Below are 57671 nucleotides of genomic sequence, written 5' to 3' on the forward strand. Positions count from 1 at the left end.
CTACAACCGTGAGCGCCGCGAGGGCGGTTTCGATCGTGGTAACGACCGTCGCGAGGGCGGGTTCAACCGTGGTGGTGATCGTCGCGAGGGCGGCTTCAACCGCGGTGGTGATCGTCGTGAAGTCGGGTCCGATCGTGGTGATCGTCGTGAAGGCGGGTTCAACCGGGACCGTCGTGAAGGCGGTTTCGATCGTGGTGAGCGCCGCGAGGGTGGATTCAACCGTGATCGCGGTGACCGTCGCGAGGGTGGCTACAGCCAGGACCGTCGTGAAGGCGGGTCCGATCGTGGTGATCGTCGTGAAGGCGGATACAACCGGGGCGGCGAGAATCGTGGTGGCGGACGGGGATTCGACCGGGACCGTGGTGAGCGTGCGGAGCGGAAGGGCTTCGCGCGCAGCGGGTCTGGGGACGAGCGCCGGGAGAACGCCGTCGCGGACAAGGATTTCGACCGGGCCGGGGAGGGCGCGCGCGAGAAGTCGTTCGATCGTGGCGAGCGTCGCCGGGGTGGCGAGGGCGCGCGGGTCGGCGCCGGCCGGCCGGGGGAGCGGCGTTCGGGTCGTCCCGAGGAGCCGAACCTGCCGGACGACGTGCAGGCCTCCGATCTCGAGCCGGCGGTACGCCGCGATCTGCTGAGCCTGGACAAGGGCAATGCCGAGTCGGTGGCGCGGCACCTGGTGATGGTGGCGCAGCTGCTGGACGAGGATCCGGAGCTGGCGCTGGAGCACGCGCGCGCTGCCCGGCAGCGGGCCGGCCGTATCGCCGTGGTGCGCGAGACCGCCGGTGTCGCGGCCTATCACGCGGGTGAGTGGGCCGAGGCGCTGTCGGAGCTGCGGACCGCGCGTCGCATGTCCGGTGGTTCGGGTCTGCTGGCCGTGATGGCCGACTGTGAGCGGGGTCTGGGTCGTCCCGAGCGTGCCATCGAGCTGGGCCGCAGCGATGAGGCCCGGGCCCTGCAGGGCGACGAGGCCACCGAGCTGCGCATTGTGGTCGCGGGCGCCCGCATGGACCTGGGTCAGTTCGACCAGGCCGTGGTGACCCTGCAGACCGCTGAGCTGGATCCGTCGCGGACCGGTTCCGCGGCCGCCCGCCTGTTCTACGCGTACGCCGAGGCCCTGCTGGCCGCCGGTCGCGACGAGGAAGCGCTCACCTGGTTCATGAACGCCGCCTCCGCGGATCTTGACGGCGAGACCGACGCCGAGGAGCGCGCCGCCGAACTCTCCGGCGACGGTGACGGCGGCGCCGACTGGACCGCGGCGTTCGATGACGACGAGGATGAGGACGAAGCGGATTCCCCTGCGGCGGAGGATGATTCCGTCGACGAGGACACCGCCGGCGAGTCCGGGAAGGCCGCGGACGACACCGGCGAGCCCGCGGACGGTTCCGGCAAGTCCGCGGACGCCTCCGAGAACTGAGGACTGGCAAGTGATTCCGACCGTGCGGCCGCGCAACAGCGCAGCCGCACGGTCTTCTTGTTTCTGGGCAGAGTGATGAGAGGGACGGCGTAATGCGACTGCGGGACCGGTTCGAGGCATTGCTGTTGGATCTGGACGGAACGCTGTTCCGCGGCCACGAGCCGATTCCGGGTGCCTCGGAAGCACTTTCGGCGGGTGATTCCGAACAGCGCCTGATGTATGTCACCAATAATGCGAGCCGCTCGGCCGACGCGGTGGCACTGCATCTGCGGGATCTGGGTTTCGATGCCCACGAGGACGCGGTGGTGACGAGCGCGCAGGCGGCCGCCCGGCTGCTGGCTCAGCGGATCGCGCCCGGTTCCACGGTGCTGGTGGTCGGCACCGATGACCTGATCGCCGAGGTGGAGAATGTCGGCCTGCAGGCGATCCGTCGATTCGACGGCATCACGCCGAGCGCCGTGGTGCAGGGCCATTCGATGCAGACGGGATGGCCGGATCTGGCCGAGGCCGCCTACGCGCTGCGCGCAGGCGCGCTCTGGGTGGCCGCCAACACCGACGCGACCCTCCCCACCGAACGCGGCCTCGCCCCGGGCAACGGCTCCATGGTCGCGGCGCTGCGCCACGTGACCGGGTTGGCGCCGATCGTGGCGGGCAAGCCTTTCGCGCCCCTGATGGAGGACGCGCTCGAGCGCGCGAAAACCCGTGACGCCCTGGTGGTCGGCGACCGTCTCGACACGGATATCGACGGCGCGGCCGCCACCGGCCTGGAGTCGCTGATGGTCCTCACCGGCGTGAGCACCCTCGAGGACCTCCGCACCCAGCCGGCCGACCGCATGCCCACCTATATCGCTGAATCACTCGAAGCCCTGAATCACCCCGCCGCCGACCTCGATCCGGTCGTGCCGGGCAGCGGCGATATCGCGAAGGCGATCGCGGCCCGCCTGGACGCCGCTCCGGGCCGCGCGATCCGGGTCGGCTCGACGCCCGGCGTGTAGTCGGGGAATCGTCGGCGGCTCGGGTCGGCTACCCGCAAGGCGTTTTCGGGGCTGTGCCGTGCAATCTGGTGCGGTGGTCGGCTCGACGTCCGGCGTGTAGTCGGGGAATCGCTGGCGGTGCGGCGCGGGTCGGCTACTCGCAAGGCGTTTTCGGGGCTGTGCCGTGCAATCGGTGCGGTGAGGGGAGAGAGCTCGCGATGCGGCGGCCCGGCCGGTCGGTGCGGGGATCGGGAGGGCGGGGGTACGTGTGTTCGAATACGAGTTCGGGTAGCGTTGTCGCCACGATGACTACGCCCACGCCTCGCCCGCAGTTTCCGGCACCAGGAGCCCATGCTGGAACGCCAGGAGCCCATGCCGGGATGCCGGGCCCCCGTCCCGGGGCGCCGCTGCCCGGGCAGCATCTGCCGGCCGCGAACCAGGAGTTCGCCGACCCGGAACGGGTCGAGGCCGAGGTGGCCGCGCTGCTGCACGAATTGTCGGCGGGCGCACCGAATCCGGGCTTTCCAGGTGCCCCGAGCATGAACTCGGAGGGCACCGATATCGTGCGGCGGGCCAAGATTCTGGAGCAGGCGCACGACGTGCTGGTGCAGGCCCTGGCCACGGTGGACAAGATCTGAGGTGGCCAGACGCGCGCGAGTGGACGCGGAACTGGTTCGCCGCGGATTGGCGCGGTCGCGGGAACACGCGGTCGAGCTGATCAATGCGGGCCGCGTCCTGATCAATGGATCGGTCGCCACCAAGGCGGCGACCGGAGTCGAGGCGGGTACCCCGCTGCTGGTGCGGGAGGAACCCGACGAGGTGCAGTGGGCCTCGCGCGGGGCGCACAAACTGCTGGGCGCCCTGGAGGCGTTCGCCCCGGAGGGCGTATCGGTCGAGGGCAAACGCTGCCTCGACGCGGGCGCGTCGACGGGCGGGTTCACCGATGTGCTGCTGTCGCGGGGCGCCAAGGAGGTCGTGGCCGCCGATGTCGGGTACGGCCAGCTGATCTGGCGCCTGCAGAACGATGACCGCGTCCGCGTGCACGACCGCACCAATGTGCGGCAGCTGACGCCCGAACTCATCGGCGGCACCGTCGAATTGGTGGTCGCCGACCTGTCGTTCATCTCCCTCGGTCTGGTGCTGCCCGCGCTGGCGGCCTGTTGCGCGCCGGGCGCGGATCTGCTGCCCATGGTGAAACCGCAGTTCGAGGTGGGTAAGGACCGGGTGGGATCCGGTGGCGTGGTGCGGGATCCGGCATTGCGCGCCGAGGCGGTGCGCGAAGTCGCCGCGGCGGCAGCGAGACTCGGGTTGCGCACGCGCGGCGTGACGGCCAGTCCGCTGCCCGGTCCGTCCGGGAACGTCGAGTATTTCCTCTGGTTGCGCAAGGAGCCCGGCGCGTCGGAGCGTCCGGTGACCGAACCGGGTGGGCCCGGCGACGGCGCGGACGTCGGTGGGGGCGCATACGATGCAGACGAGGCGGCGCGTGTGGCGGCGCTGATCGAGCGTGCGGTGCAGGAGGGTCCACAGTGAACGCGGCTAGCCCCGCCAGAGAGGTTCTGCTGGTCGCGCACCCGGGACGGCCGGAGATCACCGATACCGCGCACCGGGTCGCGAAGATCCTGTGCGGGGCCGGTATCGGGCTGCGGGTGCTCGAGGACGAGGCCTACAGCACCCGGTTCGACAATCAGAGCGATATCGACAGCTACCCGGCTCGGGTCATGGAGCACAATCCCGACGCGGCGGTCGGCACCGAGATGGTGCTGGCCCTCGGCGGCGACGGGACTTTCCTGCGCGCGGCCGAACTGGCCCGCAGTGCGTCGGTGCCGGTGCTCGGAATCAACCTGGGGCGCATCGGTTTTCTCACCGAGGCCGAGGCCGAGAACCTGGACGAGGCGCTGTCGCAGGTAGTGCGGCGCGACTACACCGTCGAGGAGCGGATGACCATCGATGTCACCGTGCGCGTCGACGATGTGGTGGTGGAGCGCGGCTGGGCGCTGAACGAGGCGAGCATCGAGAACGCGGCGCGCATGGGCGTGCTGGAGGTGGTGCTCGAGGTGGACGGCCGGCCCGTCTCGGCCTTCGGCTGCGACGGTGTGCTGATCGCCACGCCGACCGGGTCCACCGCCTACGCCTTCTCGGCGGGCGGGCCCGTGGTGTGGCCGGAACTCGAAGCGCTGCTGGTGATTCCGTCCAATGCCCACGCCCTGTTCGCGCGACCCCTGGTGACCAGCCCGAATTCGCTGATCGCCGTGGAAACCGTTGCGACGGGCCACGACGCGATCGTCTTCCTCGACGGCCGACGCACCCTCGCACTGCCGCGGGGCGGCCGGGTCGAGGCGGTCCGCGGGACCGAACCGGTGCGGTGGGTTCGGCTCGACTCCGCGCCGTTCGCCGATCGGATGGTGCGCAAATTCCAATTGCCCGTGACAGGCTGGCGTGGCCGACGGCGAACGGAGAGCACGAGTGCTGACAGAGATCAGGATTGACGGGCTGGGCGTAATTTCCACCGCCACCGCACAATTCCACGAGGGTTTGACCGTTCTGACCGGTGAGACCGGTGCGGGCAAGACCATGGTGGTGACGAGCCTGCATTTGCTGAGCGGCGCTCGCGCCGATGCCGGCCGGGTGCGCCTGGGGGCGTCGCGGGCCGTGGTCGAGGGTCGTTTCACCGTGGACGAGGTGCACGACGGCGCGCTCGGCGAGGTGGAGGAGGTGCTGGAATCGACCGGCGCCGAACGCGATGACGACGGCAGCATCATCGCCGTCCGCACCGTTGGATCCGACGGCCGCTCCCGCGCCCACCTGGGTGGCCGCAGCGTACCGGCCGCGGTGCTCGCGGACTTCACCACTCCGCTGCTGACGGTGCACGGGCAGAACGATCAGCTGCGGCTGCAGCGGCCGGATCAGCAGCTGCACGCGTTGGACCAGTTCGCCTCCGAGGCGGTGGCCCCGCTGCTGGCCAAGTATCAGAAGGCGCGAAAGGCCTGGCTGGACAAGCGCAATCAGCTGCTCGAGCGGACCGCGCGCAGCCGGGAACTGGCCCTGGAAGCCGATCATCTGACGCAGTCGCTGGCCGAGATCGACGCCGTCGCACCGGAACCCGGTGAGGACGATCATCTGGTGGCCGAGGTGCGCCGGTTGTCGGATCTGGATTCGCTGCGCGAGGCGGCGTCCACCGCGCACGACGCGCTGGCCGGTCCGGCCGATTCGCCGGGGGAGGACGCGGGCGCCCTGGATCTGCTGGGTACCGCGCGCGCCCGCATCGAGGCCTCCGACGATCCGATCCTGACCGCGCTGGCTCCCCGTCTGGGCGAGGCGATTTCGGTGGTGGTGGATCTGACCACCGAGCTCAGCTCCTACCTGTCGGACCTGCCCTCGGATCCGGGCGCGCTGGAGTCCATGCTGACCCGCCAGGCCGAGCTGAAGACGCTGACCCGCAAGTACGCCCCCGATATCGACGGGGTCATCAAGTGGGCCGAGGAGGCGCGCACCCGCCTGGAATCGCTGGACGTGTCGGAGGAGGCGCTCGCGTCGCTGGCCGCCGATGTCGAGACCGCGGCCGAGAAGGTGCGGGAGACGGCCAAGAAGCTGACCGCGGCCCGCAGCAAGGCCGCTGGGAAGCTCGCCTCCGCGGTGAGCACGGAACTGGGCGGTCTGGCCATGGGCCGGGCGCGGCTCGAGGTCGGCGTCGGTCCCGTCCTTGCGGGCGTACAGGATTCGGCCCCGCTGGTCATCGACGGCAAGGAACTGCACGCCGGCTCGACCGGTGTGGACGAGGTGGAATTCCGCCTGGCCGCCCACTCGGGCGCGCACCCGCTGCCGCTGAGCAAGAGCGCCTCCGGCGGTGAGCTCTCCCGCATCATGCTCGCCCTGGAAGTGGTTCTCGCCAGCTCCGAGCATGGCACCACCATGGTCTTCGACGAGGTCGACGCCGGTGTCGGCGGCCGCGCCGCCGTTGAAATCGGGCGCCGCCTGGCCCGGCTGGCCCGTACCCACCAGGTCATTGTCGTCACCCATCTCCCGCAGGTAGCCGCCTTCGCCGACACCCACCTGGTGGTCGACAAGCTCGATGACGGCAAGGCCGTCAAATCCGGCGTGAAGGCCCTCACCCAGGATGAGCGCGTCGTGGAGCTGGCTCGCATGCTGGCGGGCATGGGCGACACCGAAACCGGCCGCGCCCACGCCTGGGAGCTGCTCACCACGGCCCACGCCGAGAAGGTCGGCGCTGCCGCGTCCGGCGAGTAACTCATACGAACAGCAAACCGGCCGGGCCCGTGAGGGGTCCGGCCGGTGCTGTCCGTGCCGCCGCGCCGGCTCCGAAGGCGCGGTGGCCGAGTACTACTCGTTTACTTCAGAGCCTTGCGCACGCCGCCGATGAGGGCGTTGGTGAGAGCGCGGAGGCCGGGCTCGAGGATCTTCGCGGGAACGGGGAGGCTGGGCTCGGATTCCATCGTGTAGACGACCCGGGTTCCGCCCGGCGCGTCGGAGAAGCTGATGGTGCCGACGTGCCGCTTGACCGGCGCGCCCGCGATGACGCGGTAGACCATGCGCTCGTTGGGGACGAGCTCGGTGGTCTCCTCGGTCGGGCCGATGCCGGCCACGCCCAGGTGGTACTGCGCGCCGACGCCGGACGGGCTCCCGATGCCCGGCTTCTTCAGCGAAATCTGAATGGGCAGAAAGGCATTGAGGCTGTCGCGCTCGGTGAAGAGCTTGTAGACGACCTCACGCGGGGCGGGGAGAACGGTATCAACGGTGGTGCTGGCCATGTCCGGAGCATAGCCTTACCGGTCGGTAAGATGGAAGGTGCGATCGAAGCCGCACCTACAGCGCCCGTACGTGATCGTGACCACGGATTTTCGTGCAGATTGAGGCAACTCGCCCGGTATGACCGAAATTGTTTCGGTACCAAACTGATAGCGCAGATGCATGGCCGACAACGGCTCTCGGTCGTCCGCTGAAATGGCGGGTATGGGGTGCAGATCGTTTGCTGACCGGCGCGCCTCCACTGAAGGTTGAGACTTCAGGGTCATCATCGATTGTTATGAAGATGCTGGCCCTGCTGTCGCGTAATGCCGAAACGCTTCCGGGTCTGACCGGAATGGCCCGGGTGGACCGCAATACCAGACGTTTGCTCCAGCGCGTGGGTCCCGGCGACGTGGTGGTGCTCGACGAGATGGACCTGGATCGGCTCACCGCCGACCGGCTCGTCGAAGCCCAGGTGGCGGTGGTGGTGAACGCCTCGCCCTCCATCTCCGGGCGATATCCGAATCTGGGTCCGGAAGTGCTGGTGGCCAATGGCATCCAGCTGCTGGACGCGGTCAGCTCCGACGTCTTCAAGAAGATCAAGGACGGCAGCCGGGTCCGCGTCGAGGGCGGGGTCGTCTACGCCGACAAGCTGGCGAAGAAGGAACCCGAGGCGCTGGTCGAGGGCATCGAGCTCACCGAGGCCGCCATCGCCGAGCGCATGATCGAGGCGCGCAACGGGCTGGCCGACCATCTGGAAGCCTTCTCCGGCAACACCATCGAGTTCATCCGCACCGAATCCTCCTTGCTCATAGACGGAATCGGCGTGCCGGATGTCGAAGTCGAGATGAAGAAGCGGCATGTCGTGGTGGTGGCCGACGGTCCCGAGCACATCGAGGACCTCAAGCGCATCAAGCCGTTCATCAAGGAGTACGCGCCGATCCTGATCGGCGTCGGCCGGGGCGCGGACACCCTGACCAGGCACGGCTACCGGCCCGACCTCATCGTCGGCGACCCGGAGGAGATCACCGCCAACACGCTGAAATCGGGTGCGGAGGTGATCCTGCCCGCCGATACCGACGGCCACGCCAAGGGTTTGGACCGCATCCAGGATCTGGGCATCGGCGCGACCACCTTCCCGTCCTCGGGCGCGCCCTCGGATCTGGCGTTGCTGCTGGCGGATCACCACGGCGCGTCGCTGATCGTGACGGTCGGCGCGGCGGTCTCGCTGGACGACTTCTTCGACCGCGGCCGGCGTGACTCGAATCCGGCGACGTTCCTGACTCGCCTCAAGATGGGCACCAAGCTCATGGACGCCAAAGCCGTTGCCTCGCTGTACCGTCAGCGGGGTTCGGGCTGGGCGGTCGCGCTGGTGGTGCTCGCCGCGCTGGTGGCCCTGGTGGTCGCGCTGCTGGCCACCCACATGGGCGGTGAGGCGCTGACCTGGACCGCCGATACCTGGCATCGCGGATCGCACTGGGTACAGGGCCTATTGGATCGGCACAGGTAGGAGTCCGATGATTTCGTTTCGCCACCACGCGATTTCGATCGCCGCGGTATTCCTGGCCCTGGCGGTCGGCGTGGTGCTGGGCACCCGCACGCAAGGCAACGGGTTGTTTCCCGGCACGGGCGACCGGCAGCAGATCGACGATCTGCGTGCCGAGAACGGGCATCTGAACGAACAGGTGAAGGCCGCCGACGCCTTCCTTTCCGGTGCGGCCGGCAAGCTGCTGTCGGGCGCGCTGGCAAACCGGTCGGTCCTGGTCTTCACCACTCCCGACGCCGACAGCGGCGACGCCGACGCGGTCACGGCGGCGCTGACCACCGCGGGCGCCGCCGTCACCGGCCGAATCGGCCTGACCGGCGCGTTCACCGACTCCTCCGAGGGCGACCGACTGCGCACCGCACTGCTGAACGTGGTCCCCGCCGGCGCGCAGCTCGTGGTCGACGCCGTCGATCAGGGCAGCCTCGCCGGCGATCTGCTCGGCCAGGTGCTGCTCGACGATCCGGTGAACGGACAGTCGCGCGGCACGCCGCAGGAACGCGGCCTGGCCCTCGAGACCCTGCGCGGCGGCGGCTTCCTCAACTTCGCCGACGTCCAGCCCGCCCAGCTGGCCGTGGTGGTCACCGGCGACGGCGCCCGGGCCGACGAGAACAATCGCGGCACCATCATCGCCCGGTTCGCCGGGGGACTGCGGTCCCACAGCGCCGGTGTGGTGCTGGCGGGTCGCTACGGGGCCGCCGAGGGGCCCGGTGCGATCGCAGTGGCGCGCTCCGAGGGCGGGCTGTCCACCGTCACGACCGTCGACAATGCCGACCGTGAGATCGGGCGGATCACCACCGTGCTCGGGCTCACCGAGCAGCTGAACGGCGGTACCGGTCGTTACGGCACGGGCGCGAAGGCGACCTCGCTCACAGTCGCGGCCATGCCGCACTGAGGAGAACCATGATCGCGCCGGAGAAAGCCCCCGGCCACACCGATGCCGACACGGGAAAAGTTGCCCCCGACACGCGGAATCGAGCCAATACCGGGCAACCGGCATGCGTGGCATGTGATCGGCCCGGCGGATCCGTGTTACCGTGAAGACCCGTGGGTAATTCACGGATTCCGGCGCGCGCGGCCACGAAACACATCTTCGTCAGCGGCGGTGTCGCCTCTTCACTCGGTAAGGGTCTGACCGCCTCCAGCCTCGGTCAGCTGCTTACGTCGCGCGGTCTGCGCGTCACGATGCAGAAGCTGGATCCGTACCTGAACGTTGATCCCGGCACCATGAACCCCTTCCAGCACGGTGAGGTGTTCGTGACCGAGGACGGCGCGGAGACGGACCTCGATGTCGGTCACTACGAGCGTTTCCTGGATCGCGATCTGTCCGGCGACGCCAATGTCACCACCGGCCAGGTGTACTCGAAGGTGATCGCCAAGGAGCGCCGAGGCGAGTACCTCGGTGACACCGTGCAGGTGATCCCGCACATCACCGACGAGATCAAGAGCCGCATCCTCGCGATGACGGGACCGGACCTGCACGGGCAGGCGCCGGATGTGGTGATCACCGAAATCGGTGGCACGGTGGGCGATATCGAGTCGCAGCCGTTCCTCGAGGCGGCGCGGCAGATCCGCCATGAGGTGGGTCGCGAGAACTGCTTCTTCCTGCACGTCACGCTGGTGCCCTACCTGGGTCCTTCGGGCGAGCTGAAGACCAAGCCGACCCAGCACTCGGTGGCGGCGCTGCGCAATATCGGTATCCAGCCCGATGCGCTGATCCTGCGCTGCGACCGCGATGTGCCGCAGCCGCTGAAGAACAAGATCGCGCTCATGTGCGACGTGGATGTGGACGCCTGCATCTCGACGCCGGACGCGCCGTCGATCTACGACATTCCGAAGGTGCTGCACCGGGAAGGCTTGGACGCCTATGTCGTTCGCAAGCTCGGGCTGCCCTTCCGCGATGTGGACTGGACGGTCTGGGGCGACCTGCTGGACCGCGTGCACAACCCACGCGAAGAAGTCACCATCGCGCTGGTCGGCAAGTACGTGGACCTGCCCGACGCCTACCTGTCGGTCACCGAGGCGCTGCGCGCGGGCGGTTTCGCCTCGCGGGCCAAGGTGAACATCCGCTGGGTGCAGTCCGACGAGTGCGAGACCGAGGCGGGTGCGCGCTCGCACCTGGCCGACGTGGACGCCATCCTCATCCCGGGTGGCTTCGGCATTCGCGGCATCGAGGGCAAGGTGGGCGCCATCCGCTTCGCGCGCGAGCACAAGGTTCCACTGCTGGGTCTGTGTCTGGGTCTGCAGTGCGTGGTCATCGAGGCGGCGCGCTCGGTGGGGCTGAAGGACGCCAACTCGGCGGAGTTCGAGCCCGACACCAAGTACCCGGTCATCTCGACCATGGCCGACCAGGAGCAGATCGTGGCCGGCGAGGCCGACCTCGGCGGCACCATGCGCCTGGGCGCGTACCCCGCTGTGCTGCAGCAGGATTCGCTGGTCGCGCAGGCGTACGGCGAGACCGAGGTCTCCGAGCGGCACCGCCACCGGTACGAGGTCAACAACACCTACCGCGACAAGATCGCCAAGAGCGGCCTGAAGTTCAGCGGCACCTCCCCGAACGGCCACCTGGTCGAGTTCGTGGAGTACCCGAAGGACAAGCACCCGTTCCTGGTCGCCACCCAGGCGCACCCGGAACTCAAGTCCCGCCCGACCCGGCCGCACCCGCTGTTCGCGGCGCTCATCTCGGCGGCGCTGGAATACAAGGCCGCCGAACGGCTTCCGGTGGAGATCCCGAGCGAGGTTCCCGCCGCGGAGGCCGAGAAGGTCTCCAAGTAGTTCCCGCCCGACGCGGATTCCGCGGCCCGCCCGAGCATTCGACGAGTGCTCGGGCGGTGTCGTATCCGGTGTTCGCGTGTCGTACGCCACGACGACGGGCCCGCTCCGTCCCGGCCCGCAAGGCATTCACGCTACGGTTCTCGAATGACCTCCTCGGAACCGGTCCCCGGCACACATGATTTCGATGTCCTGTCCAGTCGCACCGTGTACTCGGGTGCGATCCTGGCGCTGCGGTTGGACCAGGTGGTCATGCCCGGCGGCAAGGTCGCCGAGCGGGAGGTGATCGAGCACCACGCGGCGGTCGCGGTGGCGGCGCTGGACGAGAACGACAATCTGGTGCTGATCAACCAGTACCGGCATCCGATCGGGCGGCGGCTGCTGGAACTGCCGGCCGGACTGCTGGACGAGGTGGGGGAGGATCCGCTCGAGGCGGCGCAGCGGGAGCTGGCCGAGGAGACCGGGCTGGCCGCGCGGGAGTGGTCGGTGCTGGTCGATGTGGCGCTCTCGCCCGGGTTCACCGATGAGGCGCTGCGGGTGTACCTGGCGACCGGGCTCTACGAAATCGACCGCCCGGACCCGGAACACGAGGAGGCTGACCTCGAGGTGCTGCGAATGCCGTTGGCGGAGGCCGCGCAGGCCGCGCTGGCGGGCGAGATCACCAATGCCACAGCGGTGGCCGGGGTGACGGCGTTGATGACGGCCCGTTCCAGCGGCGCTCGGTTGCGGCCCGCAGACGCGCCCTGGCCGGGGATGCCGACCGCCTTCCTGGACCGCAAGGCGCGGGAGGCGTAGATCCCGATCCCGCGGTAGATCCCGATTGGGAAACTTGTTCTGTTCGCCGGGGTTCGGGTCGGAGAGTTCGTCGGTGGCTGCTGCAATGATGTGACCCGTGCTGAAGCGCCAGATCGACGCGTACCTCGACCATTTGGCGGTCGAGCGCGGCGCCGCGCGCAATACGCTCAGCGCGTATCGGCGGGATCTGGGCCGGTACCAGTACTTTCTGTCCGGGCGCGGGGTGGAAACGCTTGCCCGCGTGGCTGAATCGGACATTTCGGAATACATGGTGTCGCTGCGGGCCGGTGACTCCGAGCATCCCGCCCTGGCGGCCTCGTCGGCCTCGCGGGCGCTGGTCGCGGTCCGCGGGCTGCACCGGTTCGCGACGGCCGAGGGGATCACCGACGCTGATGTCGCGCATCCGGTGAAACCGCCGACCCCCGCCCGGCGGCTGCCGAAAGCCCTCCCATACGACCAGGTTTCCCGTCTGCTCGACGCCGCCGGTGGCGACCTTGCCGACGGCCCGCGCGGCCTGCGGGACCGGGCGCTGCTGGAGTTGCTGTACTCCACCGGCGCTCGCATCTCGGAGATGGTCGGCCTCGACGTGGACGATATCGACATCGCCGACCGCGCGGTGATCCTGCGTGGCAAGGGCGGCAAGCAACGCATGGTCCCCATCGGCCGCCCCGCCCTGGCCGCCCTCGACAACTACCTGGTCCGCGGCCGCCCCGCCCTCTCGACCCGAGGCAAGGGCAACGCCGCCCTCTTCCTCAACCACCGCGGCGGCCGCCTCTCCCGCCAATCCGCCTGGCAGGTGCTGCAATCCGCCGCCGACCGCGCCGGCATCGCCGCCCAGGTCTCGCCCCACACCCTGCGGCATTCGTTCGCCACCCACCTCCTCGACGGCGGCGCCGATGTCCGCGTCGTCCAGGAACTACTCGGCCACGCCTCGGTGACCACCACCCAGATCTACACCCTGGTCACCGTCGGCACCCTCCACGAGGTCTGGGCTACCGCGCACCCCCGAGCCCGCTGACCGCAGGTCCTCAGAGATGCAGCAGGGTGCGGATGATCCGGCGGACCCGGGTGGGGTCGAGTTCCGCGCCCCGCGAGGTGAAGAACAGGTGGTGGATAGAGCCGACGAGGGTGAAAGCGAGGGTGTGGGTGTCCTGACCGGCCGGTAGGCGGCCGGCGGTTTGCTCGGCGGACAGATAGTCGGCGAAGAACCGCTCGCTGGTGTTGAGGGCCGAATCGGCGGCGATCGCGGTGCCGATGCGGGTGGCCAGCGCGGGCCGGGCGGAGATCAGGGCGGCGGTCGGGAGGGCGCCGGAGTCGAAGAGGGTGACGGCGGCTTCGGTGAGATTGTCGAGGATGTCGCCCTGCCCGGCGCGGGCCGGCAGGCCGGAGAGCTCGTCGACGGCGCGTTGCAGGCGGTCGGCGGCGTAGTCGGTGAGGAAGCCTTCGAGTCCGTCGAAGTGGTTGTGCAGGATGCCTTTCGCGCACCCGGCCTCATCGGTGATGGCCCGGCTGGTCAGGCCCGCGGCGCCGTCGCGCGCCAGGATCCGGTCCGCGGCGGCGAACAGCTCGGCGCGCAGATCGGGCCGTGGAACGCCACGCATGCTTCGCTCTTCCCCTTCCGGCGTCGTGATCGACGGATTCGCCGACCGCCCTGGACATCCGGTCAAGTCTATTGGCCCGCGCCCGGGCACGAGTCTCGAGGCTCGCACCCGACGGAAATCTCCGAGCTCGCACATCGGCGGGAGCCGTGGCTGCACGCTCTGCAGCGCGGGTCTTGCCTACTATGGGCGATCGCCCATAGTATGTGGGCAAATGCCCATAGTGGCTCTTGCCTGTTGAGAGAGACGCGAATCATGAACTCCACGAGGAATCTTCACGCCACGTCCCCCTCCCGCCGCCGCGGCATCTCGGCCGTCGGCGGGCTGGGCGCCGTGCTCATCGCCCTGCATCTGGGGATCGCCGCGTTCGGCGCCGCCGCGTTGTGGGACTGGCTCGGCGGCCTGCTCGCCGGACTGTTCCTGGTTGCCTTCGCCGCCGTGCATGTCCTCGGCGGTGCCCGGTTCGGCCACAACCTGGTGGGCCGAGCCGTCTCGATACTGGCGCGGTCCGGCGTCCGCCTCGGACCGGTCGCCCTGCTGACCGTGGCCGGCAGGCGATCCGGCCTCCCCAGAACCAACCCCGTGGACGTCTTCGGCGGGGGCGACCACCGCTGGATCATCGCCACCCACTCCAGCAACGCCCAATGGGCCCGCAACCTCCGCGCCGCAGGCCGCGCCACCCTCACCGCCGGCCCCACTCGCACCAACTACACCGCCGTCGAACTCCCCACCGACCAAGCCACCCAAATCCTGAAAGACGTTGTCGCCCCTCGACTCTCGCGCCCCGTCGGCGGCCTTGTCCTACGCCGCACCCTCGGCCTGCCGACCCGGCCGACACCAGCAGACCTCGCCCGCACCGCCGCCGCCCATCCCGTCTTCGAACTGACCCCACTGCCCTAGCGCAGATCCGGTCTCGAAACGCCGGCCGCCGCAGTCGTTCCCGACCGGTCGTCGAGCAGACCCGCCCGGGCCGGGGTCATGCTGATCAGACCCACGCAGGTGTAGTTATTCCTGTACTGCTCCGCGTGGCAGACCAAAGGAACGCCGGAAAGGAATGGAGGGTTCCCGATGAGCGGGTACTCGCGGTGGCGGGACATCCGCGAAGAGTTCGTCGAACGAGCGGGCGGTGAAGAGGCTGTTGCGGCGGGGAAAGAGGAGCTGCTCGCAGAGATCCGGCGTTCACGAGGCATGACGCAGCAGCAGCTTGCTGAGCGGATGGGCGTGACAAAAGGGCGCATCACCCAGATCGAGCAAGGGAGCATCGCCGGCTGTGAACTCCTGGTGCGCTACGCTGCAGCCCTCGGTGGGCGCTTGCATCAGTCGATCCACTTCGATGACGGCGAGATCTCCGCGATCGCGTGAGGACGAGAACGCCCGGGGGACGGTCTGATCCGTCACCCGGGCGTTGGGTTTCCTGCTGCGCGTGGGTCTTACTTCTTGCGTTCGCGCTTTTCGCGGACTCGGACGTTCACGCGGACGGGGGAGCCGTCGAAGTTGAACTCTTCGCGGAGCTTGCGTTCGATGAACCGGCGATAGCCGGCCTCGAGGAAGCCCGTGGTGAAGAGGACGAACGTCGGGGGGCGGGTGGAGGCCTGGGTGGCGAACAGGACTCGGGGGAGGCGGCCGCCTCGCATCGGCGGCGGGGTCGCCGCGATGACTTCCTTGAGCCAGTTGTTCAGGCGGCCGGTGGAAATGCGCTTGTCCCAGGAGTCCAGGGCGGTTTCCATTGCCGGGACGAGCTTTTGGACGGCGCGGCCGGTGTGGGCGGAGATATTGACGCGCTGGGCCCAGCGGACCTGGACCATTTCGCGGTCGATCTCGCGTTCCAGCATTTCCCGGCGGTCCTCGTCGACCAGATCCCACTTGTTGTAGGCGATGACGAGGGCGCGGCCGGTCTCGGCCACCATGGAGATGACGCGCAGGTCCTGCTCGGTGATCGGCTCGGAGGCGTCGATGAGCATGACCGCCACCTCGGCGGCCTCGATGGCCCCCTTGGTGCGCAGCGAGGCGTAGAACTCGTGGCCGGAGGCATTGCTCACCTTGCGGCGCAGGCCCGCGGTGTCCACGAATCGCCACAGCTTGCCGCCCAGTTCGACCAGCGAGTCGACCGGGTCGACGGTGGTGCCCGCGACATTGTGGACCACCGAGCGTTCTTCGCCCGCCAGCCGGTTGATCAGCGACGACTTGCCGACGTTCGGCTTGCCGACCAGCGCCACGCGGCGCGGGCCGCCGGTGAGACCCGTTCCCTCACGCGGAGTTTCGGGCATCACCTCCAGAATGAGGTCCAGCAGGTCACCGGTGCCGCGGCCGTGTGTGGCCGAGACCAGCTGCGGCTCACCGAGACCCATCGACCACAGCTCGGCCGCGTCGGCCTCCAGCTTCTGGTTGTCGACCTTGTTGGCGACCAGGATGACCGGGGTCTTGCTGCGGCGCAGCGTCTTCGCCACCGCCTCGTCGGCGGAGGTCGCGCCCGTGGTGACATCCACCACGACCACGATCGCGTCGGCCGTCCTCATGGCGACCTCGGCCTGCCGGGCCACCGACTGCTGCAGGCCCTTGGCGTCGGGCTCCCAGCCGCCGGTGTCCTGCACCATGAATCGGCGTCCGGCCCAGGTGGCCTCGTAGGAGATACGGTCCCGGGTCACGCCCGGAATGTCCTCCACCACGGCCTCGCGGCGACCGAGAATACGGTTCACCAGGGTCGATTTGCCGACGTTCGGGCGGCCGACGATGGCCACCGTCGGCAGCGGGATGTGTTCGGCGTCCTGCTCGCCCTCGAATTCGGCGATGTCCCAGTCGGTTTCGTCCGACCAGATGCCATCACCGGCGAAGGTGTCCTGGGTCACTGCGAGCCTCCAGCCGAAATCCGTTCGGCCACCACGCGATACAGCTCGTCGATGACCTCGTCCTTGTTCAGATCGCTGGTGTCGACCAGCACGGCGTCCTCGGCGGGACGCAGCGGCGAGACCTTGCGGGTCGAATCGAGGGTGTCGCGGCGCTGCACATCGGCCAGCACGGCCTCGAAATCGTCTCCGCGGCCCTCCGCGATGTTCTGGGCATTGCGACGGAAGGCCCGCGCCTCTGCCGAGGCGGTCAGGTAGATCTTCACGTCGGCCTGGGGCAGCACGGTGGTGCCGATATCGCGGCCCTCGACCACGATTCGACCCGCCGCCGCGGTGAGGTCCCGCTGCAGCGCGACCAGCTGGTCACGCACCTCGGGCACCGCGGACACCGCCGACACGGCCTTGGTCACCGCATTGCCGCGGATCTCGCTCGACACGTCCTCACCGTCGAGCAGGATGACCTCCCGGCTCGGATCGGTGCCGATGGTCAGCGGCAGCTCCTTGACCGCCACCGCGATGGCGGAGGCGTCGTCCAGGTCCACGCCACCGCGCAGCACGCGCAGCGTCGCGACCCGGTACATGGCGCCGGTGTCGAGGTAGCTGGCCTCGAGCCGGGTCGCCAGCTGGCGCGACACGCTCGACTTGCCGGTGCCCGACGGGCCGTCCATGGCGACGACCAGTCGCGCCGACCCGGTCAGCGCGCCGGTCGCGTCGATCAGACTTCCCACACCGTTCACAACGACACCGCCTCGTAGAGCTTCCCGATTTCGTCCCGGCCCAGCACGCGCAGCGTGCCCGGCCGCTGATCGCCCAGTGCGACCGGTCCAATGTGGGTGCGCACCAGCGCGGTCACCGGGTGGCCGACCTCGGCCAGCAGGCGGCGCACGATGTGCTTGCGGCCCTCGTGCAGGATCACCTTCACCAGCGACTTGCCCTGGCCGACCTCGAGCACCTGGAAGCGGTCCACCTTGGCGGGGCCGTCCTCCAGCTCGACGCCGTCCTTGAGCAGCTTGCCGACCTCGCGGTTCTTGACCTCACCGTTGACCGTGGCCAGGTAGGTCTTGGACACCTCGAAGGACGGGTGCATGAGCCGGTGCGCGAGATCGCCGTCATTGGTGAGCAGCAGCAGGCCCTCGGTGTCGGCGTCCAGGCGGCCGACGTGGAACAGGCGTTGCCCGGCCGCGATCCGCTCGGCGACGATGTCGCCCACGCAGGGGCGGCCCATCTCGTCGGACATGGTCGACTGCCAGCCCTTGGGCTTGTTCAGCGCCAGGTACACCTGCTCGTCGCGGATCACGACGCGCACGCCGTCGACCCGGACCACCGCGGTCTGCGGGTCGATGCGCAGGCCCTGCTCGCGCACGATCTTGCCGTCGACCTCGATGCGGCCGGCGTCGATCATCTCCTCGGCCGCGCGGCGCGAGGCCACACCGGCCTTGGCGAGCACCTTCTGCAGCCGCTCGCCCTCGCCCCAGGGGAGTTTCTTCGGGCCCTGCGCGTCGGTGTCCACGTGCTGGCGGCGGGCCGGCTTGGCATTGCTGATCAGGACCGGGGCCACGACCTGCTTGACCGGCTTGGCGGTCTTCTTCTTGGCGGGGGTGTTCGGCGAGGTGTGCGGGGCCAGCGGGCTGCCACCGCCGATCCGGCCGCGCGAGGCGTTGCGGTCCTGGCCGAAACCGGCACGGTCGGCGCCGAATCCGGTGCGGGACTGGCCGCCTCGGCTGTCGCCGCCGCGTCCGCCGCGCGAGTCGGAGCCCCAGTCGCCGCGAGACTGGTTGCCGCGCGCGGAGTTTCCGTACGAGGAGCCGCCCCGCGAGGCCGAGCCACCGCGCGAACCGCCACCGCCCCACTGACTTTCACCGCGCGAGCCGTAGCCTTCGCCGCGCGAGCCGTAGCCTTCGCCGCGCGAGCTGTAGCCTTCGCCGCGCGAGCTGTAGCCTTCGCCCCGCGAGCTGTAGCCTTCGCCCCGCGAGCCGTAACCTTCGCCGCGCGAGCCGGAACCGCCGCGGGATCCGCCCCGGGAGTCGCCGTACGCGCCGCCGCGGGATCCGCCGGAGCGCGAGTCATAGGACCCGCTGCCGCCGCGTCCGCCGCCGTACGAGCCGCTGCCGCCGCGCGATTCGCCCGCGCCACCGCGGGCATTGCCATACGAGCTGCCGCCGCGCGCGGACCGGTCGTCTCCGGTCCGGCCGCGGGCGGCCCGGGAACCGCCGCGGGGCGGCGGTTCACTGCCACGTTTCCTACGATCCGGTGTGCCATCTCGGCGAGCGGGTGTATTCACGTTGTCCTGTTTCAGTCATCGGTGCCGAGGTTGATATCAGCCTCGGCCGGTTTCTTCAGCCTGGTGTACCGGGGGTCGGTGTCCAGGCTCTCGTTGATCTCGTCGATCAGATCGACGCCCGGGAGCAGCGGGGCCAACGGCGGCAGATCCGCCAGTGACGCAAGTCCGATCCGTTCCAGGAACAGCTCGGTGGTGATGTACAGAGTGCCGTTGGTCTCCGGGTCCGCTCCGGCCTCCGCGATCAGGCCCCGCGCCAGCAGGGTCCGGATCACGCCATCCACGTTGACACCGCGCACCGCACTCACGCGTGCTCGGGTAACCGGTTGACGGTACGCGATGACCGCCAGGGTTTCCAAAGCGGCGCGTGTGAGCTTCGATCGTGCGCCGTCCAACAGCATACGTTCCACGTAGGGGGCGAATTCAGTCCGTGTGTAATAACGCCACCCGTCGCCCACGTATCTGAGATCCATGCCACTGCGCCGCGCGGTCAGCTCCGCGGACATCTCCCGCAGCGCGGTCTCCACCCGGATCGGATGATCCCGCAGCGCCGACGCTAGCAGTTCCACCGGTGCGGGCGCGTCGACCACGAGCAGCATCGCCTCGAGCGCGGACCGGAACTCGTCCTCGGTGAGCTCGTCCTCGTCGTCGAACTCCTGCGGATCGACCGGGAGCGCAGCCGGCGCGGCAGCTTCGGCCGCCGGCGCGGGGTCCGCGGCGTCGGATGCCGTGACTTCGGATTCGGAGCGTGTGATCTCCACCGCCGCGCCTGTGACTTCAGGCTCGGCCAACTCGGCCGCGGGCGTTGCCGGTCCGGCGCCGGACGCCGCGATGTCGGCCACGAGGGGCGTGATCGCCGCCGCTGACTCGGCGGCCTCACTCGCGGGCTCGGTGACTTCGGACTCCGGTTCCGTGATCGCTGCCCGCTCGGCGGCACCGGCGGCCGACTCGCCGGCGGCCGGGCCGCTCGCGGCCGGGTCCTGCGCGTCGTCACCCAAGTTCTGCACCTCGGTCACCCGTAGTCCTCTTCAATCGTCACCGGTTGGGCGGGTTGGTCTTCGAGCTCGCCGATCCAGCTGATGGACAGCGGGCCCAGGGGGTCGGGCTGGTCGAACTCGATGGTCTTGCCCCGGTAGAGCTCGAGCAGGGCGAGGAAGCGGGCCACGATCTGGATGGGTAGTTCGCAGTCGGCGCAGAGTTCGTGGAAGGTCGTCCAGCCGCCCGCGCCACGGCTTTTCAGCATCTCCAGCACGAGTGCGGCCTGTTCGGCGATCGAAATCGTGTGGGCGTGGATGTGATCCAGTCCCACCTTCGGTTTCGGACGCGGCCGGAACACGGTGGCGGCGACTTCGGCGAACCCCGCGGCGTCCACCCCCAGCGTAACCTCGGGCAGCAGCTCCAGATACCGCTCCTCCAGCGACACCGCGCGCGGATAGCGCTGCAGCGCGGCCGCCTCCAACTCGCCCAGCAGGGCCGCGACCTGTTTGAAGGCGCGGTACTGCAGCAGTCGCGCGAACAGCAGGTCGCGCGCTTCGAGCAGTTCCAGGTCCTCCTCGTCGGAGACCTCGCCGGAGGGCAGCAGCCGGGCCGCCTTCAGGTCGAGCAGTGTGGCCGCGATGAGCAGGAATTCGGTGGTCTGGTCGAGGACCTTGTCCGCCCGCAGCCCCTTCTCCTCCGACAGCCGGGCGGTGAGCGCCTTGGTGTGGACGATGAATTCGTCGGTGACCTTGTGCAGCGCGATTTCGGTGACGTCGAGGCGTCGTGAGCTGATCAGCTGCAGCAACAGGTCGAACGGGCCCTCGAAGTTGGCGAGTTTCAGGTGAAACTTGCCCGCTGAGTCTGGATTGTCCGGTACTGCGGCATCGTCCGAGGAAGCGGCGGTGTCCGTACCGGCGGACCCGGCGATATCGGCCAGGACCGACGAGTCCGCGCCGTCTGCGGGCAGCACCGAATCCGCCTCCGCCGGATCGTGCTCGGACGAAGGTTCGAGAGGATCGCTCAACGGCCCGACCGCTGGATGACTTCCCGGGCCATGGCTCGATAGGCTTCAGCGCCACCGGATTTCGGCGCCCAGGTGGTGATGGGTTCACCGGCGACGCTGGCGTCCGGGAAGCGGACGGTCCGCGAGATCACGGTGTCGTACACGAGGTCGCCGAACACCTCGACCACGCGCGTCATGACCTGACGGGAATGCAATAGGCGGGCATCGAACATGGTCACCACGATGCCGTACAGGGTCAGCTCCGGATTCAGCCGGTCCCGCACCTTCTCCACGGTGTCGTTGAGCAGGGCCAGGCCGCGCAGCGAGAAGTATTCGCACTCCATGGGAATGATGACGCCGTCGGCGCAGGCCAGCGCGTTCACGGTGAGCAGGCCCAGGGAGGGCTGGCAGTCGATGAGGATGTAGTCGTAGCGGTCGCGCAGCGGCGCGATGGCCCGGCCGAGGGTCTGCTCGCGGCCGACCTCGTTGACGAGCTGGATCTCGGCGGCCGACAGGTCGATATTGCTGGGCAGCAGATCCATGCCCTCGACCTTGGTGTTCATCAGCACGTCGTCGACATTGACCTTGCCGGGGCCGACGAGCAGGTTGTGCACGGTGACGTCCAGATCATGGTGCGCCACACCGAGTCCCGCCGACAGCGCGCCCTGCGGATCGAGGTCGACGAGCAGGACCTTGCGCCCGTATTCCGCCAGCGCCGCACCGAGATTGATGGTCGAGGTGGTCTTGCCGACGCCACCCTTCTGATTGCACATGGCGACGATGAGGGCAGGACCGGTGTGGTCGGCTTCGAGCGGCACGGGGATCTCGCGCACCGGGCGTCCGGTCGGACCGACTTCCCGACCGTCGTGCACCACATCGGGTGCCTCCCACAGTGTTTGCGCGGCGGTTTCGATCCGCTGGCCCGCACCACCGGTAGTCGTCACGTCCGCTGCTCCTTCGACGTTCCTGCCCTTGCTCCGTCCACCGGCCTGCCGTGGACGACGCGCCCGGCCGCGTGTGCGACCGGGTCCTTCCTAGACGCTACCGCCTGTTCACACCGGACCATCGCTCGGACACGCACCCTAAACCTGCACTTCAGGGCCGGTAAGGGTGTCCTCGCTCGGACTTGTGTCCGGTCAGGGGCATTCTTCGCTTGTGGGACAGGAGGTTACGGCCTATGGACCCGGACTGCGGGGGATCAGCGGGGGTTTCTCCGAATCTCGTCCGATCCGGCCCACCCGATTCCGGTTCCGCTCAGTCGATCCCTACCAGGTGAACCGCCTCCCCTTCACCGCCCAGACACCCCGCCCCCGCGGAGTGATCCGCCATCGACCCTGACAGCGACTGTCCACGATAAGCCCTCGCGCCGCCAAGCGCGACACGGCGGCGCGCGCCGACCACGATGTCAGCGCACCCGCCCGCGCGAGTTCGGCCACCGTCAGCAGACCCCCGGCCGACAGCACCCCCAGCACCGCGAACTCGGCTGCGACACCGTTCCTCACGCGAACCTCACCGCCCGCCGCACGATCGACCGGCGCGGCCACACCGACTCGACATCACAAATCCCCGCCAGCCTCGCCACCGACTCCGCACTCAGATGTTCCGGCGACGGCACAATTACCGCGTCGACATCGATCTCTCGCACCAGATCACCCAGCTCCAACGCGGAGAATTCGGGCACCAGCAGCAGTACGTAGCCGAATCTCCGCGCGAGCCTCCGACATTGCGCGATGTCCCACTCGAAAGCGGGACCGGAGACTTCAGGATCGATATACACCATGGCTGTCGGTTTCGCCCTCATGGCGTCTGCCCCTCTCATCCGCATTACCTATGGTTCGCGGTCGGCAAGGGCAGGAAGGGACAGGAAAGGGACAGTTTTCCCCTCGCGCAACGGGTTACGGCGTCATGCGGACGGGACTACCCTCGGGGCATGGCGAACGTTGGGCAGCGGATCGCGGCGGAACGCAAGATCGCGGGCTTCGGACAGCAGAAGCTCGCGAATCGGGCGGGATACAGCCTCTCCATGCTCAAGGCGGTGGAGCAGGGACGTGAACCTGCGTCGCCGGGATTCATCGCGGCGATCGCGAAGGCGCTCGGCGTCGACCCGGATCGGTTGCAGGGCACGCCGTATGTCGAAACTTTGGGGGAGGACGGGCCGCTCGAGGGGCTCGCGCAATTGCGCACGGTTCTCGCCGAGGGCGCCTACGTCCAGCCCATCGAACCCAGGGGTATGCCGGATCTCCGGGCTGCGATCAGGCAGGTCGAGGCCGAGTTGCGCAACGACCGGACGCGGCGGGCACTGGCCCGGCTCGCGGACCTGATCCGGGAGCTGCACGGTGCGGTTCACGCTGCTGATTCGGGTACGGACCGAGCGCAGGCATATGAACTGCTGTGTGCCGCCTACATTGCTGCTGAAGGCGCGACCTGTCGCCTCGGCTACTCGACGATGACGGCCCTGGTGCTGGACCGATTGGACTGGGCGTCTTCGCATTCCGATGACGCCGGCTATGCGGTCCGCAGCCTGATGAAGCGATCCCGGCTGCTGATGGCGCACGACTCCACCGACGTGGCGATGTCGCTGGTAGAACGTGGTCTGAGCCTGGTTCCCGGCGATGCGGATGGCGAACGGGTACTGCGAGGCTACGGCCATCTGCGGGGTGCGATCGTCGCCGCGCGCGGCCGTCGGCTCGACACGGCCATTGCGCACATCGCCGAGGCGCGGGCCATCGCGCGGCCGATGTCGGGTGAAAGCGATCTGTACACAACGGATTTCGGTCCCGGCAATGTCGAGATCCACGCTTGCGCGATCGAGCTGGAAGCGGGCGATCCGGGCAAGGCGGCCCGCGATGGCGAAAAGCTGCGCCTGCCTGCGGGCATGTCCTCGCCACGAGCGGGTCACCACTGGCAGGACAACGCTCGGGCCTGGTTGATGATCGGCAAGCCGGACAAGGCATTGCTGGCCCTGAACAAGGCGCGGGCAGTCGCGCCCCAACAGACCCGTTTGCATCCCCAGGTGCGAGAGACTCTGCACGGCATCGCCGTAGCGGAGAAGCGGCGGAGTGAGACGCTGGCCGGGTTCGCGTCGTGGCTCGGTACCAGCATCTGAGCGAATGGTAGCCCGCACACCGACTCGTTCCGGCTGGTCGGTTTGGATGCGGTTTTCGCCACCGATCCGGGCCGGCCGCGCCGTAGGGTGATCGACGCCGGGGTGCGGGTAGGGTGCGGGGGAGGTTGCGGGTGCGAAGGGCCGAATGTTGTTTGCGGGAACGGAATTCGCCGGGTATTTGATCGAGCGGCGGCTCGGAGGGGGCGGGATGGGGGAGGTTTTTCTCGCCCGGCATCCGCGATTGCCGCGGCTGGTGGCGATCAAGCTGCTGGCCCGGGAGTTGGTGTCGCAGCGGGAGACCCGGTCCCGGTTCGAGCGGGAGGCCGAGCTGGTGGCCCGGCTGGATCACCCGAATATCGTTGCGGTGCACGACCGGGGCGTCGAGGACGGGCGGCTGTGGATCGCCATGCAGTACGTGGACGGTGGGGACGCGGCATCGCTGGACCCGTGCACGCTGCCCGCGCACGATGCCGTCCAGATCATCGGCGAGACCGCCAAGGCGCTGGACTACGCCCATTCGATGGGCGTGATCCACCGGGATGTGAAGCCGGCCAATATTCTGCTGACCCGCTCGGTGCCGGGGCAGGATCGGCGGATTCTGCTGACGGACTTCGGGATCGGGCGACTGCGCGACGACTCGGCGCAGATCACCCGCACCGGGATGCTGGCGGCGACGATCACCTACGCCTCGCCGGAACAGTTGTCGGGGGCCGCGCTCGACCAGCGCTCGGATCAGTACTCGCTGGCGTGCACGCTGTTCCGGCTGCTCACCGGGTCGACGCCCTACCAGGCCGAGACCGCGGCGGCGGTGATCGCGGGACACCTGCAGCATTCGGCGCCGCGGGTGACCGACCGGCGGCCGGAACTGCCCGCCGCCCTCGATACCGTGCTGGCGCGCGGGCTGGCCAAGCGGCCGGAGGATCGCTTCGACTCCTGCCGCGCGTTCGCCGACGCTGCGCTGCAGGCACTGTCGGACGAGTCCGAGCCCACCGTGCTGCCGCTGCAGGTGGCCGCCGCGTCCCCCGTGACCACGCTGTTCGCGAGTTCCCGGGCGACGACCGGATCGAGCGGCAGCGCGCCGGCGACGATCACCCTGCCACCGGTCGGCGAGCCCACGGTGCTGGACGAGCCGTCGTCCCCACCGGCCCCGCCGCCGCACCGGAGCAACGGGCGGCGCTGGTTTGCCGCCGGTGCGGCCGCGCTGGTCGTCGTGATCGCGACGGCTGCCGGAATCATCTGGGCGACACACTATTCCGGCTCCTCGAAGAGCGCGCCCCCGTCGGGCGCCGGCACCCCGTACGCCGCCGCGTACCCGGGCTTCGTGCCGTTGACGCAGATCAACGCCCTCGGAGACAAGGTCGACTACCCGGTGTCGGTGGAGGATCCGGCGAACGACGGCTGGCTGCCGTGCAAGCCGGTCTCGATCGCCGCCGCGGTGCCCCTGTCCGGGGCCGATACCGACGTGGCACTGGGCCGCACCGTGCTCGGCTCCGTGCGGCTGGCCGTCGACCAGTTCGTGCAGGGTGGTGGCAAGACGTGTCCGGTCACCATCCGGGAGTTCGACACCGCGGGCAGTCAGGCCACCGCGGCGCAGCTCGCCGAGAAGATCGCCGCCGATACCTCGATCGCCGCGGTGATCGGCCCGGCCCTGTCCCGGGAGGTGGTGGCGGCGGGCAAGACGTTCGACGCCGCCGGGCTGTCGTTCCTCACCCCGGTGGCGACGAATCCGCTACTGGCACAGTCGGGTTGGTCCGGTTTCTTCCGTGGCCTCGCCAATGACAATGCGGAGGGACCGGCGCTGGGCCGGTATCTGGCGAACACCGCGCGCTTCTCCCGCGTCTGCGTGGTGCGGGACAGCGGCGGCGGATTCGGCGGCTCGCTGGCGGATTCGGTGACCACCGGGCTCGGCACGGCCGCGCTCACCGCGTGCCAGATCAGCATCGACCCCGACGGCGACTCGGGCGACGCGGTGAACACCATCGCCGCGGCGCACCCGGACGCGGTGTTCTACGCCGGATATCCGAAGGCCGCCGCCGCACTGCTCGCCAAGCTCCGGAACGCCGGCGTCACCGCGACCTACGTGCTCGGCGACGGCAGCTACGATCCCGGCTTCCGGAACGCTGCGGGCCCGGCCGCCACCGGCACCCTGGTCGCCTGCCAGTGCGGGCCGGTCACCGAACGCTTCGCCAGTGAGTATCGGTCCGCCACCGGATCCGCCCCGACCGCGTACGCCGCCGAGGCCTTCGACCTGACCGCGATCGTGTTGCGCGGCATCGTGTCCGGCCACGCGGGGCGCGCCGAATTGCGTGCCTACCTGCACGGCTACAACGGCGACGGCATCGCCCACGCGTACGGCTGGGGCGCGACCGGCGAACTCGGCGACCCCCGGATCTGGCTGTACCGGATCTCCTAATCCTGCTCGACCCGCTCCGGCCGCAGGCGGCGCAGCGCCAGCAGGGCGGCCAGGCATCCGGCGCTGAGAGCGATGGCCGTCCAGGCGGCGCGGTCACCGGATTCGGCGTACCGGTCGGGATACAGCGGGAAGGAATCGCAGCCACGGTATTCCAGCGTCAGCACGGCCGTCGGAATGAACAGGAGGCCCAGCGCCAGCACCGTCGCCGCCGCGTTGCGCGTGGTGACCGTGCCGAAGCTGTATCCGGCCAGCGCGGCGATGGCACAGCTGCCGATCAGCGCGGTCCACGAATCGTCGTGGCGGATACCGGGAGCCAGCAGCGCGAATACCCCGAGGGCGACGATCCCGCCGGCGGCGACGACCGGCGCCGGGCGCAGCAGGCCGGCCGCCAGCCCGAGCGCCATGACCACCAGCAAGGGCACGAGTTTCCAATGCGCCTGGGCCGCAATGGCGGTCGCGCTGCCGGTGGCGGTGAGCGCGATCGCGAGCAGGGTGAGGGAGCCGTCGCGACGCGGCAGCAGCAGCGCGGCGACGGCCGCAGCCACGAGGACCGCGACCGTTCCGGCCACGATGGCCCCGACGCCGGTGGTCGACGTGAGCCGCTCGGTCACCACCGCGCTGGTGGTGACCACGATGGCCGCGGCCAGAACCGGCGCGAAGGGCAGGTTCAACGCCGTGGAATAGGCCGCGGGTCCGGGGCTTGGGCTGAGCAGGAAGCACACTGCCAGCAACACCACGGTCGGCGTGGTGAGCCAGCCCGGCGGCAGATCCACGAAGGCGCGTTCGATCAGCGACCGGGTGCCCTCCTCGGCCGCCACGGTCTCGATGTGCTGGCCCACCAGGACGCCGGTGAGCGCCCCGAGCAGGTATCCGATTGCGGGTGGCCGGTATTCGAGCGCCGCCGCCCCGGCCGCGCCCAGCAGCACGCCCGCCGCGATCGCATCGGTGAAGTTGGCGGTGGCCAGGCTCGCGGAGGTGGCTGCCACCAGCAGGTGGTCGGTGGCCAGCAGCACCGTCGCGGCGGTGGCGGTGCCCCAGGCGACCCGGGTGCCGAACATGCGCACGCACACCGCGGCCAGGACCGCGACGACCGCGCCCGCGGCGGTGGCCCGGGGCACGGTGACGGTCAGCAGCGTCATCTGCAGCGCGGATGAGTCGGTGCCGCACCCGGTGTCGAGGGGCACGATGAGGGCCAGGCCCGCGACCGCGGCGGCGGCGCACCCGCCGACCGTGTCGAGGGCCGCGCGATACCGCTGCACGGGCGGCTCCCAGGGGTCGAAGCAACAGATCAGTTACCGTGCAGTCACGGTAACAGCGTGCGGATTCAGCGGGGTGGACGGCGGGCCGCCCAATCGGCGGCGAAATCACGGAACCGCCGCACGGCCTCCGACGGTGTGGCGGTCGCCGACCAGATCAGCCCGACATCGCGGGACGCGCCCGCGTCGGCCAGCGGGACGAGGGCCAGCCCCGGCGGCATTGGCTCCTCCGCGGGCACCAGCGCGACCCCGAGACCGGCCACCACCAGCCCGGACACTGTCACCAGATCGCTGGACTCGAACACGATGCGCGGCCGGATACCCGCCGCCGCGCACAGTTCGTCGAAGATGCGCCGCATTCCGAATCCCGGATGCATGGTGATGAATTCGGCGTCGGCCAGTTCGGCCAGCCGGATCGGCCGCTGCCCGGTCTTGCCGGACGCGGCCAGCCGATGGTCGGCCGGAACCGCGAGCACCAGCGGCTGATTCAACAGCGTCCGCCAGCCGATGCCGGGCTCGCTGGGCCGCGGCGACACCAACGCCAGATCCGCCTTGCCGTCGAGCACCTGCCGGGTGATGACCTCGGCCGCGCCCTGATACAGCGTGAAGCCGACCCGTCCCGAGCCGCGCCGGAACTCGCCGATCAGCTGCGGGGCCAGCCGGCTGCCGAAGGAATGCAGGAACGACAACCGGACCATTCCCTTGGCCGGATTGATCAGGTCGGCGACGGCCTGCTCCCCTGCGTGCAGTTCGGCCCGGGCGCGGCGGGCGTGCTCGTAGTAGAGGCGGCCGTACTCGTTGAGCCGGATGCGTTTGCCGTGCCGGTCGAACAGCGATGTGCCGAGTCGCTTCTCGAGCCGGGCGAGCATGCGCGAGAGCGTCGGCTGGGCCAGGTGCAGGCGGTCTGCCGCCGCGCTGACATTCTCGGTTTCGGCGAGTGTCGTGAACCACTCCAGATCTGCGCCGAGCACCCCGCCTCCTCGCTATATGTGTTCAGGGCATGATCATTCAAATCATCATGCATTTCCGTTCTAAGCGCCAGCGCCGCACCCTGGATCCCGTCCCCGCACCGAGAGGATCCGATGACCACCATGCCCGCGCCCACCAGCACGGCTTCGCCGGCAGCGACCAGCAGCGTGAAGCCGGATCCGACCAGTGCCACCGCGTCCGCGGCGACCAGTTCCCCGGCGGAAGCGCCGGCCTCGGCCCTCATGTCGGGCACTGCCGCGGCCGACGCGCCCGATCGATCCGGCGTCGCGCACGAGAAGCGGGTCACCGCGGCTCTTTTCGCTGCCGGGCTGACCACCTTCGCGGCCATGTACTCCACCCAGTCGTTGCTGCCGAGCCTGTCGGCCGCCTTCTCGGTCTCGCCTGCGCAGGCGGCTCTTGCTGTCTCTCTGACCACGGGTTTTCTCGCGCTGGCCATTGTTCCGGCGGGCGCGCTGTCGGCGCGGATCGGCCGGACCCGGGTGATGATCGGATCGGCGGCGGTGGCGTCGGCGCTGGGTCTGCTGCTGCCACTGTGCCCGACTCTCGACACGCTGCTGGTGGTGCGAGCGGTGCAGGGCATCGCATTGGCGGGCGTGCCCGCGGTGGCCATGGCGTATCTCGCCGAGGAGATCGGGGCGGCCGGGCTCGGCGCGGCCATGGGCGTCTACATCGCCGGCACCACGATCGGCGGTCTGGCGGGACGGCTGATTCCCTCGCTCGCCCTCGGGCTGTCCTCGTGGCGCTGGGCGGAACTGGCGGTCTCGCTGGCCGCCGCCGCGTGCACGGTCTGGTTCGCGCGCACCCTGCCGGCCTCGCGCGGATTCTCCGCCCGCCCGGCCGGTTTCGGCACCATGCTCGGCGATCTCGCGGCGCAGTTGCGGCATCGCGGCCTGATCGCGCTGTTCGGTCTGGCTTTCCTGCTGATGGGCAGCTTCGTGTCGGTCTACAACTTCCTGGGCTACCGGCTCACCCATCGGCCCTTCGAATTGCCCGCGGCCCTGGCCGGATCGGTGTTCGTGCTGTATCTGGCCGGCACGGTCGCCTCCGCCTATACCGGCCGGCTGGCCGATCGCCGCGGCCACGCGCGCGTGCTCACCGCCGCGGTCGCGTTGATGGCCGCCGGGGTGCTGATCACCATCCCGGACCACCTGACCACGGTGCTGATCGGCGTCCTGCTGTTCACCACCGGGTTCTTCGCCGCGCACACCACGGCCAGCGCCTGGGTGGGGACGCTGGCCGAAAACCGCGGCGCCGCATCGTCTCTCTATATGTTCGCGTACTACCTGGGCAGCGCGGTGGTCGGCAGCGCGGCCGGGATCGCCTACGCGGCGGGCGGCTGGGCCGGCCTGGTGCTGTGTGTGGCAGGGCTTTTCGTGCTCGCCGCGCTGCTGGTGGCGTCGCTCGTCACGGCCGGCCGGCCGGCGCGGGATCGGCGTTGAGATCCGCTCCCGTATCGGTGTCGAGGGCCGTCCCCGCGCCGGTGCACGCGGGATCGGCGCTGTCCTCGGTGATCTCGGCGCAGGCGGGCGGCGCGATCGGGCTGCCGGCGTGCTGCTCGACGACGACCGGCGCCGGCGTCCGCCCGGACGGACCGGCGACGGCCGCGGGCAGCGCGCCGTATACGAAAGCGGTGGCCAGCCCGGCCAGTACGACGACCATCGCGCTCGCCACCAGGGTGGGGCGGACGGCGGGGGACACACGGGGCGAGGCGATCACGGCCATGACGACGATGCACCCATCTCTCACCGCGTCGTAACGCGAACCCGAAACCCGCACCTGCCGTGCGGGCATGAGGCAATGTTCGGGTCCGGTGCGGGCCAGGTCAAGCGGTGGCGGCCGCGTTAGCGCGATGTTTACGCATGCTCGGACACCGTGACCGATTTCCTCAGCGCCCGGGGCGGTCGGGCGACTTCCCGGTGCGGCTGTCGATGAACACCTGGTACCCGTCCAGTAGCCGGTCCAGCGCGAAGCCGAAATCGCCTTCCTCCCAGTGCACTTCGTCATTGTCGAAGGCGCGATTGGTCAACGCGCTGTGCACGGCGGGAAAGCGCTGGGGATCGAGCACTTCGGTGAGGACGCGGGTGAAGTCGCTGTCCTCCGTGTCCGGCTGGATGGTGTCACGCAGGAAGCGGGTGCGGCCGATCACGTAGATCGAAAGGTTCACCAGCAGCTGCAATTTGAGCGCCTCCGGGATCTCGACCTCGGCCAGCGCCCCCATGCCCGCCTCGAGCCAGATCATATTGTTCGGGCCGCGCGGGGGAGAGGTCATCGGGATGTCCAGCCACCAGTCGTGGGCGCGGATGGCCCGGAATTCGGCCCAGGCCCAGGCTTCCAGCCCGGTGCGCCAGTCGCCGGCGGGCAGGTCCGGCCGGATGGCGAAGATGCGGTCGTGCAGCAGTTCGGCCAGCGTGTCCTTGCTGTCGACATACCGGTAGAGCGACATGGTGGTGTAGCCGAGCTCCTTGGCGACGCGGGCCATGGACAGCGCGCCGTAGCCGTCGGCGTCGGCCACGGCCATGGCGGTCTCGACGATCTGCTCCAGACTCAGTCCGCGTTTGGGTCCGCGGCTGCCCGTGCTGTCCAGATCCCACAGCAGCTGGACCGACTTGGGTAGCGCTCGCTCATCGGGCGACTTCAATCCGACCTCCTGTCGTGGTGTCGGTTCCTATCTTGCGCCATCCTAGAAACTGTGTAGCCTATAAACGAAGTGTATGCCATATACAGTTTTCGAACGGGGGTTCACCCATGACGACATCCAGAACCGGTCCGGCCATCGAGATCACCGGGCTCACCAAATCCTTCGGCGACCAGCCGGTGCTCCGCGGCATCGATGTGACCGTGCCCGCCGGGACGGTCTTCGCCCTGCTCGGCCCGAACGGCGCCGGCAAGACCACCGTGGTCCGCATCCTCACCACCCTGAACCGGCCCGATGGGGGAGAGGTGCGGGTGGGCGGCCATGATCCGGTGCGTGAGCCGGACGCGGTGCGTGCTGCCATCGGGGTCACCGGGCAGTTCGCCGCGGTGGACGAGGTCCTCACCGGCGCCGAGAATCTCCGCCTCGTGGGGCGGCTGCTGCGGCTGGGTTCCAGCGAAACTGCCGGGCGCACAGCGCAATTGCTGGAGCAGTTCGATCTCACCGATGCCGCGGGCAAGCGCGCGGGCTCCTATTCCGGTGGGATGCGCCGCCGCCTCGACATCGCCATGAGCCTGATGAGGCGGCCCCGCATCGTGTTCCTCGACGAGCCCACCACCGGCCTGGACCCGCGCAGCCGCCGCGAACTGTGGCGGGTGATCCGCGACCTGGTCGCCGACGGCGTGACCATCTTCCTCACCACCCAGTATCTGGAGGAGGCCGACCAATTGGCCGATCGGATCGCGGTTCTCGACGCCGGGCGCATCGTCGCCGAGGGCAGCGCCGCGGAGCTGAAGCGGCTGGCGCCCGGCGGGCACCTGCGGCTCGGCTTCGCCGACGAGCACGGTCTGGCGGCGGCCGCCCGCGCGCTGCCCGAGGCCGAGCTGGACCGCGAGCAGCTGTCGCTGCGGGTGCCCTCGGACGGCAGCGTCGGTGACATCCGCAAACTGCTCGACCATTTCGACGATCACGCCGTGTCCATCGGCGAATTGGCCATCCACACACCAGATCTCGACGATGTCTTCTTCGCCCTGACGGGTGCGACCGTGAAAGGCGCGGTGTCATGAGCGCTCTCGTCCATTCCGTCCAGGACTCCGCCACCATGGTGGGTCGCAATCTGCGCCACACCCTGCGCAGCCCGGACACCATGATCATGACCATCGCGGTGCCGGTGACCATCCTGCTCATGTTCGTCTACGTCTTCGGCGGCGCGATGAACGTCGGCGGCTCCTACATCGACTACGTGGTCCCCGGAATCCTGTTGCTGTGCGCGGGTTTCGGCTCGGGCGCCACCGCGGTGGCGGTGGCAACCGACCTGCACACCGGCATCGTGGACCGCTTCCGGGCCATGGCGGTCTCCCGCGGCGCGGTCCTGACCGGCCACGTCCTGGAAAGCGTTCTGCGCAACCTGGTCACCACCGGCGTGGTGGTGCTGGTGGCCGTGGCCCTCGGCTTCCGGCCGACCGCGAACCCGCTACGCTGGCTCGCGGTGGCGGGCATGCTGGCCTGCTTCGTGCTGGCGCTGTCCTGGGCGGCCGCCGCCCTGGGCCTGCTGGCGTCCAATCCCGAAGCGGCCAACGGCTTCATGTTCATCTTCATGTTCCTGCCCTACGTCAGCAGTGCCTTCGTCCCGACCCACACCCTGCCCACCTGGCTCCGCGGTTTCGCCCAGCACCAGCCCGTCACGTCCATCGCCGAAACCGTCCGCGGCCTGCTCATGGACACCCCGGTAGGCGACTCCGCCCCCACCGCCCTGGCCTGGTGCGCGGCCATCGCCCTGACCGCCTACCTGGCCGCGACCACCCTCTTCCGCCGCCGGACCAGCTGAGATACGTTTACGCCGATATGCGCATCTAGGCATAAATATCCCGTATGTCGGATTCCAGCGCAGCGGACCGAAAAAGCAGGGCGCCAACGACCTTGGTGCCCTGCTTCGATTCGATGCGGGATATCTCAGCGCCGCCGTAGGACGGCGACCAGCAGGGCCGCCAGGGCGAGGAGCAGAATGCCCGAGCCGATCCAGATTTCGGTACGGCTGTACTCCGGAACCTGGTCCGGGACCGTACCGGTGGCGAGCAGGATCGCGCCCAGGTGGCCGGCGGGGCCGGCGAGCGTCACCATGATCGGCACCTCCTTCCGAATCGCCGTGACCCGGATGGCTGTCGCAGGGAACGCCGCGTCATTCGGGGCACTCCCGCCATGGTCGATCCGATCGAGCCGCCGGGCAAGCACCAGCGCGTAAGGATTTCGTCCTGAATTCGTGATGTGCGCGCTCGATCCTTCTTTCGGGTAATGCGTTGCATCTACTGGATCGAGTAGTACGACGGGACATCGTAAGACGAACGTGGCCTGCGGAACCGGAGCGGTCAGATGAATGTTGGGTTTCGCACACTTCCTACCAAGCAAACGCTTGGGGTGTGTAACGTCGATAGTGCAGGAGGACGGTGACGGGCATCTGTCGCAACGCAGCGACGTCCGTACGCTGAACCGGACCGCGTATGCGCGGCCGTCGGAGCTATCAATGGGGATGAGACCCGGGGGCAATCTCAATTCGGCTCGACGTTGTTCGACGACGTGGAGTGTCGCTGCGTGCCGCCCGTCCCCGGCATGGCAATCGACAGGAATGGCTCATGACCGAAACCAAGGTAATTACCGACCCCGACCACCCGCTGCTGCCGCTGGCGCGCGCCTACACCGACTACTTCACCCCGACGGTCACCGGGCTGGAGAATCTGCCCGCGTCCGGCCCGGCCCTGGTCATCGGCAACCACTCGTCCATCTACTGGGCCCCCGAGGTGTGGATCACCTTCATGGCCATGCTGGACCACCGCCCGGGGGAGCCCAGCTACGGAGTCGCGCACGACATCCTTTTGCGCGCACCGATTCTCGGTGACAGCCTGCGCCAGTTCGGCGTCATCGCGGCCTCGCGCGAGTCGGCGGCCAAGGGGCTCAAGGACGGCGGCGCAGTGATGGTGTACCCGGGCGGCGACTGGGAGGCGTGCCGGCCGTGGACCGATCGCGGCAAGATCGACTTCGCCGACCGCAAGGGCTTCGTGCGGCTCGCTCTGGAGATGGGCGTCCCGGTGATCCCGGCGGTCGCCAACGGCGGCCACGACTCGATCTTCGTGCTCAGCCGCGGTGAACGCACCGCGCGCCTGCTGCAGCTCGACAAGCTGTTGCGCGCCAAGGTGTTTCCGTACACCGTCGGCCTGCCCTTCGGTGTCGCGCCGATCCTGCCGCAGCTGCCGCTGCCCGCTTCGGTGACGGTCAGTTTCCTACCGGCATTGGACTGGTCGGTCGAGCCGGGCGATCCCGAGGACGCCGACCTCGTCGACGGGTGCTACACCCGGACGGTCGACACCATGCAGGCCGAGCTGGACCGGCTGCGCGCCGAGACCCCGAACCCGGTGGCGGCCGGTATCAAGAAGCATGTCGCCGGACTGCCCGGCCCGCTGAAGGGTCTGGCCGACCTGCTGTAGACCGGCGGTTCCGCTCGAGGGGGACAGTGGATTTCGTCGCATGAGCCCGCGTGGATGCCGGGAGCGGACCTCGGTGCCGCATCCGGCATCCGCCTCCGGCGTCCGGCTGTGTCGCGGACGATGCTGAGTGGTAACGCTTTACCGTCGGCGATGGTGCGTATTACACTTTTCTCGGTTCAGATCACCTTTCGCTCATTGGCTGAAGACTAACGGGATCGGGTCTGCGCGCTTCCGGCGCAGCGCTGAAACGCATTGGCGTACATCGTTTTCGATTACACGGATTGATCAGACAGCTCACGGCGACATCGCGTGGGTTCGATTGCGCGCAGGGGGTAGTCGGAACATGGTCGGGCTGCTTACAGGTTTCGGGTGTTCGGGCCGGCCGGTGGAACCGCCGCGGCCGACGGGCATCGTCCCGCTCACACCGGGTTCCGGCTTCGATCCGGACGAACGTCCGTACGTCGAGCGACCCCGCGGGTGCCCGCGCCGGCGCGGCAGGTATTGCGCGCGCTCGCCGAACAGCTCACCGATACCGACAGCTGAGAGTGCAATTCGATTGCGTCAGCGCGCCCGCAGCACCCCGAAATTCCGGGAGCCCGATCGGTCGCGGGATTCTGCCGCTTCATAACCGCTTGTCGCGCAAGAATTCCTATTCCCGGACCGGGGGCCGCTCGTGCAGCCGTTTCAGTTGCCCGATTTCTGCATGCCTTTTCCGGCGTGCCTGGATCCTCATCTGGACAAGGCCCGTGCCCACCGTGGGCGCAGGCCATGCGATTGATGGAACTGCCACAGGGACAACAGATCTGGAGCTGCAAGGACCTCACCGGCACGATTACGGGCCGCTGTGCGCCTACGCCCATCTCGACACCGATTCCACCCCACTGGATCTGATCACCGACTGGTACACGCGGGTCTTCTGTTTCGACGACCACTTCCTGGAGGTGTACAAGCGGCCACGCAATATCAAGGGTGGACCCCGATGCCACCGAGGATCAGCTCTTCGCCACCTGCCGCCCACGGTCGCCGGGCACCGCGTGCTCGCCGACCTGGAACACATGCTCATGGAATTCCCCTCGAGCACAGAAAGAAGCGTCCCTATGACCGTGACCGCTTTCGTTCCCCCCGTGCACCGCTCCGCCGAAATCCTGGCGCAGGCCCGGACCGTGCTCGACCCGGTGCTGCGCGACGCGGTGCGGACGCTGCCGGAACCCATGCAGCGCATGGCCGGATACCACTTCGGCTGGTGCGACGAGCACGGTGCCGCCACCCACGGCGAATCCGGCAAGATGCTGCGTCCCGCCCTGGCCACCTCCGCCGCCATCGCCTGCGACGGCCTGCCCGCCGAGGCCGCCGGCGCGGCCGCCGCCGTCGAGCTGATCCACAATTTCACCCTGCTCCACGACGACGTCATGGACCTCGACGCGGTCCGCCACGGCCGCCCCACCGTCTGGAAGGTCTGGGGCGTCCCCGACGCCGTGCTGCTCGGCGACGCCCTGCACGCGCTGGCGGTGAATGTCCTTGCGGCGGTATTGCCCCCGGCCGCCGCCATCGCCGCCATCGACCGGCTCGAGGCCACCGTCACCGAGATGTGCCGTGGCCAGTACGAGGACTGTCACGCCGACGCCGCCCAGGCCGGCGCTGCCGGATGGGAGCGCATGGCCATGGGCAAGACCGGCGCCCTGCTCGGCTGCGCGTGCGCGCTGGGCGCGCTGAGCGCGGGCGCCAATGCCGAAACCGTCACCATCTTCGAGTATTTCGGGCGAAACCTCGGGGTAGCGTTCCAGGCCGTCGACGACCTGCTCGGCATCTGGGGCGATCCCACGCACAGCGGCAAGCCCGCCGGGGACCTGGCCCGGCGCAAGCGCTCACTGCCGGTCGTGCTGGCCCTGGAGTCCGGCACCGAGGCCGGACGGGCGCTGGCCGCCTTCTGCGCCGCGACCACCCCGCCGTCGGCCGACGAGATCGACCGCGCCGCGACGTTGGTCGCGCAGGCGGGCGGACGGCGCGGCGCGGAACGGCTGGCGCAGCAGCGCATTCGCGCGGCGGTGGCGGCACTGCCGCACCGGCCCGGGTGCGGCGATCTGCTCACCCTCGCCTATCTCGTCGCCCATCGGAACAGGTGACGAAGGAGTGCGTTTCCCATGACCGCACAGCGAAATTTCGTGGGAAACCGCAAGGGACAGCTGCTCGTTCGCGGCCGCGTGGTGCGGATCGTGGCCGAACACCCGATCGTCGAGGCGCTGCTCGCCGAAGCGGCCGCCCGCACCGAGAACACCGGATCGGAGGACCCCCAGTGAGCACCCCCACGATCGCCGCATCCATGCTCGACCGCACCGCGATGCGGGTGCGGGTCGAGGCCGCGCTCTACGAATTCCTCGGAGACAAGGCCGAATCCGCCGCCACCGCCGGACTGCCCGCTGAGGTCGTCGACACGGTCCGCTCGTTCCTGCTCGCGGGCGGCAAACGGATCCGGCCGCTGTTCTGCGTGCTCGGCTGGTACGCCGGCGGCGGTGGGGAACTGCCCGACTCGGTCGTCGGGGTGGCCGCCGCGGTCGAACTGTTTCACGCCGCCGTGCTCATCCACGACGACATCATCGACGACAGCACCACCCGCCGAGACCGGCCGACCGTGCACTGCGCGGTCGCCGAGAGCGCCCGCGGCGAACACCCCGACGCCGCCCGCTTCGGCGCCCACGCCGCCCTGCTCAGCGGCGACTTCGGGCTGGTGTGGTCGCAGGAGCTGCTACACACCGCCGGGCTGTCGGCGGCCCAGACCTCCGCTGCCGCACCGATTCTCGACGCCATGCGCACCGAGGTGAACTACGGCCAGTACCTCGACCTGCTCACCGCCGGCCGCCCCACCCGCGAGCTGGAACGGGCGCTCGAGATCATCCGGTACAAGACCGCCGCCTACACCGTGGAACGGCCACTGCAACTGGGTGCGGCCCTGGCCGGGGCCGGACCCGAAGTGCACGGGCGCTCGCGTCCTATGGGCGTCCGCTCGGCGAGGCGTTCCAGCTCCAGGACGACCTCTTCGGGGTCTACGGAGACCCGGCACACACCGGCAAATCCAATATCGAGGACCTCCGCGAGGGCAAGCACACCGTCCTGCTCGCGCTCGCCCTGCGCGAGGCGACCCCCGAACAGCGCGCCCGGCTCGACGCCCTGATCGGCGATCCCGGCCTGGGCGCCGAGGGTGTCGAACGCCGCCGCCAAATCCTCAGTGCCACAGCCCGTCCCGTGGTCGAACGGATGATCCGCGACCGCTGGCTGCTGGTCCAGCAGACCCTCGCGCACGCGCCGTTCCCGCCCGCCGCCGTGTCCGGGCTGCGCAGCATCGCCGACGCCGTCATCGCCCGCACCTCCTGACCGCTCCCCGGCGCTGCGCTCCCGAGTCGGCCCGGCGGTGTGGTTGACTCGCGGCAAGCGCCGGGCGGGCAACTGCCCGGACCCCGACCCGGGCGTCCGGAACGCATCCGCCCTCCCCGACGTTGCCTCAGGAACCGGGAGGGTGGAAAGTATGGCGCGCCTTGTGCATTCGGTAGTCCCCGCGATCGGGGCGGTGGGAGCGCTGGCGGTCGCCCTGGTGGTGCCGCCCCTGCTGTCCTCGGCGGTACCGGTCCGCGAGACCGAGGTGACGGCCGGAACCAGCATCAAGATCACCGCGACCGGCATCAGCGCCGTGCACGGCGGCGCGAACCCCGCCAACGCCCTCGTCTTCCAAGCGCCCGAACAGATGCGGCGGCGGGCCACCGGCGACGAATCCGTCGCGGTCCTGGTCGCCGGCGACCAGCGGCTGGCGGTCTCGGTCGTCGACGGCATCACCGACTTCGCCACCGCCGCCCCGCGCATGCTGCTCCCGCTACGTGCCGGCGGGGTCACCGTGCGCTTCGACGGGGGCATGGTGGACGTCGGCGATTTCCACGGGCTCACCTGCGTCCTGCCCGACACCACCGGCGGGGTGTGCGCGGTGGCCTCCAGCGGAGACGTGGGGGTGACCGTCATGGCCACCGGATCCACTCGCGAGGCCGGACGCCAGCTCATCACCGACGTGCTGAACTCGGGCAAGGCGGTCGAGGCATGAGCTGGTTCCAACCGCGCTCGCTGCTGTTCTGGGTGTACTGCGTGGCCGTGATGGCCGGGCCGCTGCTGTTCGTGCTGCAGGCTGCCGGACAGGTGTGGTTCGCGGGCTCGGCCGCCCTGGCCGCACTGCCCGTCACCGCCGTCACCTTGCTGGTCATCGCGCGAATCCTGTTCGCGCTGGATCCCTTCCGGGCCCGTCGGCACCTCGTCGCCCCCATGGTGATGGGCGCGATCTGGGGCGCCACCGTGTGGACGGGGCTGGCCATGTGGGCCAACGACCACCTCAGCCGCGCCATCACCAATCTGTTCGGCGACCGCTTCGCCATCAACTGGAGCGCCGCCATCACCGCGCCCATCGACGAGGAGTACATCAAGGCCATCGGCATCGCCGTGGTCGCCCTGCTCTTCCGGGCCCGGCTGACCCGGCCCATGCACGGCCTGCTGCTCGGCGCGTCCGTCGGACTGGGCGCGCAGATCGCCGAGAACTGCCTCTACAGCACCCAGACCGCGCTGTCCTCCCCGCAGGACCCCGCGGTGGACGTGATCCTGGTGGCGGTCCTGCGGCTGTTCACCGCCTTCACCTCGCACTGGGCCATGTCGGCGCTGGCCGGTGTCGGCATCGTGCTGCTGATCAGCCGCACCGACCGCTCGTGGGCCTGGCGGCTGGGCGTTTTCACGGTGTTCTACGCGCTGGCCTTCACTATGCACGTCCTCTTCGACGCCCCGCGCCCGCCCGGTCCCGCACTGCTGTCGACCTACCTGCCCATCCTCATCGATCTGGTCATCTTCGCCCTCGCCTACGCCTGGGTGCTGACCACCGAGCGGCGATGGTTCCGGGGACTGATCGCCGGACCGGCCGCCCGCGCCGTCGGCACCGAGGCCGGGCTGGCGCCGCTGCTCACCTATCGCCGCCGCCGCAAAGCGCGTGCCGCCCTGCGGTATTCGACCGGATGGTCGCGCAAGCAGGCCCTGGCCTACGAGCGCGGGCTGCTGGACCGGGTCACGGACCTGGATTCTGTTGCGCCCCAGCAAACTCCGCTGCCGCACGGCTTCGGGCCCGGACCGGGTGGAATTCCCGACGGCACGGGCGCTCATTACGGCTGGTAGCGCATTTTGTGCGTGCCGGTGACCAGTGCTTAGTCAACTGGACGCTAGCGTGAGTCAGTATGAGTGAGGGTCAGACGCCGCCCGTCGAGCCCGGCCGGCAGCGGGCGGGGGAACTGCTGGAACGCCGACAGCAAGCGCTGTGCAACTATCTCGGCGCGAGCGCCGATATCGCCGCCACCCGGATCCGCGCCAATCTGACCGGCTGGCAACGCTGGCTGCAACAGCTGCCGCACTCCCCGGTCTCCCGCGCCACCGCCCGGCGCGACGCCCTGGTCCGCGAGCTGTCCGTGCACGGCGTCGGCGCCGACGACCACCGCTGGGGCGTGCTGTCGGGCGCCTTCGTCCCCAACCTCGGCGTGCCGTTCTGCCTCGAGGACACCCTCGCCGACCTGACCGTGCGCTACGGCAGCGCGGCCCCGCACTGGATCCGCCGCCTGCGCACCCTTATCGGCGCCACCGAGGAGGCCCGGCCCATGGCCGCGGTCGGTGACCGGGCCGTGGTCGCCGACCTCACCGAGGAGGTGCTGGCCGTCGCCCGCGCCGCCCCCGACGAGGCCGCCCGGCAAAAGCTCGCCGATCACCTGCCCGGCGTGCTGAGACCGGTGCCCTTCGACATCGAATCCCTGCGCCGCTCCGACCCGCTGGTCGAGGTGGTCTTCGAGATCTACGCCGACACCATCAAGCTCGACAACATCACGGTGAATCCGGAACTGCGCGGCGCCGGCCTCGGCACCGCGGTCCTGCAGCACCTGTGCCGGGCCGCCGACGCCCACCATCTCTACATCGTCGGGCAGCTGGTGCCGACCTTCCGCGAGGACGACTCCGCGGTCCCGATCCTCGCCGCCTGGTGCCGCGATCACGGATTCGCGGTCAACGAGCGCCTGGGCGGCCGCATCGCCCGCTCACCGATGAGCGTCCCCGACCCGGCCACCCCGATGGCGAATCCGGAGGCCCGGTAACAGCCCCGGGATACCGGTGACTGCACCCGAAAACACAAGCGCCGCATGCCGATCGACGGCATGCGGCGCTTCTGGAACGACAGCTCAGGCGGGGATGCCCATGCCCGAGGCCAGCAGCGGCCACGAGTCGTGCAGGGCGGTCTCCCAGTACGGCCAGTAGTGGGTGCCCACAGGGTCGAACTGGTAGGTCGCCGGGATGTTGATCGAGTCCAGCTTGTCCTTCAGGTTGTGCGTGCAGGCGTTGACGCCGCCCTCGATGATCATGCCCAGCGCCAGGTTGATGTCACCCTGCGGGCCGGGCGCGGACTTGGTGTAGAACTCGACGTCCTTCATCAGCGGAATGCCGCTGCCGCTGGAGATGTAGAGCTGGGTGCCGCGCAGCTTCTCGGCGTTGATGACCGGGTCGTTGGCGGCCCACAGCGGGCTGCTGTCGGGACCGTACATGTTCTCGGTCTTGCCGCCCGCCCAGGTCTCCACGGCGAACTTCAGGAACTGCTTGCCCATCGGGTCGGCGATCTGCGCGCAGCCGCTGTAGGCCGCGACGGACTTCCACAGGCCGGGCTGGGCCTCGGCCAGCTGCAGCACCGAGGTGCCGGAGGTGGACAGACCGGCCAGGGCGTTGAGCCCGGTCGAACCGAGGGCGGCGTCGAGCAGCGGCGGCAGTTCCTGGGTGAAGAACGTCGTCCACTTGTTGCGGCCGAGCTGCGGGTCGTCCTTGATCCAGTCGGTGTAGTAGCTGCCGCGGCCGCCGATCGGCTGGATCACGTTGACCTGCTTGTCGGCCAGGAAGCCGAGCGCGTTGGTCTGGGCGTTCCAGCTGGCGGTGCCCAGACCGCCGTCGAGGCCGTTGAGCATGTACAGGTTCGGGGCGGCCTGCGACTCGTCGGCCGGACGCTGCACGTCGACCGGAATGTCCTGGCCCATGGCCGCGGAGTAGACCTTCAGATGCCAGGTCCGGCCATCCTTCTGGATGGAGCTGACGGCAGACGGCTTGTCCGGGTCGGCCGTGCCGGTGCCGGCGGCCAGGGCCACGGACAGCGCGGCGGTGAGCGCGACGGCGGCGGTCCGCAGTGCGGTCCTGTTACGTAGTACAGAGAGCTTCATCGAGCAGCTGATTCCAGTCCTCGGGCCACGCTAGGCCTCATCGTCGATCCGTGCCAGGGCTCCGGCCATTCCGGTTCCCCCGACACGCTATGTCTTGTGTCAAGGCAAAACTGTTACCTGACAAAACGTTTGCAGGGTAGCCCCAAATTGTCGGCCACGCTGTCGCGACAGCATAGGCCCAGCGTGCGACGATCGAACACATGACCAGCAAACCCGACGAGGAACAGCGGCTTCGCGATCTGCGGCGGCTGCGACGCGTGCGGGATCGCATCGACCGGGAGTACGCGCAGCCGCTGGATGTCGAGGCCCTCGCTCGCGACGCGCACATTTCGGCCGGGCACCTGAGCCGGCAGTTCCGGGCCGCCTACGGCGAATCGGTGTACGCCTACCTGATGACCCGGCGCATCGAGCGAGCCATGGCGTTGCTGCGGCGTGGGGACCTGAGCGTCACCGAGATCTGCTTCGCGGTCGGCTGCTCGTCGCTGGGCACCTTCAGCACCCGTTTCACCGAGCTGGTCGGGGTGCCGCCCAGCGTGTACAAGCAGCAGATGGCCGATGTCCCCGAGGGCATGCCCTCCTGTGTCGAGAAACAGGTGACACGACCGATCAGGAATCGAGAAGCTCAGGCAAGCGCCACGCAATTAGCCTGATCGACATGGATATCACCATTTCAGCGAGCTTCCTCCCACACAATGACGCCGATGCCGCGCTGGCCTTCTACCGCGACGCGCTCGGTTTCGAACTCCGCAAGGACGTCGGCTACAACGGGCTGCGCTGGCTCACGGTCGGGCCCGCCGATCAGCCGGGGACGTCCATCGTGCTGCACCCGCCGGCCGTGGATCCGGGCATCACCGAGGAGGAGCGCAAGCTCATCGTCGAGATGATGGCCAAGGGCACCTACGGCGCCATCCTGCTGGCGGCCGCGGACGTCGACGCCGCCTTCGAGAAGCTGCAGGCCGGCGACGCGGTCGAGATCGTCCAGGAGCCGACCGACCAGCCCTACGGCGTGCGCGACTTCGCCGTGCGCGACCCCGCTGGCAACCTGGTTCGTATCCAGCAGGCTTCCTGACCCGCTCTTCCGCCCTACCGGTACGCCCGTAAAGATGGAGACACGCATGGCCCCGAGCAAGTCCCCGCAGTCCGTCCTGCCCGCCGCCGACGCCCACGACCTCATCCGGGTCGTCGGCGCGCGGGTGAACAACCTCAAGGACGTCTCCGTCGATCTGCCCAAGCGCCGGCTCACGGTGTTCACGGGCGTTTCCGGTTCGGGCAAGAGCTCTCTGGTCTTCGACACCATCGCCGCCGAGTCGCAGCGGCTGATCAGCGAGACCTACAGCGCCTTCGTACAGGGCTTCATGCCGACGCTGGCACGTCCCGACGTGGACGTGCTGGAGGGCCTGACCACCGCGATCAGCGTGGATCAGCAGCGCATGGGCGGGGATCCGCGGTCCACCGTCGGCACCGCCACCGACGCCAATGCCATGCTGCGCATCCTGTTCAGCCGCCTCGGGAAGCCGCATATCGGTTCGTCGCAGGCGTTCTCGTTCAACGTCGCCTCCATCAGCGGTGCGGGCGCGGTCACCGTGGAGAAGGGCGGCAAGCAGGTCAAGGAGCGGCGCAGCTTCTCGGTCACCGGCGGCATGTGCCCACGCTGTGAGGGCCGGGGCGCGGTCAACGACATCGATCTGACCCAGCTCTACGACGACAGCAAGTCGCTCAACGAGGGCCCGTTCACCATTCCGGGCTACAGCATGGACGGCTGGTACGGGCGGATCTTCATCGGCAGCGGCTATTTCGACCCGGACAAGCCGATCAAGAAGTACAACAAGCGCGAGCTGGCCGACCTGCTCTACAAGGAGCCGACCAAGATCAAGGTCGAGGGTATCAACCTGACCTACGAGGGGCTGATCCCCAAGATCCGGAAGTCCATGCTGTCCAAGGACATCGACTCGCTGCAGCCGCACGTGCGCGCATTCGTCGAGCGGGCGGTCACCTTCCAGACCTGCCCCGAGTGTGACGGCACCCGGCTCAGCGAGCTGGCCCGCTCCTCGAAGATCGAGAAGATCAGCATCGCCGACGCCTGCGCCATGCAGATCAGCGATCTGGCCGACTGGGTGCGCGGGCTGCGGGAGCCGTCGGTCGCGCCGCTGCTGGAATCGCTGCAGCAGGTGCTGGATTCGTTCGTGGAGATCGGGCTCGGCTATCTGAGCCTGGACCGCGCCTCGGGCACGCTGTCGGGCGGTGAAGCCCAGCGCGTCAAGATGATCCGGCATCTCGGCTCGGCCCTCACCGATGTCACCTATGTCTTCGACGAGCCCACAGTCGGGCTGCACCCGCACGACATCCAGCGCATGAACGATCTGCTGCTGCGGTTGCGGGACAAGGGAAATACCGTGCTGGTGGTCGAGCACAAGCCGGAGACCATCGCCATCGCCGACCACATCGTCGACATCGGTCCCGCCGCGGGGTCCGGCGGCGGCGAGATCTGCTTCGAGGGCACCGTGGACGGGCTGCGCGGCAGCGGCACCATCACCGGCCGCCACTTCGACGACCGGGCCGCGCTCAAGGACTCGGTGCGGAAGTCGAAGGCGGCGTTGGAGATCCGCGGCGCGACGGCCAACAACCTGCAGAAGGTGGATGTCGACATCCCGCTCGGCGTGCTGGTGGTCATCACCGGTGTCGCGGGATCGGGCAAGAGTTCGCTGGTGCACGGGTCGATTCCGGCCGGTGAGGGCGTGGTGTCCATCGACCAGGGCGCGATCAAGGGTTCGCGGCGCAGCAACCCGGCCACCTACACCGGTCTGCTGGAGCCGATCCGCAAGGCCTTCGCCAGGGCCAATGGCGTGAAACCCGCACTGTTCAGCGCGAATTCGGAGGGCGCGTGCCCGACCTGCAACGGCGCGGGCGTGATCTACACCGACCTGGCCATGATGGCCGGGGTCGCCACCGTGTGCGAGGAGTGCGAGGGCAAGCGCTTCCAGGCGGCGGTGCTGGAATACCAGCTGGGCGGGCGCGATATCAGCGAGGTGCTGGCCATGCCGATCAGCGAGGCCCTCGGCTTCTTCGCGGACGGTGATGCGAAAATCCCTGCCGCGCACAAGATCCTGCAGCACCTCGACGATGTCGGCCTCGGCTACCTCAGCCTGGGACAGCCGCTGACCACGCTGTCCGGCGGTGAGCGGCAGCGGCTGAAGCTGGCCACCCACATGGGGGAGAAGGGCGGCGTGTACGTCCTCGACGAGCCCACCACCGGTCTGCACCTGGCCGATGTGGAGAACCTGCTCGGATTGCTCGACCGACTGGTGGATTCCGGCAAGTCGGTCATCGTCATCGAGCATCACCAGGCCGTGATGGCACACGCGGACTGGATCGTCGACCTGGGCCCGGGCGCGGGGCACGACGGCGGCCGCATCGTCTTCGAGGGCACCCCCGCCGACCTGGTGGCCGCCCGCGCGACCCTGACCGGTCAGCACCTGGCCGCGTACGTCGGCGCCTGACCCGGCCGCCGCGCACCCCTGCCGGAACTCGCGGGAATGCCCGAACCCGCCGGGAATATCGGCAGCCGTCGGCGGTTGATCTCGGCTGCGACGGAAGGGAGTGATTGCGGTGAACGGGTTTTCGGCCGACAGGCTGAAGAAGGTGAGCGAGGTGCTCGACGGGTACGTCGAGCGGGGCGAGGTGGCCGGCGCGGTCGCCGCGATCTATCGGCACGGCGAACTGGTGCAGGTGGACACGGTCGGCTGGCAGGATCGGGCCGCGGGGCTGCCGATGCGGCGCGACACCCTCTTCCGCATCGCCTCCATGACCAAGCCGATCACCGCGGTGGCGGCACTGACCCTGGTCGACGAGGGCCGCATCGCGCTGTCGGATCCGGTGGACGCCTGGCTGCCGGAACTGGCCGGCCGCACCGTCATGCGCGACCCGGACGGCTCGCCCGAGGATGTGGTGCCCGCCGAACGCCCGATCACGGTGGAGGATCTGCTCACCTACCGGCTGGGCCTGGGCTGGGGCCGCTCGAGCCTGGCGCCGCAATTGTTCGCGCTCACCGCCGATCCCATCGCGCGCGCCATCGGTGTCGCGAACGCCGAACAGCTCGCGCCGGACGAGTGGCTGCGGCGGGTGGGCGAGCTGCCGCTCATCGCGCAGCCGGGCACGGTGTGGCGCTATCACACCGCCTCCGACATCCTGGGCATCCTGATCAGCCGGGTGACCGGGCAGTCGCTGGAAACCGTACTGCGCGAACGGGTCCTGGCACCGCTGGGCATGGTGGACACCGGATTCACGGTGCCCGAATCGAAGCGGGACCGCCTGAGCGTGCTGTACGGCCCCGACCGGGCCGAACTCGACCGGCCCGCCACTACCGGATGGGGTGAACCGCCGCTGTTCCCGTCCGGCGGCGCGGGCCTGGTGTCCACTGTCGACGATTACGCGCGTTTCGCCCGCATGCTGCTCAATGGCGGTGAGCTGGACGGGGTCCGGATCCTGTCGGCCGAAACCGTTGCCGCGCTGGGTAGCGACCACCTCACCCCCGAACAGCACGCGGCCGCGCCCTTCAATCCGCCTCTGGGCCAGGCCATCTGGACCGACCAGGGCTTCGGCTACGGCGTGAAGATGCAGACCGAACCCGGCAGCGGCATCCCCAGCGTCGGCACCCTGTCCTGGCCGGGCGGCCTGGGCACCGCCTGGTACGCGGACCCCGAAAAGGATCTGGTGGCACTGCTTTTCGTGCAGTCCGCCAATATCATCATCGCCGCCGAGTGGCGCAGCCCGCTCGGCGACGACTTCCTGACCGGGGTCTACGGAGCCCTGGAGTCGTGACGAGCTGACGGCGGGCTAGTACACCGTCCCCATCGCCGAGCGCACCTCGTCCAGGGTGCGTTCGGCGATCTCATCGGCCCGCCGATTGCCCTCGCGCACAATGCCGCTCGCGAAATCCGGGTCGGTCGCCAGCTCCGCGCGCCGGACCCGGTGGCCCGCGAAGAAGTCGTTCACCGCGTCGGTCGCCAGCTTCTTCAAGGCCGCGCCGCCCCCGTCGCCGAGTTTGTCCGCGAGGGTCTGCTCATCGGTGCCCAGGCACAGCGCGGCCGTGGTGAGCAGCGCGGAGACCCCGGGCCGGGTATCCGGGTCGAAGGTGATACGCCGGTCGGAATCGGTGGCGGTGCGGCGGATGAGCGCCGCGGTCTCGTCCGCGGTCATGGACAGCGAGATGGCGTTGCCGTAGCTCTTGGACATCTTGCGCCCGTCCAGCCCCGGGATCTCCGGAGTCGAGGTGAGCAGCGCCTGCGGTTCCGGGAACACCCGGCCGTAGCGCTCGTTGAACCGCCGCGCGATGACCCGCGTGACCTCCAGATGCGGCAACTGATCCTTGCCCACCGGCACCAGATTGCCCTTGCAGAACAGGATGTCGGCGGCCTGATGCACCGGATAGGTGAGCAGCAGCCCGCTCAGCGCCCGCTCCGAGGCGGCCAGTTCCGCCTTCACCGTCGGATTGCGGTGCAGCTCCGACTCGGTGACCAGACTCAGGAACGGCAGCATGAGCTGATTGAGGGCGGGCACCGCGGAATGGGTGAACACCGTCGCCCGGCTCAGATCGATCCCGGCGGCGGCGTAGTCCAGCACCGCGCTGTAAACGTTCTCGCGAACCTGCCCGAGGCTGTCGCGGTCGGTGACGACCTGGTAGTCGGCCAGGATCACCCACAGGTCCACGCCCAGTTCCTGCAATCGCACCCGTTCCCGGATGGTGCCGAAGTAGTGGCCCAGATGCAGTCTGCCCGTGGGTCGTTCACCGGTGAGGACGCGAAAGCGGTCGGGGTGGGCGGTTACGTCGGCGGCGAGTTCGTCGCTGCGCTCGCGGGAGGCGGCGAAGGAATCCGAGAGGGTAGTCACCGTACAACTCCTGAAAGTTCAAGGAGGGCTGCACGAGCTGGGTGTTCCGGTCGGGAATCACGGGCCGCGTACAGCCCGTGGACATGGATCATCGGGCTGCTAGTGCAGCCAGCGCCATGCCTGCCGGGTGTGAATCACTTGTCCACCATAGCAAGTCACCACGACATCGCGGGTCACGGGTGCGCCGACACCACGCGCGGCATGGGCGCGACCGAGCCCGGGCAGGGCGCCGGGCACAGGTGCCCGGCCAGCGCGGTGTGCGGATTGCGGTGGCGCAGTGAGCCGGCCAGGGCGACCGCCTCCATCGCGATCACGATCAGGCCGTAGCCGTAGGTGGTCGCGGCCAGGCCGACGCGCTGCACGCACAGACCCGCGATGACCGCCGGCACACTGAGCGAGAGGTAGGAGACCACATAGATGGCCGTCACCACCTCCGCCCGGGTCTCGGCCGGGGACAGTCCGGTCAGCATGCGCAGCGCGCCCGAGAACGAGGGCCCGAACCCGATCCCCGCCACCACACTGGCCGCGAAGAACAGCCACACCGACTCCGTCGCCGCACCCAGCAGCGCCAGCGACACTCCCGACATGAGCAGGATCGGCCCGCGCAGCAGCGCCTGATCGATGGTCCAATCCCGGGCCAGCAGCGCGGTCACCGCCGAAGTGCCCTGCAACGCGACCACCACCAGGCCACCGGCCAGCGGTGTGGAGACGTGAAAGTGGACCTTCATGAGCGCGCCACCGAGGGCCAGATAGAGCCCGCCCAGCGCCCAGGTGGCCGCGATCGACGGCACCAGGGTCAGAAAGGCCACCCGGACCTCCTGCGGCACCGACACTTTGGGTTTCAGTGACGCCAAACCCCGCCCGTCGGGCGTGACCGTCTCCGGAATCAGCAACACGCCGATCACGATGACGGTGAACGCCACGGCCAGCAGCCAGTACACGAGCCGAGTCGGCGCGGGCGCGTAGGCCACCAGCAGTCCCGAACTGATCGCGCCGACGGCCAGTCCGCCGCCCGCCGCCACATTCGTCATGAGCGCCCCCAGCCGCGACTCGGCGGGCCGCAGATCGATGAGTGCCGCCGTGATCGCGCCGGTGGCCAACCCGGTCGCGATGCCCTGCACGATGCGGGCGGTGAAAAGCCAAGCCACCGACTGCGCTTCCGCGAAGGCCAGCGTCCCGGCCAGCTCCACCAGCACCGCCGCGATGAGCACCGGCCGTCGCCCGATGTGGTCGGACAGCGAGCCCGCGAACAGCAGGGTCACCAGCAGCGCGATGGCGTTGGCGGCGTACACGCCCGTCGACACCAGTGACGAGTAGTGCCACATCTGCTGATACACCGGATACATCGGCGACGGGGCCGCCGACGCGAACAGCAACAGCCCCAGCGCGATCGACAGCAGCCAGAACGCCGAGGTGTTCGACATGCGGTAGCGCACAGGGGTTTCGACGCGCACCGCGTCGGCGGGAAGGTTCTGCATGGTTCCTCGGACAGGTCGTCGGATACTGCCGTTCGAGTGTGGCCCATCGGTACACGGAGTTCGACCGGTCATGCTGACCGATCCCGCTGGCAGTCCGCTGGCAAGCCGATTCCAGAGCGCTGCCAGGGGACGCGGCGACGGCGGCGGTGTTCGCACCCCGGCTGTGGTGGGCGTCGCGGCCCCGCTGGGCGCGGGGCTCGTGGTGGCGATGACCCTGATCACCGATCTGGCCATCGGCGCGGTCGACCCGGAGCGACCGATCCGGGCTACCGCTGGCCTGCCCTCGATTCCCGGTGCATCCTGGAGTTCGAGGTGCGCCGCGGAGCTCTTGACTTTCCCCGCGCGGCCCCTCATGGTGGAAAAGTTAGCGAAGCTAATTGATGGGGAGAAATCTCGACGTCCGAACAGGTTTCGCGGCGTCGTGATCGCCGGAGACCAGGGAGGCCATTGATGGTCGAGGACGCCGCTCGGACGGAGCTTACTCAGCGTTTGGCGGATCGGCTCGCGCATGCCGAGGTCGCGAAGCGATTCGAGGAGCTGATGGCAGACGATCAGGTGCGGGCACTGGTCCCGCTACCCGAGGTCGCGGCGGCGGCCCAGCAGTGCGGGCAGGGTCTGGCCGGAGTGGCGGCGATCCTCATGGATGGCTACGCCGACCGCCCCGCCATCGCCGACCGGGCCACCGAGATCGTCACCGACGCCGACGGACGGCGCACCCGGCGGCTGCTGCCCGCCTACCGCACCACGACCTACGGCGAACTGTGGGCGCGTTCCGGGGCCATCGCGGCCGCCTGGTACTCGGACCCGAGCCATCCCCTGCGTGCCGGAGACTTCCTGTGCAGCCTCGGCTTCGCCAGCGGTGACTACACCGCCGTCGAGCTGGCCGGCATCCGGCTGGGCCTGGTGAGCGTGCCGCTGCAATCGAGTTCACCTGCCGCGCAATGGCATTCGATCATCACCGAGACCGGAGCGCGGGTCCTCGCGGTGAGCCTGGAACTGCTCACTCCCGCCCTGGAATGCGTTCTCGACGGCACGCCGGTGGAATCGATCGTGGTCTTCGACTTCGAACCCGCCGATGACCACCACGCCGAGATCTACGCCGCCGCGCAGCGCCGCATCGCGGAATCGGGGGCCGCGATCGGCCTGGAATCGCTTGCCGCCGTGGCGGACCGGGGCCGCGACCTGCCCGCCGTATCACTCCACGTTCCCGCCGACCCGGACGAGCTCGCCCTGCTCATCTACACCTCCGGCAGCACCGGGACACCCAAGGGCGCGATGTACCCACAACGCCTGGTGACCGGAATGTGGCTGGGGCCTACGGTGATTCCCGCCCCGGTGCTCAACTTCTGCTACATGCCCATGAGCCACGTCGCCGGCCGGATGGTGCTGACCGGCACCTTCGCCCGCGGCGGCACCGCGTATTTCGCCGCGGCCAGCGACATGTCGACCCTGTTCGAGGATTTCGGCCTGGCCCGGCCCACCGAGGCGTTCTTCGTGCCGCGCGTGTGCGACATGGTGTTCCAGCGCTATCAGAGCGACGTCCAGCGCCGCATCGCCGCGGGAGACGCCGCCGAACAGGCCGACAAGGCCGCGAAAGCCGCACTGCGGCAGGACTTCCTGGGCGGCCGCCTGGCCCGCGTGATGGTCGGCAGCGCGCCCATCTCCGCAGACATGAAGGAATTCATGAACTCGGTGCTGGGCCAGCCGATGATCGACGGCTACGGCTCCACCGAGGCGGGCGGCGGCCTGCTCATCGACAACGAGGTCCGCCGGCCACCGGTCATCGACTACAAGCTGGCCGATGTGCCCGAGCTCGGCTACTTCTCGACCGACAAGCCGTATCCGCGCGGCGAGTTCCTGGTGAAGTCGATGCAGCAGATCCCGGGCTACTTCAAACGCCCCGAGGTGACCGCCGAGATCTTCGACGAGGACGGCTACTACCGCACCGGCGACATTGTCGCCGAGGTGCGGCCCGACCACCTCGTCTACGTCGACCGCCGCAACAATGTGCTCAAGCTGTCACAGGGCGAGTTCGTGGCCGTGGCCAAGCTCGAGGCCGTCTACGCGACCAGTCCGCTCATCGCCCAGATCTTCGTGCACGGCTCCAGCGAGCGCGCTCACCTGCTGGCCGTCATCGTGCCCTCGCCGGCGGCCCGTGCGCTCGAGCCCGCCGAGATGACCGCGGCCATCACCGAATCCATGCAGCAGATCGCCAAGGACGCCGAACTGGAGTCCTACGAGATTCCGCGCGAGTTCCTGCTCGAGACCGAACCTTTCACCCTGGACAACGGCCTGCTGTCCGGTATCGGAAAGCTGTTGCGGCCCAAGCTCCGCGAACGCTACGGCGCACAACTCGAGGAGCTGTACCGTGCGCAGGCGCGGCAGCAGGAGGACGAACTGCTCGCGCTGCGCCGCGAGGCCGGCGACCGGCCGGTCATCGAGACGGTGTGCCGGGGCGCCCGCGCCATCCTCGGCGGCGAGGCGCCGCAGCCCGACGCGCACTTCACCGACCTGGGCGGGGATTCCCTGTCGGCACTGTCGTTCTCGACCCTGTTGCGCGAGATCTTCGCCGTCGAGGTTCCGGTCGGCGTGATCGTGAGCCCCGCCAACGACCTCGCCCGGCTGGCCGCCCACATCGAGTTCGAGCGCACCGGGGACGGCACCCGACCCACCGCGTCGACCGTGCACGGCGGCACCGAGATCCGGGCCGACGAGCTCACCCTCGACAAGTTCATCGATGCCGCGACCCTGGCGACCGCACCCGGCCTGCCGCTCGCGCCGCACCCGCCGCGGACCGTGCTGCTGACCGGAGCCAACGGCTATCTGGGCCGGTTCCTGTGCCTGGAATGGCTGGAGCGCCTGGAGGAATCGGACGGCACACTGGTCTGCGTCGTTCGCGGCCACGACGCCGCGGCCGCGCGCCGCCGGCTGGACGAGGTCTTCGACAGCGGTGATCCCGCACTGCTCCGGCGCTACCGGGAGCTGGCCGAGCGCCGGCTGCGGGTACTGGCCGGTGATATCGGCGCGCCGCATTTCGGCCTGGACGAGGAGGTCTGGCGGGAGCTCGCCGCCACCGTCGATCTCATCGTGCACCCCGCCGCGCTGGTCAATCACGTGCTGCCCTACGACCAGTTGTTCGGTCCCAATGTGGTGGGCACGGCCGAGGTGATCCGGCTGGCGCTCACCACGATTCGCAAGCCGGTCACCTATCTGTCCACGGTCGCCGTCGCCGCCCAGGTGGAGCCGGCCGTCTTCACCGAGGACGGCGACATCCGCGCGATCAGCGCCGTGCGCGCCGTCGACGACAGCTACGCCAACGGCTACGGCAACAGCAAATGGGCCGGTGAAGTGCTGCTGCGCGAGGCGCATGATCTGTGCGAGCTGCCGGTCGCGGTCTTCCGCTCCGACATGATCCTGGCGCACAGCGTGTTCGCCGGGCAGTTCAACCTGCCCGACATGTTCACCCGGCTGCTGCTCAGCGTGCTCGCCACCGGCCTGGCTCCGAAGTCTTTCTACGCCTTGGATTCTCAAGGCGGCCGGCGACGGGCCCACTACGACGGCCTGCCCGCGGACTTCACCGCCGCCGCGATCACCACCCTCGGCGCCCGGGTCACCGCCGGTTTCGCGACCTACGATGTCCTCAACCCCCACGACGACGGCATCTCCCTCGACGAATTCGTGGACTGGCTCATCGAGTCCGGCCATCCCATCGACCGCATCGAGTCCTACCCGGACTGGATCGCCCGCTTCGAGACCGCCCTGCGCGCCCTCCCGGAGCACCAGCGCACCCACTCGGTACTGCCACTGCTGCACGCCTACCGCCGCCCGGGCCTGCCCCTCCCCGGCGCGGCGCTGCCGGCCAAGCGTTTCCAGGAGGCCGTCCAGCAGGCGAAGATCGGCCCGAACGGTGACATTCCGCATCTGACAAGGGAACTCATCGACAAGTACGTGACCGACCTGAGGCTGCGCGGCCTGCTGTAGCGCTCAGTCCACGCCCGCTGCCGCCGGGATCTCGAGACCGTGCTGCAGCGCGGCGACGGTGGCGTCGAGGATCTCGTACAGGCGGGCGATCGACGGATCCGGGCTCGCCACCCAGTCGTCGAGCCCGACACCGAAGGCCGCGAAACAGGTCGCGGCAGCCAGTTTGGCCCGCAGATCATCCTCCGGGATCCCGCCCCGGCGGGCGAAACTGCGGGCCAGCGCGTCCCGGCGGCCGAAGGTGCCGGTGAAATTCTCCTGCCGCAGTTGCGGATTGGTGATCAGGACCAGCCGGGCCCGCCGGGCGGTGTCGGCCTGGCGGCGGCGCAGCTCGGCCTCGCCGTCGTCGAGCAGGAATTCGCGCAGCGCGGCCCGCAGCGCCACGAAGACCGCCTCGTGTGCGGGCCGGCGGTCCAGCGCGTCCAGCAGATAGGACATGACGTCCTCCTCGTGGCTGAAGACCACGGCCGCCTTGGCGGGGAAGTGCCGGTGGAAGGTGCGGCGCGAGACCTGGGCGGCGTCGGCGATCTCCTGCACGGTGGTCTGCTCGAAGCCGCGGCGCTCGAACAGCAGCAGCGCGGCGTCGATCAATTCGCGCCGCACCCTGGCCTTCTCGCGTTCCCGCAATCCGGTCGGTGCCGTCATACCGCCCTCTCGTGCCGCCGATATCCACCCTGATGTCTCAAAGTGACAGTTCTCAGGATAGTCTGACCGAAGTGTCTCAATGAGACATCACAGCGAGACGAGTACGAGAGGACTCCTCCGATGACGCGACGCACCGTGATCGCCCTGGTCTCGGCGGCCGTGCTGGCCGCCGGGCCGCTCGCCGCCACCGCCCTGGCCGACCCGCCCGCCCGGGCCGACGACGCGCCCCCGGGTGCCGTCGTCGGCAATGAGGCACTGGCGCAGAACCTCTGGATCGACGGCACCGGCTCGGCCCGCAAGCTCACCTACTGGACCCGCGACTCCGGCGACCAACCCGCGCTGTCCACCGGTGTGGTCTTCACCCCCGCGGGCACCCCGCCGCCCGGCGGCTGGCCGGTGCTGTCCTGGGAACACGGCACGGTCGGCATCGGCGACGACTGCGCGCCCTCGGTGGCCGGTCGCGCCGACCGCGACATGGGGTTCCTGGCCACCTGGATGAAGCAGGGCTACGCCATCGTCGCCACCGACTACATCGGCCTGGGCACTCCCGGCGTGCACGCCTACCTCGACGGCCGCGCCGAGGCTCACGCCGCCATCGACATGGTCCGCGCGGCCCGCGCCGTGGACGAGACTCTGGCCCCGAAGTGGGTGGCGATCGGGCAGTCGCAGGGCGGCGGCGCCGCGGTCTTCACCGCCTCACTGGCGACACGCTATGCGCCCGAACTGGATTACCGTGGCGCGGTGGCGACCGGCCCGGCCTCCAATATCGTCGACGCCGCGACCCTGGTCGGTCCGGCCACCCCGCCCATCGGGTCCTCGCACATCACCGCCTACGCCACCTACGTGCTCAACGGCCTGAAGGCGGCCCGCCCGGACTTCGATCTCGACAGTTACCTCACCCCGCTGGGTGAGCAGCTGGTGACCGCCGCCCAGACCCTGTGCTTCACCCCGCTGGCCGAGCGCGCCACCGGTGTGTCGCTGAACCAGCTGGTGTCCCGGCCGCTGTCGGAGGGCGATTTCGTGCCCCTCGCGCGGTCGGTCATGGATGTGCCGCTGACCGGCTACGACCGGCCGCTGTTCATCGGCCAGGGCACCAATGACACCGATGTGCCCGCGCCGCTGACCGCCAAGCTGGTCGCCGATATGGCCGCTGCCGGAACGCATCCCGAGGTGCACGTCTACCCGGGCAAGGACCACAGCGGCGCGATGCTGGCCTCGCTGGCCGACAGCGTGCCCTTCGTGGCCCGGCTGTTCGCCTAGGGCCTGCCGACGCGGAAGGCCGAGTGGCGCAATGCCACTCGGCCTTCGTCTATCGATGCTCGGATCAGCCGATGGTGACCGTGGTGTCGATCAGGCCGAAGACCTCCCCCTGCGGCCCCGCCACGATGCCCATGCGTCCGAAGGGGCTGTCCGACGGACCCATCAGAACCGTCGCGCCGAGTTCCTTGGCCTTGTCCAGCGCGGCGTCGGCACCCGCGACCTGGAACCAGGTCAGCCAGTAGTTGGGCCCGCCGCCGGGCTGCCCGGTGCTGTCGGCCATGCCGCCCATCGGGCGGCCGTCCGCCCCGGCGAAGGTGGAGTACGGCATCTCCTCGTTGCCGATCTCGTCGAACGACCAGCCGAAGACCTGCTTGTAGAACTCCTGTGACGGCGTGTACGCGGTGGTGTGCAGGTCGTTCCAGCAGTACGCGCCGGGCTCGTTGAAGATGCCGGCGCCGGTGTGCGCCTTGGCTTCCCACACGCCGAACACCGCGCCTCCCGGATCGGCGCCGACGAACATGCGGCCCACATCCATCACGTCGAACGGCGGTGTGTAGACGGCCCCGCCAGCCGCCGTGACCGCCCCCGCGACCGCATCGGCGTTCTCGGCGGCGAAGTAGGTGGTCCACACCGAGGGCATGGCGGCCTCGCCCATCTTGGGTCCGATGCCCGCGGCGGGCTTCCCGCCGAGCATCGCCATCAGATATCCGCCCGCCTCGGGCGGGCTGTCGAGCACATCCCAGCCGAGCAGCTGGGCGTAGAAGTCCTGCGCGGCGGCGGGATCGTCGACCGAACAGTCGACCCAACACGGAGTTCCTTGCGGCCAGGATTTGTCTGTCGTGGGCATACGAATCCTCCCGAGAATCGGTCGGTGGCGGCCTGTCGGAGGGCAGGCACCAGGTCAGCTAACCATGCTTCGCGATCCAGGTCACGGACGGTAGGGGTAGGCGCCGCCGTCGACGACGATGCGCTGGCCGGTGAGGTAGCCGGCGGCGGGGGAGACGAGGAAGGAGACGATGTCGGCCACCTCTTCGGGGCGGCAGACATGGCCGAAGGGGGAGGTGGCGTCGAGGTCGGCGGCGTGGCGGTGGGCGCCGCCGGACAGGGCCGCGGTGAGACGGTCGCCCATTTCGGAGGCGACCAGGCCCGGGGCGACGATATTCACGTGGATTCCGTTGGCGGATTCCTCTTTCGCGAGGGTGTGCGCCAGGGCTTCGAGGGCGGCCTTGGCCATGTTGTAGGGGGCTCCGGCGGCGCCGAGGGCGTGGGCGGCGACGCTGCTGATCATGATGATGTCGCCGCGTTCGCAGGTGCGCATGCCGGGGAGGACGAGCTTGCTGAGGTGGTGCGGGCCGATGGCCTGAACCCGCAGCAGTCGCTCGACCTCGGCCGGATCGGTGTCGGAGACCGGGCGGCCGCGGCTGGCGATGCCGCCATTGTGGACGAGGATGCCGATCGCGCCGAACTCGCTCGTCACGTGGTCGACCATGGCGGTCACGGCCTCGGGATCGCCGACCGGTCCGTGCACGGCGAGGGCGGTGGCGCCCAGGGAATTCAGTTTGGCCACAGTGTTTTTCGCCGATTGCTCATCGCGTGCCCAGTTGACCGCGACGGTGGCGCCGCGGGCGGCCAGCGCCAGACTGATGGCTCGCCCGATACCGCGCCCGCCGCCGGTCACCAGTGCGACGCGTCCCGCCAGTTCGCCTGCTGCTGTATTCATCCGGTCAACATAAGACAACCGCCGTGATTGCGATCGAGAGTGTCGGCCATTACAGTCCGACCGTTGGGTACGCAGCGGCCCCAGCACATCGATCCCGATTCGAACACGCCCAGCTGGGTGAACGTCCCTCTCGGCGGGAGTATCGGCTGGTAGGGAGAGCGGCCCTGTCGTCAGCGTCGACGACAGGGCTTTGCGCTGTCCGGGTTCAGGGTTCGAGCGCTCCGACCACGTCACCCACGACATCGTCGAAGGCGTCGCGCGCCAGCAGATCGGCGTAGAAACCGTTGCGCTCCACCAGTTCCCGGTGGGTGCCGCGTTCCACGACCCGCCCGTGATCGAGCACCACGATCTGATCGGCGTCCCGGATCGTGGACAGCCGGTGCGCGATCGTGATGGTGGTGCGATTCGCCGACAGCGCGTCGATCGCCGCCTGCACTTCTCGTTCGGTCCGGGTGTCGAGCGCGCTGGTCGCCTCGTCGAGCACCATGATGGGCGGATTGCGCAGGATGGCCCGCGCCACCGCCAGCCGCTGCTTCTCGCCGCCGGAGAACCGGTACCCGCGCTCACCGACCACGGTGTCGTACCCGTCGGGCAGGCTCATGATGTGGTCGTGGATCTGTGCGGCGCGCGCCGCGGT

At 69.3% G+C, this 57671-nt stretch carries 53 protein-coding genes and 2 pseudogenes (1 of these 55 running past the window's edge); 33 read left to right on the plus strand and 22 right to left on the minus strand.

Annotation, left to right across the window (positions count from 1 at the left end; genetic code table 11):
- From ON33_RS34680 to recN, 6 genes and pseudogenes are all read left to right on the plus strand, one after another.
- Window positions 1–1225, plus strand: a pseudogene (locus tag ON33_RS34680) (hypothetical protein); the annotation flags it as partial.
- Window positions 1226–1503: 278 nt separating this feature from the next.
- Window positions 1504–2406 (plus strand): HAD-IIA family hydrolase, encoded by a 903-nt coding sequence (locus ON33_RS34685; protein ID WP_040863402.1) that lies wholly within the window; start codon window positions 1504–1506, stop codon window positions 2404–2406.
- Between the two features lie 359 nt (window positions 2407–2765).
- Window positions 2766–3023 carry a hypothetical protein gene (locus ON33_RS34690; protein ID WP_040863403.1) on the plus strand — a complete coding sequence of 86 codons (258 nt, stop codon included), beginning with the start codon at window positions 2766–2768 and terminating at the stop codon, window positions 3021–3023.
- A 1-nt stretch (window position 3024) separates the two neighbouring features.
- Window positions 3025–3915, plus strand: coding sequence for a TlyA family RNA methyltransferase (locus ON33_RS34695; RefSeq protein WP_040863404.1), 891 nt, complete (start codon window positions 3025–3027; stop codon window positions 3913–3915).
- Window positions 3912–4871: an NAD kinase gene (locus ON33_RS34700; RefSeq protein WP_040863505.1), complete on the plus strand. Its 960-nt coding sequence runs from the start codon at window positions 3912–3914 to the stop codon at window positions 4869–4871. Before ON33_RS34695 ends, ON33_RS34700 begins: the two co-directional genes overlap by 4 nt.
- Window positions 4849–6630 (plus strand): DNA repair protein RecN, encoded by a 1782-nt coding sequence (recN, locus tag ON33_RS34705; protein ID WP_040863405.1) that lies wholly within the window; start codon window positions 4849–4851, stop codon window positions 6628–6630. Before ON33_RS34700 ends, recN begins: the two co-directional genes overlap by 23 nt.
- A gap of 101 nt (window positions 6631–6731) precedes the next feature.
- Here recN and ON33_RS34710 read toward each other — a convergent pair whose 3' ends face one another.
- Entirely contained in the window at window positions 6732–7151 is a 420-nt protein-coding gene (locus ON33_RS34710; RefSeq protein ID WP_040863406.1) for an SRPBCC family protein, read from the minus strand.
- A gap of 275 nt (window positions 7152–7426) precedes the next feature.
- On the opposite strand from ON33_RS34710, the gene steA reads away from it, so the two are divergent.
- The 5 genes from steA to xerD all read left to right on the plus strand — a co-directional run bounded on the left by steA (window position 7427) and on the right by xerD (window position 13256).
- A complete protein-coding gene (steA, locus tag ON33_RS34715; RefSeq protein WP_040863407.1) occupies window positions 7427–8638 on the plus strand; it encodes a putative cytokinetic ring protein SteA in 1212 nt (403 codons plus the stop codon).
- Between the two features lie 7 nt (window positions 8639–8645).
- Window positions 8646–9566, plus strand: a complete 921-nt coding sequence (locus ON33_RS34720) for a copper transporter (protein ID WP_040863408.1) — start codon at window positions 8646–8648, stop codon at window positions 9564–9566.
- Window positions 9567–9718: 152 nt separating this feature from the next.
- Window positions 9719–11446, plus strand: coding sequence for a CTP synthase (pyrG, locus tag ON33_RS34725; RefSeq protein WP_040863409.1), 1728 nt, complete (start codon window positions 9719–9721; stop codon window positions 11444–11446).
- A 144-nt stretch (window positions 11447–11590) separates the two neighbouring features.
- Window positions 11591–12238 carry an NUDIX domain-containing protein gene (locus ON33_RS34730; protein ID WP_040863410.1) on the plus strand — a complete coding sequence of 216 codons (648 nt, stop codon included), beginning with the start codon at window positions 11591–11593 and terminating at the stop codon, window positions 12236–12238.
- Between the two features lie 97 nt (window positions 12239–12335).
- Window positions 12336–13256 (plus strand): site-specific tyrosine recombinase XerD, encoded by a 921-nt coding sequence (gene xerD / locus ON33_RS34735; protein ID WP_040863411.1) that lies wholly within the window; start codon window positions 12336–12338, stop codon window positions 13254–13256.
- A gap of 10 nt (window positions 13257–13266) precedes the next feature.
- On the opposite strand, the gene ON33_RS34740 is transcribed toward xerD, so the two are convergent.
- Window positions 13267–13839, minus strand: a complete 573-nt coding sequence (locus tag ON33_RS34740) for a TetR/AcrR family transcriptional regulator (protein ID WP_040863412.1) — start codon at window positions 13837–13839, stop codon at window positions 13267–13269.
- Between the two features lie 252 nt (window positions 13840–14091).
- On the opposite strand from ON33_RS34740, the gene ON33_RS38860 reads away from it, so the two are divergent.
- Window positions 14092–14736, plus strand: a complete 645-nt coding sequence (locus ON33_RS38860; protein WP_051153341.1) for a nitroreductase family deazaflavin-dependent oxidoreductase — start codon at window positions 14092–14094, stop codon at window positions 14734–14736.
- 168 nt (window positions 14737–14904) lie between these two features.
- A complete protein-coding gene (locus ON33_RS34750; RefSeq protein WP_040863413.1) occupies window positions 14905–15198 on the plus strand; it encodes a helix-turn-helix domain-containing protein in 294 nt (97 codons plus the stop codon).
- Between the two features lie 68 nt (window positions 15199–15266).
- Here the strand turns inward: ON33_RS34750 and der are convergent, their stop codons facing one another.
- The 8 genes from der to ON33_RS34790 form a co-directional block, all read right to left on the minus strand.
- Window positions 15267–16682 (minus strand): ribosome biogenesis GTPase Der, encoded by a 1416-nt coding sequence (gene der, locus ON33_RS34755; RefSeq protein WP_040863414.1) that lies wholly within the window; start codon window positions 16680–16682, stop codon window positions 15267–15269.
- Window positions 16679–17347: a (d)CMP kinase gene (gene cmk / locus ON33_RS34760; protein ID WP_051153365.1), complete on the minus strand. Its 669-nt coding sequence runs from the start codon at window positions 17345–17347 to the stop codon at window positions 16679–16681. Before cmk ends, der begins: the two co-directional genes overlap by 4 nt.
- 65 nt (window positions 17348–17412) lie before the next feature.
- The gene (locus ON33_RS44590) at window positions 17413–18960 is read right to left on the minus strand and encodes a pseudouridine synthase (RefSeq protein ID WP_373281083.1); all 1548 of its coding nucleotides are present in this window, start codon (window positions 18958–18960) and stop codon (window positions 17413–17415) included.
- 11 nt (window positions 18961–18971) lie between these two features.
- The gene (gene scpB / locus ON33_RS34770) at window positions 18972–19748 is read right to left on the minus strand and encodes an SMC-Scp complex subunit ScpB (protein ID WP_373281086.1); all 777 of its coding nucleotides are present in this window, start codon (window positions 19746–19748) and stop codon (window positions 18972–18974) included.
- Window positions 19749–19969: 221 nt separating this feature from the next.
- Window positions 19970–20872, minus strand: coding sequence for a segregation and condensation protein A (locus ON33_RS34775; protein ID WP_051153366.1), 903 nt, complete (start codon window positions 20870–20872; stop codon window positions 19970–19972).
- 83 nt (window positions 20873–20955) lie between these two features.
- Window positions 20956–21852 (minus strand): ParA family protein, encoded by an 897-nt coding sequence (locus tag ON33_RS34780; RefSeq protein WP_040863511.1) that lies wholly within the window; start codon window positions 21850–21852, stop codon window positions 20956–20958.
- Window positions 21853–22203: 351 nt separating this feature from the next.
- Window positions 22204–22482, minus strand: coding sequence for a MarR family transcriptional regulator (locus tag ON33_RS44595; protein ID WP_373281084.1), 279 nt, complete (start codon window positions 22480–22482; stop codon window positions 22204–22206).
- Window positions 22437–22718 (minus strand): hypothetical protein, encoded by a 282-nt coding sequence (locus ON33_RS34790; protein ID WP_051153342.1) that lies wholly within the window; start codon window positions 22716–22718, stop codon window positions 22437–22439. The genes ON33_RS44595 and ON33_RS34790 overlap by 46 nt, the downstream gene beginning before the upstream one ends.
- Before the next feature lie 150 nt (window positions 22719–22868).
- Between ON33_RS34790 and ON33_RS34795 the strand changes: the two genes are divergently transcribed.
- Window positions 22869–24044 (plus strand): helix-turn-helix domain-containing protein, encoded by a 1176-nt coding sequence (locus ON33_RS34795; RefSeq protein WP_040863416.1) that lies wholly within the window; start codon window positions 22869–22871, stop codon window positions 24042–24044.
- 208 nt (window positions 24045–24252) lie between these two features.
- Complete coding sequence (locus ON33_RS44300) at window positions 24253–26457, plus strand: bifunctional serine/threonine-protein kinase/ABC transporter substrate-binding protein (RefSeq protein WP_051153343.1); 2205 nt, start codon at window positions 24253–24255, stop codon at window positions 26455–26457.
- On the opposite strand, the gene ON33_RS34810 is transcribed toward ON33_RS44300, so the two are convergent.
- A complete protein-coding gene (locus tag ON33_RS34810) occupies window positions 26454–27716 on the minus strand; it encodes a hypothetical protein (protein ID WP_040863417.1) in 1263 nt (420 codons plus the stop codon). The genes ON33_RS44300 and ON33_RS34810 overlap by 4 nt on opposite strands.
- Before the next feature lie 65 nt (window positions 27717–27781).
- Window positions 27782–28684 carry a LysR family transcriptional regulator gene (locus ON33_RS34815; RefSeq protein WP_040863418.1) on the minus strand — a complete coding sequence of 301 codons (903 nt, stop codon included), beginning with the start codon at window positions 28682–28684 and terminating at the stop codon, window positions 27782–27784.
- A gap of 240 nt (window positions 28685–28924) precedes the next feature.
- Here ON33_RS34815 and ON33_RS34820 point away from each other — a divergent pair, with 240 nt between their 5' ends.
- Window positions 28925–30142: an MFS transporter gene (locus ON33_RS34820; protein ID WP_051153367.1), complete on the plus strand. Its 1218-nt coding sequence runs from the start codon at window positions 28925–28927 to the stop codon at window positions 30140–30142.
- Here ON33_RS34820 and ON33_RS34825 read toward each other — a convergent pair.
- Window positions 30108–30494, minus strand: a complete 387-nt coding sequence (locus tag ON33_RS34825; RefSeq protein ID WP_040863419.1) for a hypothetical protein — start codon at window positions 30492–30494, stop codon at window positions 30108–30110. The two genes, ON33_RS34820 and ON33_RS34825, sit on opposite strands and share 35 nt — an antisense overlap.
- Window positions 30495–30588: 94 nt before the next feature.
- Window positions 30589–31341, minus strand: a complete 753-nt coding sequence (locus ON33_RS34830; protein ID WP_040863420.1) for a TetR/AcrR family transcriptional regulator — start codon at window positions 31339–31341, stop codon at window positions 30589–30591.
- A gap of 107 nt (window positions 31342–31448) precedes the next feature.
- Between ON33_RS34830 and ON33_RS34835 the strand changes: the two genes are divergently transcribed.
- Window positions 31449–32402, plus strand: coding sequence for a daunorubicin resistance protein DrrA family ABC transporter ATP-binding protein (locus tag ON33_RS34835; RefSeq protein WP_040863421.1), 954 nt, complete (start codon window positions 31449–31451; stop codon window positions 32400–32402).
- Window positions 32399–33163, plus strand: coding sequence for an ABC transporter permease (locus ON33_RS34840; RefSeq protein WP_040863422.1), 765 nt, complete (start codon window positions 32399–32401; stop codon window positions 33161–33163). Before ON33_RS34835 ends, ON33_RS34840 begins: the two co-directional genes overlap by 4 nt.
- Before the next feature lie 125 nt (window positions 33164–33288).
- Here the strand turns inward: ON33_RS34840 and ON33_RS42070 are convergent, their stop codons facing one another.
- Window positions 33289–33456, minus strand: coding sequence for a hypothetical protein (locus ON33_RS42070; RefSeq protein WP_157184902.1), 168 nt, complete (start codon window positions 33454–33456; stop codon window positions 33289–33291).
- A 509-nt stretch (window positions 33457–33965) separates the two neighbouring features.
- Between ON33_RS42070 and ON33_RS34850 the strand changes: the two genes are divergently transcribed.
- The 8 genes and pseudogenes from ON33_RS34850 to ON33_RS34875 all read left to right on the plus strand — a co-directional run bounded on the left by ON33_RS34850 (window position 33966) and on the right by ON33_RS34875 (window position 40963).
- On the plus strand, window positions 33966–34814 hold the full coding sequence (locus tag ON33_RS34850; RefSeq protein ID WP_051153344.1) for a lysophospholipid acyltransferase family protein: 849 nt from the start codon (window positions 33966–33968) through the stop codon (window positions 34812–34814).
- 1097 nt (window positions 34815–35911) lie between these two features.
- A complete protein-coding gene (locus ON33_RS34855; protein ID WP_040863424.1) occupies window positions 35912–36937 on the plus strand; it encodes a polyprenyl synthetase family protein in 1026 nt (341 codons plus the stop codon).
- Between the two features lie 18 nt (window positions 36938–36955).
- Window positions 36956–37111 (plus strand): hypothetical protein, encoded by a 156-nt coding sequence (locus tag ON33_RS42075; protein ID WP_157184903.1) that lies wholly within the window; start codon window positions 36956–36958, stop codon window positions 37109–37111.
- A 41-nt stretch (window positions 37112–37152) separates the two neighbouring features.
- Window positions 37153–37931 (plus strand): annotated as a pseudogene (locus ON33_RS34860) (polyprenyl synthetase family protein); the annotation flags it as partial.
- A gap of 123 nt (window positions 37932–38054) precedes the next feature.
- The gene (locus ON33_RS44185; RefSeq protein WP_281033270.1) at window positions 38055–38183 is read left to right on the plus strand and encodes a hypothetical protein; all 129 of its coding nucleotides are present in this window, start codon (window positions 38055–38057) and stop codon (window positions 38181–38183) included.
- A gap of 151 nt (window positions 38184–38334) precedes the next feature.
- A complete protein-coding gene (locus ON33_RS34865) occupies window positions 38335–38898 on the plus strand; it encodes a hypothetical protein (RefSeq protein WP_157184904.1) in 564 nt (187 codons plus the stop codon).
- A complete protein-coding gene (locus ON33_RS38870) occupies window positions 38895–40004 on the plus strand; it encodes a PrsW family intramembrane metalloprotease (RefSeq protein WP_051153345.1) in 1110 nt (369 codons plus the stop codon). Before ON33_RS34865 ends, ON33_RS38870 begins: the two co-directional genes overlap by 4 nt.
- A 59-nt stretch (window positions 40005–40063) precedes the next feature.
- The gene (locus ON33_RS34875) at window positions 40064–40963 is read left to right on the plus strand and encodes a GNAT family N-acetyltransferase (protein WP_040863426.1); all 900 of its coding nucleotides are present in this window, start codon (window positions 40064–40066) and stop codon (window positions 40961–40963) included.
- 84 nt (window positions 40964–41047) lie between these two features.
- Here the strand turns inward: ON33_RS34875 and ON33_RS34880 are convergent, their stop codons facing one another.
- The gene (locus tag ON33_RS34880; protein ID WP_040863427.1) at window positions 41048–42067 is read right to left on the minus strand and encodes an alpha/beta hydrolase; all 1020 of its coding nucleotides are present in this window, start codon (window positions 42065–42067) and stop codon (window positions 41048–41050) included.
- 200 nt (window positions 42068–42267) lie between these two features.
- On the opposite strand from ON33_RS34880, the gene ON33_RS34885 reads away from it, so the two are divergent.
- The 4 genes from ON33_RS34885 (at window position 42268) to ON33_RS34900 (ending at window position 46885) form a co-directional block, all read left to right on the plus strand.
- Window positions 42268–42717, plus strand: a complete 450-nt coding sequence (locus ON33_RS34885; RefSeq protein WP_040863428.1) for a helix-turn-helix transcriptional regulator — start codon at window positions 42268–42270, stop codon at window positions 42715–42717.
- A gap of 5 nt (window positions 42718–42722) precedes the next feature.
- Window positions 42723–43136: a VOC family protein gene (locus tag ON33_RS34890; RefSeq protein WP_040863429.1), complete on the plus strand. Its 414-nt coding sequence runs from the start codon at window positions 42723–42725 to the stop codon at window positions 43134–43136.
- A gap of 46 nt (window positions 43137–43182) precedes the next feature.
- Window positions 43183–45564: an ATP-binding cassette domain-containing protein gene (locus ON33_RS34895; RefSeq protein WP_040863430.1), complete on the plus strand. Its 2382-nt coding sequence runs from the start codon at window positions 43183–43185 to the stop codon at window positions 45562–45564.
- 109 nt (window positions 45565–45673) lie between these two features.
- The gene (locus ON33_RS34900) at window positions 45674–46885 is read left to right on the plus strand and encodes a serine hydrolase domain-containing protein (RefSeq protein WP_157184905.1); all 1212 of its coding nucleotides are present in this window, start codon (window positions 45674–45676) and stop codon (window positions 46883–46885) included.
- A 15-nt stretch (window positions 46886–46900) separates the two neighbouring features.
- On the opposite strand, the gene trpS is transcribed toward ON33_RS34900, so the two are convergent.
- Entirely contained in the window at window positions 46901–47953 is a 1053-nt protein-coding gene (gene trpS / locus ON33_RS34905; protein ID WP_040863431.1) for a tryptophan--tRNA ligase, read from the minus strand.
- A gap of 173 nt (window positions 47954–48126) precedes the next feature.
- Window positions 48127–49431, minus strand: a complete 1305-nt coding sequence (locus tag ON33_RS34910; protein ID WP_051153347.1) for an MFS transporter — start codon at window positions 49429–49431, stop codon at window positions 48127–48129.
- 70 nt (window positions 49432–49501) lie between these two features.
- Between ON33_RS34910 and ON33_RS42080 the strand changes: the two genes are divergently transcribed.
- Both ON33_RS42080 and car read left to right on the plus strand, forming a co-directional pair.
- Window positions 49502–49882 (plus strand): hypothetical protein, encoded by a 381-nt coding sequence (locus ON33_RS42080; protein ID WP_040863432.1) that lies wholly within the window; start codon window positions 49502–49504, stop codon window positions 49880–49882.
- Entirely contained in the window at window positions 49882–53412 is a 3531-nt protein-coding gene (car, locus tag ON33_RS34920) for a carboxylic acid reductase (RefSeq protein ID WP_083869537.1), read from the plus strand. Before ON33_RS42080 ends, car begins: the two co-directional genes overlap by 1 nt.
- 3 nt (window positions 53413–53415) lie before the next feature.
- Here car and ON33_RS38875 read toward each other — a convergent pair whose 3' ends face one another.
- Window positions 53416–54054 carry a TetR family transcriptional regulator gene (locus tag ON33_RS38875; protein ID WP_051153348.1) on the minus strand — a complete coding sequence of 213 codons (639 nt, stop codon included), beginning with the start codon at window positions 54052–54054 and terminating at the stop codon, window positions 53416–53418.
- Between the two features lie 120 nt (window positions 54055–54174).
- Here ON33_RS38875 and ON33_RS34930 point away from each other — a divergent pair, with 120 nt between their 5' ends.
- Complete coding sequence (locus ON33_RS34930; RefSeq protein WP_040863433.1) at window positions 54175–55314, plus strand: lipase family protein; 1140 nt, start codon at window positions 54175–54177, stop codon at window positions 55312–55314.
- A 64-nt stretch (window positions 55315–55378) separates the two neighbouring features.
- Here the strand turns inward: ON33_RS34930 and ON33_RS34935 are convergent, their stop codons facing one another.
- From ON33_RS34935 to ON33_RS34945, 3 genes are all read right to left on the minus strand, one after another.
- Window positions 55379–56161: a VOC family protein gene (locus ON33_RS34935; protein WP_040863434.1), complete on the minus strand. Its 783-nt coding sequence runs from the start codon at window positions 56159–56161 to the stop codon at window positions 55379–55381.
- A gap of 81 nt (window positions 56162–56242) precedes the next feature.
- On the minus strand, window positions 56243–57034 hold the full coding sequence (locus tag ON33_RS34940) for an SDR family NAD(P)-dependent oxidoreductase (RefSeq protein WP_040863435.1): 792 nt from the start codon (window positions 57032–57034) through the stop codon (window positions 56243–56245).
- A gap of 205 nt (window positions 57035–57239) precedes the next feature.
- On the minus strand, window positions 57240–57671 hold the end of the coding sequence (locus ON33_RS34945) for an ABC transporter ATP-binding protein (protein WP_051153349.1). Its footprint extends 1350 nt past the window's final position; 432 of the gene's 1782 nt are visible here — the last part of the coding sequence; its start codon lies beyond the right edge, outside the window; it ends in the stop codon at window positions 57240–57242.

This window comes from Nocardia niigatensis NBRC 100131 (assembly GCF_000308655.1).
GTDB lineage: Bacteria > Actinomycetota > Actinomycetes > Mycobacteriales > Mycobacteriaceae > Nocardia > Nocardia niigatensis.

Coding starts and splice junctions, on each gene's coding strand:
- ON33_RS34940 (WP_040863435.1), bottom strand. CDS start 57,034: ATGAATACAGCAGCAGGCGAACTGGCGGGACGCGTCGCACTGGTGACC.
- ON33_RS44300 (WP_051153343.1), top strand. CDS start 24,253: ATGGGGGAGGTTTTTCTCGCCCGGCATCCGCGATTGCCGCGGCTGGTG.
- ON33_RS34850 (WP_051153344.1), top strand. CDS start 33,966: ATGACCGAAACCAAGGTAATTACCGACCCCGACCACCCGCTGCTGCCG.
- ON33_RS34750 (WP_040863413.1), top strand. CDS start 14,905: ATGAGCGGGTACTCGCGGTGGCGGGACATCCGCGAAGAGTTCGTCGAA.
- ON33_RS34910 (WP_051153347.1), bottom strand. CDS start 49,431: ATGCAGAACCTTCCCGCCGACGCGGTGCGCGTCGAAACCCCTGTGCGC.
- ON33_RS34935 (WP_040863434.1), bottom strand. CDS start 56,161: ATGCCCACGACAGACAAATCCTGGCCGCAAGGAACTCCGTGTTGGGTC.
- ON33_RS34865 (WP_157184904.1), top strand. CDS start 38,335: ATGGCGCGCCTTGTGCATTCGGTAGTCCCCGCGATCGGGGCGGTGGGA.
- ON33_RS34895 (WP_040863430.1), top strand. CDS start 43,183: ATGGCCCCGAGCAAGTCCCCGCAGTCCGTCCTGCCCGCCGCCGACGCC.
- car (WP_083869537.1), top strand. CDS start 49,882: ATGGTCGAGGACGCCGCTCGGACGGAGCTTACTCAGCGTTTGGCGGAT.
- ON33_RS34930 (WP_040863433.1), top strand. CDS start 54,175: ATGACGCGACGCACCGTGATCGCCCTGGTCTCGGCGGCCGTGCTGGCC.
- ON33_RS34730 (WP_040863410.1), top strand. CDS start 11,591: ATGACCTCCTCGGAACCGGTCCCCGGCACACATGATTTCGATGTCCTG.
- cmk (WP_051153365.1), bottom strand. CDS start 17,347: ATGGACGGCCCGTCGGGCACCGGCAAGTCGAGCGTGTCGCGCCAGCTG.
- ON33_RS34740 (WP_040863412.1), bottom strand. CDS start 13,839: ATGCGTGGCGTTCCACGGCCCGATCTGCGCGCCGAGCTGTTCGCCGCC.
- ON33_RS34690 (WP_040863403.1), top strand. CDS start 2,766: ATGCCGGGCCCCCGTCCCGGGGCGCCGCTGCCCGGGCAGCATCTGCCG.
- ON33_RS34875 (WP_040863426.1), top strand. CDS start 40,064: ATGAGTGAGGGTCAGACGCCGCCCGTCGAGCCCGGCCGGCAGCGGGCG.
- ON33_RS34795 (WP_040863416.1), top strand. CDS start 22,869: ATGGCGAACGTTGGGCAGCGGATCGCGGCGGAACGCAAGATCGCGGGC.
- ON33_RS34685 (WP_040863402.1), top strand. CDS start 1,504: ATGCGACTGCGGGACCGGTTCGAGGCATTGCTGTTGGATCTGGACGGA.
- ON33_RS34720 (WP_040863408.1), top strand. CDS start 8,646: ATGATTTCGTTTCGCCACCACGCGATTTCGATCGCCGCGGTATTCCTG.
- ON33_RS34825 (WP_040863419.1), bottom strand. CDS start 30,494: ATGCCCGCACGGCAGGTGCGGGTTTCGGGTTCGCGTTACGACGCGGTG.
- ON33_RS34710 (WP_040863406.1), bottom strand. CDS start 7,151: ATGGCCAGCACCACCGTTGATACCGTTCTCCCCGCCCCGCGTGAGGTC.
- ON33_RS38875 (WP_051153348.1), bottom strand. CDS start 54,054: ATGACGGCACCGACCGGATTGCGGGAACGCGAGAAGGCCAGGGTGCGG.
- ON33_RS34790 (WP_051153342.1), bottom strand. CDS start 22,718: ATGGTGTATATCGATCCTGAAGTCTCCGGTCCCGCTTTCGAGTGGGAC.
- ON33_RS42080 (WP_040863432.1), top strand. CDS start 49,502: ATGCTGACCGATCCCGCTGGCAGTCCGCTGGCAAGCCGATTCCAGAGC.
- ON33_RS42070 (WP_157184902.1), bottom strand. CDS start 33,456: ATGGTGACGCTCGCCGGCCCCGCCGGCCACCTGGGCGCGATCCTGCTC.
- ON33_RS34880 (WP_040863427.1), bottom strand. CDS start 42,067: ATGAAGCTCTCTGTACTACGTAACAGGACCGCACTGCGGACCGCCGCC.
- steA (WP_040863407.1), top strand. CDS start 7,427: ATGAAGATGCTGGCCCTGCTGTCGCGTAATGCCGAAACGCTTCCGGGT.
- ON33_RS38860 (WP_051153341.1), top strand. CDS start 14,092: ATGAACTCCACGAGGAATCTTCACGCCACGTCCCCCTCCCGCCGCCGC.
- ON33_RS42075 (WP_157184903.1), top strand. CDS start 36,956: ATGACCGCACAGCGAAATTTCGTGGGAAACCGCAAGGGACAGCTGCTC.
- ON33_RS34885 (WP_040863428.1), top strand. CDS start 42,268: ATGACCAGCAAACCCGACGAGGAACAGCGGCTTCGCGATCTGCGGCGG.
- ON33_RS34820 (WP_051153367.1), top strand. CDS start 28,925: ATGTCGGGCACTGCCGCGGCCGACGCGCCCGATCGATCCGGCGTCGCG.
- ON33_RS34890 (WP_040863429.1), top strand. CDS start 42,723: ATGGATATCACCATTTCAGCGAGCTTCCTCCCACACAATGACGCCGAT.
- ON33_RS38870 (WP_051153345.1), top strand. CDS start 38,895: ATGAGCTGGTTCCAACCGCGCTCGCTGCTGTTCTGGGTGTACTGCGTG.
- ON33_RS34855 (WP_040863424.1), top strand. CDS start 35,912: ATGACCGTGACCGCTTTCGTTCCCCCCGTGCACCGCTCCGCCGAAATC.
- ON33_RS34835 (WP_040863421.1), top strand. CDS start 31,449: ATGACGACATCCAGAACCGGTCCGGCCATCGAGATCACCGGGCTCACC.
- ON33_RS34840 (WP_040863422.1), top strand. CDS start 32,399: ATGAGCGCTCTCGTCCATTCCGTCCAGGACTCCGCCACCATGGTGGGT.